The sequence below is a fragment of the Pseudomonas sp. Root329 genome (assembly GCF_001424925.1).
Lineage (GTDB): Bacteria > Pseudomonadota > Gammaproteobacteria > Pseudomonadales > Pseudomonadaceae > Aquipseudomonas > Aquipseudomonas arabinosi.
In genome coordinates this window covers 1-55,537 of sequence record NZ_LMCV01000028.1, presented here as the reverse complement: position 1 = coordinate 55,537, position 55,537 = coordinate 1, and the positions used below count along the sequence as shown (strand labels likewise).

Genomic DNA, 55,537 nt, shown 5'->3' with positions numbered 1-55,537 from the left:
TTAGGGGCGCAACGGGCTAACAACTGTAGGAGCAAGGCGACAGGTACCTTGACACGTACCGGTTTGAAAAAAAAGTGAGTCGCCGTAAGGGCGAAACCCTAAGTGGCCGTTACCGCAGAAATGGATATGTACTCCACCTCTCTCCAAATCGCGGACAAAAAAAACCCGCCAAACACTGTTCAGCGGGTTTCTCATTTCAGCGGCAGGCAGATCAAAAATCCTCCAACCGCCACACTTCATAAGCCGGCGTCTCATAGGGATGACTCTGCTTCAGAGCCATCACCACAGAACGAATCAACTCATCCGCCACGACAAGCTCAACCTTCCATTCCTCAACCTGCTCGACCTGCCCCGCTCCACCAATAAACGGCTGACTGCCATCCAATGGACGAAACTGGCCAAGGCCGAGCACTTGCCATGCGCAATGGTCGTAAGCACCAATCCGTCCGCCACCGGCGGCGAATACGGCACTTTTGACCTGTTCCACATGACTGGCCGGAACAAAAAAGGAAAGTTTATACATAGCCTTCAGTTAACCCGCTCTTAGTTAACCCAAACACGAGCATTACGGAACATACGCATCCAAGGCGCGTCTTCGTTCCAGTCTTCCGAACGCCACGAGTTCTGCACCGCGCGGAACACACGCTCCGGGTGAGGCATCATGATCGTCACGCGACCGTCGCGGCTGGTCAAACCGGTGATCCCGCGCGGSGAGCCGTTCGGGTTGGCCGGGTAGCTTTCGGTGACCTTGCCGTGGTTGTCGACAAAGCGCATCGCCACACAACCCGACAGATCAGCTTCCAGCAACGCTTCTTCGCTGGCGAACTCGGCATGACCTTCACCGTGAGCAATAGCGATCGGCATACGCGAACCGGCCATGCCTTGCAGGAAGATCGAGTTCGATTCCTGAACCTGAACCATCGCCACTCGGGCTTCGAACTGCTCGGAACGGTTACGCACAAAGTGCGGCCAGAACTCGCTGCCCGGGATCAGCTCGTGCAGGTTGGACATCATCTGGCAACCGTTGCACACGCCGAGGGTGAAGCTGTCGTTACGTTCGAAGAAACCCTGGAACGCATCGCGAGCGCGGCTGTTGAACAGCGCGGACTTGGCCCAGCCTTCACCGGCGCCGAGAACGTCGCCGTAGGAGAAACCGCCGCAAGCGACCAGACCTTTGAACTCGTTCAGGTCGACACGGCCGGCCAGAATGTCGCTCATGTGCACGTCGATCGCGTTGAAACCGGCGCGGTCGAACGCGGCCGCCATTTCCACCTGACCGTTGACGCCCTGCTCACGCAGCACGGCAACCTGTGGGCGGATGCCTTTCTTGATGTAAGGCGCAGCGACGTCCTGGTTGACGTCGTAGCTCAGCTTGACGCTCAGGCCCGGGTTGTCTTCTTCCAGCAGCACGTCGAACTCTTGTTCGGCGCAGTCGGCGTTATCACGCAGACGCTGGATCTGGTAGCTGGTTTCGGCCCACTGACGTTGCAGCAGACGACGCTGACCTTCGAACACGGTTTCGCCGTTGAAGGTGATGCTGATCTGGCCGTTGTTCATCGGCTGACCGATCACCGACACGCAGTCACCCAAACCGGCAGCGCTGAACTGCGCGAGGATGTCTGGAGTAGCGTCCTGGCGAACCTGGATCACGGCGCCCAGTTCTTCGTTGAACAGGATTGCTGCGATGTCGGCGGAGGTTTCTGCCAGACCGTCGAGGTTCAGGCTCAGACCGCAATGACCGGCGAAGGCCATTTCCACGGTGCTGGTCAGCAGACCACCGTCGGAACGGTCGTGGTAAGCCAGCAGGTGACCGTCGGCGTTGAGGCCCTGGATCACGGCGAAGAAGGCTTTGAGGTCTTCGGCGTCGTCGACATCCGGTGCTTGCGAGCCGAGCTTGCCGTGAACCTGGGCCAGGATCGAGGCGCCCATGCGGTTTTGGCCACGGCCCAGATCGATGAGGATCAGGTCGGTGGTGCCCTTGTCCATGCGCAGTTCCGGCGTCAGGGTCTGACGGATGTCAGCCACAGGCGCGAAACCGGTCACGATCAGGGACATCGGCGAGGTGACGGTCTTGTCGACGCCTTCGTCGTTCCAGCGCGTGGCCATGGACATGGAGTCCTTGCCCACCGGAATGGTAATGCCCAGCTCTGGACACAACTCCATGCCGACCGCTTTCACGGTGTCGTACAGACGCGCGTCTTCGCCTGGGTGACCGGCAGCGGACATCCAGTTGGCCGACAGTTTGATGTCGGAGATTTTGTTGATGCGCGAAGCCGCGATGTTGGTCAGGGTTTCGCCGATGGCCATACGGCCCGACGCCGGAGCGTCCAGCAGAGCCAGCGGAGTGCGCTCGCCCATGGCCATGGCTTCACCGGTGTACACGTCGAAGCTGGTGGCGGTGACGGCAACGTCGGCTACCGGAACCTGCCACGGGCCGACCATCTGATCACGGGCCACGAGGCCGGTGATGGTGCGGTCGCCGATGGTGATCAGGAAGCTTTTGCTCGCAACGGCCGGGTGATGCAGGACGCGTTCAACGCAGTCTGCGATCTCCAGGGTCGACGGATCGAAATCGTCGCCCATTTCGTTTTCACGAACGGCCGAACGGTGCATGCGCGGGGCTTTGCCCAGCAGCACTTCCAGTGGCATGTCCACCGGGCTGTTGCCGAAGTGACTGTCGGTGACCGTCAGTTGCGGCTCGGCAGTGGCTTCGCCGACGACAGCAAACGGGCAACGCTCGCGTTCGCAGATCGCCTGGAAGCGTTCGAAGTCAGCCGGGCCGACCGCCAGGACGTAGCGTTCCTGGGATTCGTTACTCCAGATTTCGTGCGGGGCCATGCCCGGCTCGTCGTTTGGAATGTTGCGCAGTTCGAAGCGACCGCCACGGTTGCCATCGTTGACCAGTTCCGGGAAGGCGTTGGACAGACCGCCCGCGCCGACGTCGTGGATGAAGCTGATCGGGTTGTGTTCACCCAACTGCCAGCAACGGTCGATGACTTCCTGGCAGCGACGTTCCATCTCAGGGTTTTCGCGCTGTACGGAAGCGAAGTCCAGGTCGGCCGAGCTGGTGCCGGTAGCCATTGAAGAAGCCGCGCCGCCGCCCAGTCCGATCAACATGGCTGGACCGCCGAGCACGATCAGCTTGGAGCCAACGATGATCTCGCCTTTCTGCACGTGTTCGGCACGGATGTTACCCATACCGCCGGCCAGCATGATCGGCTTGTGGTAACCGCGAACTTCGTCGCCACGCGGGGTGGTGATCGACTGTTCGAAGGTACGGAAGTAACCGGTCAGTGCCGGACGACCGAATTCGTTGTTGAACGCGGCGCCACCCAGTGGGCCTTCGATCATGATGTCCAGCGCGGTGACAATGCGCTCAGGTTTGCCGTATGGCACTTCCCACGGCTGTTCGAAGCCCGGGATCTGCAGGTTGGACACGGTGAAGCCGGTCAGGCCAGCCTTTGGCTTGGCACCGCGACCGGTTGCGCCTTCGTCGCGAATCTCGCCACCGGAACCAGTGGACGCGCCCGGGAACGGGGCAATCGCGGTCGGGTGGTTGTGAGTTTCGACTTTCATCAGGATATGCACCGGTTCCTGCACCGCGCCGTACTGGCGGGTTTCAGGGTCCGGGAAGAAACGGCCGGCGACGTTACCGACGATCACCGAAGCGTTGTCCTTATAAGCTGACAGAACGCCTTCGCTGTGCATCACGTAGGTGTTCTTGATCATGCCGAACAGGCTTTTTTCCTGGCTCTGACCGTCGATGTCCCAACTGGCGTTGAAGATCTTGTGACGGCAGTGCTCGGAGTTCGCCTGGGCGAACATCATCAGTTCGATGTCGTGCGGGTTGCGCTTCAAGCCGACGAAGGCATTGACCAGATAGTCGATCTCGTCTTCGGCCAGGGCCAGGCCCAGCTCGGTGTTGGCTTTTTCCAGCGCGGCGCGGCCGCCACCCAACACGTCGATCGCGGTCAGCGGTTTCGGCTCGGCATGACTGAACAGGCCGGCGGCTTGTTCAAGGTTGCCGAGGACGATCTGGGTCATGCGGTCGTGCAGCGCATCGGAGATCAGTTGCGCTTCGGCGTCGCTGAACTGGCCGGCGACGTAGAACGCGATGCCACGTTCAAGACGCTGGATTTTCGTCAGGCCACAGTTGCGAGCGATGTCGCTGGCTTTACTGGACCATGGCGAGATGGTGCCGAACCGCGGCAACACCAGGAACAGACGACCGGTTGGCTCTTGTACCGGAACACTTGGGCCGTACTTCAGAAGGCGCGCGAGCACCTGCTGTTCGTCGCCGGTCAGGACGCCGGTAACTTCGGCGAAGTGAGCGAATTCAGCATACAAGCCGCTGACAGCCGGGACCTTCTGGCTCAGTTGCTCAAGGAGTTTGCTGTGGCGAAAGGCAGAAAGGGCAGGAGCGCCGCGCAGGATCAACATCTTCGGGACAGCCTCGGGAAGGGGTGTGCTTTGAGGCCGTGCATTCTAGCCTAAACAGGCCGCGACATCACCCGAAACGGTACGGGCGGCTGCACCCGGGCGTCGGGCCGGGTGTTCGGACCTCGAACCGGCGCGCGCCGAGCGTTATCTTTTCTGTCACAAAATGCTGCTCGGGCCCATTCCTGCGGGCTCCGGAGCGGTTTTCAGTTGCCTAGCAGACAAGCCCTTCGCTGTCGAGATATGGCGCTCGTGGTCCTTTGCGTATACTGCGCAGATGTTTTCCCCAACGGCTTTGCGTCCGCGGTTCGCCAAATGGCTGATCGCAACCGGACTCTTCCTTGTGCTCGGTGGCTGTGTTGATAAACCCAACACGCTGGAGCGCGTAAAGGAGGATGGCGTGCTGCGGGTGGTTACCCGTAACAGTCCCGCCACCTACTTTCAGGATCGCAACGGTGAAACCGGCTTCGAATACGAGCTGGTGAAGCGCTTCGCCGACGATCTGGGGGTGGAACTCAAAATCGAAACCGCCGACAACCTCGACGACCTGTTTAATCAGGTGGGCAAACCCAACGGCCCGGTGATCGCTGCTGCCGGCCTGGTCAGCAGCGAAGCACGTAAAAAGCAGGTGCGGTTTTCCCACTCCTATCTCGAAGTCACCCCGCAGATCATCTATCGCAACGGCCAATCCCGGCCGACCGACGCGAAGGATCTGGTCGGCAAGAAGATCATGGTGCTCAAGGGCAGCACCCACGCCGAGCAGTTGGCGGAGCTGAAAAAGAAATTTCCCGGCATTGAATACGAAGAGTCCGACGCCGTTGAAGTCGTCGACTTGCTGCGGATGGTCGATGAAGGTCAGATCGATCTGACCCTGGTCGATTCAAACGAAGTCGCGATGAACCAGGTCTACTTCCCCAACATACAAGTGGCCTTCGACCTCGGTGATGCCAGCAACCAGAGCTGGGCAGTGGCCGCTGGCGACGACAACAGCTTGCTCAACGAGATCAACGACTACCTCGACAAGGTGAAGAAAAACGGCACCTTGCAACGTCTCAAAGACCGCTATTACGGGCACGTCGATGTACTGGGTTACATGGGCGCCACCACCTTCGCCCAACACTTGCAGCAACGTCTGCCCAAATACGAACAGCACTTCAAGGCGTACGCCAAGAAAGAGAAAGTCGATTGGCGCCTGCTGGCCGCAGTCGGCTATCAGGAATCGCTATGGCAACCGGCCGTCACGTCGAAGACCGGCGTGCGTGGCCTGATGATGCTGACCCAGAACACCGCGCAGGCCATGGGTGTGTCCAACCGACTGGACCCCAAACAAAGCATCATGGGTGGCGCCAAGTACCTGGCCTACATGAAGGATCAGCTGGATGAGTCGATCCAGGAGCCGGATCGCACATGGTTTGCACTGGCGGCCTACAACGTTGGCAGCGGCCACTTGGATGACGCGCGCAAACTGGCGGCCAAGGAAGGATTGAACCCGGACAAGTGGCTGGACGTGAAAAAGATCCTGCCGCGCCTGTCCGAGAAGAAGTGGTTCAGCAAAACTCGATACGGCTATGCCCGTGGCGGCGAACCCGTTCACTTCGTGGCGAACATCCGCCGCTACTACGACATCCTGACGTGGGTGACGCAGCCACAGCTGGAAGGCAATCAGGTCGCCGAGGGCAACCTGCATGTGCCGGGGGTCGACAAGACCAAACCGAATCAGGAAACCCCACAGCTTTAACGACCATCACCAATCAAATGTGGGAGCGGCGGTGCGACGATTCGACTTGCTCGCGAATGGGGTGTGTCATTCAACAGATAAGTTGACTGATATTCCGCATTCGCGAGCAAGCCCGCTCCCACATTTTGGTTTTGTGTTCGGCTTAGGCTTTTGCGGCGGCCAGAATCAGCGCTTTCATTTCCGACACCGCCGACTTGAACCCGACGAACAACGCATGAGCCACCAGCGCATGACCGATGTTCAGTTCGTTGATGCCCTTGATCGCGGCTACTGCTTCAACGTTGTGGTAGTGCAGACCGTGGCCAGCGTTGACGATCAAACCTTGAGCCAGACCAAACGCCACGCCATCCGCCACACGCTGGAGCTCTTCAGCCACATCGGTCGGCGTCTCGGCATCGGCATAACGACCGGTATGCAGCTCAATAGCCGGCGCACCCACACGACGGGACGCTTCGATCTGCCGCTCGTCAGCATCAATGAACAGCGACACTTCACAGCCGATCTTTGACAGGCGATCCACCGCCGCCTTGATCCGCGCTTCCTGCCCTGCCACGTCCAGACCACCTTCGGTCGTCAGCTCCTGACGGGTTTCCGGTACCAGGCAAATGTGCGCCGGACGAATGCGTTCGGCGAACGCCATCATCTCTTCGGTGACGCCCATTTCGAAGTTCATGCGGGTTTGCAGCACATCCTTGAGCAGCAACACATCGCGCTCCTGAATGTGCCGACGGTCTTCGCGCAGGTGCACGGTAATGCCGTCAGCGCCCGCCTCTTCCGCGTCCAGTGCTGCCTTGACCGGATCCGGATAGCGCGTGCCCCGGGCCTGACGCAGGGTGGCAACATGATCGATGTTCACGCCAAGAAGAATGCGATTGCTGGTGGTCACGGAAGCGCTCCTGAAAATGGAAAAGTTCGGCGCACAGCATACACGGGGAGATAGGGTCTGTTGATGTTTGGCAGCGGCCGCGACGGATGACCACTTGGTGCAGGGCAAGGCGCGAGGAACGTAGTTTGGTTGTTCCAAATAAGTTCCGAGCAACGCAGCCCTGCGCCAAGTGGGCGCCCGGCGCAGCCGCTGCCAAGCATCAACAGACCCTATGGCTTGCGAAACAACTCGCGACTCACCAAGGGACGACCGCCCAGATGAACGGCCAGTGCCTGGCGCATCAAGCGCTTGGCTGCCGATAGTGCACCAGGGGCTGACCAATCTGCATCGGCCATGGCCAACAGTTCGGTGCCGTTGAACAGACCGGGTTGCAGCAGGTAGACCCGTTCGAGCCCCGCATCCACTTGCAGACGGTAGAGACCGTCCGGCGCGATGGGCTCGCCATGGATGTCGGTGGTCAAGGCGAAGCCGTAACCGAGATCATCGAGCAGCCGCCACTCGAAGGAACGCAACAACGGTTCCAGCGGACGACCTTCGGCAAGCGCAAGCAGGGTCGCGGCGTAGTGGTCAAACACAGCGGGATGCGGGTCTTCGGACGGCAACAGCCGAATCAACAGCTCATTGAGGTAGAGACCGCTGAACAACGCCTCACCATTGAGCCAGGTGGAAACGCCAGCGCTTTCCATGCGACCGACGTTCTTCAATTCACCACGCCCACGGAACTCGATCTCCAGCGGCACGAATGGCCGCGCCAGCGTTCCGGCCTTGCCCCGAGCACTGCGCAACACCGCCCGCAGCCGACCTTGCGGCGTGAGGAAATCCACCAGCGCGCTGTTTTCGCGGTAAGCGCGACTGTGGAGCACGAAGGCGGGTTGGCCGATGGGCTGGGACATAAAGCTCTCGATGAAGGATTGCAGTTTTTCTGACAACCCAAAACCAATGTGGGAGCGGGCTTGCTCGCGAAGGCGGTGTGACAGTCAACATCAATGCTGAATGTTACATCCTCTTCGCGAGCAAGCCCGCTCCCACAGTGGATCCATGTGCTGCCAGACGATTTACAGGTCGCCGTAACCCAGCGAACGCAAGGCGCGTTCGTCGTCGGACCAGCCGCCTTTCACCTTGACCCAGAGGTTGAGCATGATCTTGGAATCGAACAGCAATTCCATGTCCTTGCGCGCCTCGGTGCCGATGCGTTTGATCCGCTCGCCCTTGTCGCCAATGATGATTTTCTTCTGGCCGTCGCGCTCGACGAGGATCAAGGCATGGATGTGCAGGGTTTTGCCCTGCTGCTTGAACTCTTCGATTTCGACGGTGATCTGGTACGGCAGCTCGGCGCCCATCTGGCGCATGATTTTCTCGCGTACCAGTTCAGCGGCGAGGAAGCGGCTGCTGCGGTCGGTGATCTGGTCTTCCGGGAAGAAGTGATCGTTTTCCGGCAGGTAACCGGCAATCACGCGCTCCAGCGTTTCGAGGTTATGCCCGTGCTGGGCCGAGATCGGCATGATCTGCGCGTTCGGCAACTGTTCCTGCAACCAGGTCAGGTGCGGCATCAGCTCGGCTTTATCTTCGATGCGGTCAGTCTTGTTCAGCGCCACGATCAGCGGGCCGGTCACGTACTGGACGCGCTCAAGGACCATCTGGTCTTCGTCGGTCCACTTGGTGCGGTCAACCACGAAGATCACCACGTCGACGTCTTTCAACGCCGCCGAAGCGGTCTTGTTCATGTAGCGGTTCAGGGCTTTTTCGCCACCTTTGTGCATGCCAGGGGTGTCGACGTAGATCGCCTGCACGGCGCCTTCGGTCTTGATGCCCAGCATGTTGTGGCGGGTGGTTTGCGGTTTGCGCGAGGTGATCGCCAGTTTCTGACCCAGGATGTGGTTCAGCAGCGTGGACTTGCCCACGTTGGGACGGCCGACGATGGCAACATAGCCACAGCGAGTTGCAGTTGAATCAGTCATTGCCATTCTCCACACCCAGGGCAATCAGTGCTGCGGCGGCCGCTACCTGTTCGGCAATACGACGACTCACACCCTGACCTCGGCTTTTTTCATTCAGTAAGGTGATTTCACATTCGACGAAGAACGTCCGGCAATGTGGCTCACCCTGGATATCCACCACTTCGTAACGTGGCAGCTCACAACCACGCGACTGCAGGAATTCCTGCAGGCGGGTTTTTGGATCTTTGTTGGTGTCGACCAGCGTCAGGCCTTCGAACTCCCCGGCCAGCCAGGCCAACACACGCTCGCGCGCCATGTCCATGCCGGCATCCAGGTAGATCGCACCAATCAGCGCTTCAAGGGCATCGGCCAGAATCGACTCGCGACGGAAACCGCCGCTTTTCAATTCACCGGAACCCAGGCGCAGGTATTCGCCCAGATCGAAACCGCGAGCCAGTACGGCCAGGGTCTCGCCTTTCACCAGGCGTGCGCGCAAGCGCGACAACTGACCTTCGCGAGCCAGCGGGAAGCGATCGAACAACGCCTCGCCAGCGACGAAGTTAAGGATGGCATCACCGAGGAATTCCAGGCGTTCGTTGTTACGCCCGGCAAAGCTGCGGTGAGTCAGGGCCAGGACCATCAGTTCCTGATCCTTGAAGGTGTAGCCGAGCTGACGCTCGAGACGGCTTAAGGAGACGCTCACGGTTTACCCACGCTGAGTTCGTGGTTGGATTCCACCGCCATCGCCGTGATGCGGCGCAGGCTTGGGACAATTAACGCTGTGTTCAAAAATAACGTCCTGAATATCATTGTTTTCATGCTTCTGGTGCCGATTATGCCGGTTCCAGAAATGCATTCGGCGCTGTGTTCAACAGCGCCGTGTGTGATTACTTGATCAGGCCAACCCGCGAGAAATTCGGCAGGTGACTGAGTTTAGGTTCCGGCCAGCTCATCCAGACTGCGAAGGCCTTGCCGACGATATTCTTGTCGGGAACCATGCCCAGCAGATCCTTGGGAATGCTCGGATCATCCCAAAAGCGACTGTCGTTCGAGTTGTCGCGGTTGTCGCCCATCATGAAGTAGTGCCCGGCAGGCACGGTCCACGAGTGGTCCGGCGTTGCGCGGTAACGGCTCATTTCCTTGCGGATCAGGTGCTCGGCAACGCCGAGTTTTTCCTTGTAGAGCTCAGCGCTGCCCAACGTGCCCGGCTCGGAGCCGACCAGTTGTTCGGCAACCGACTCACCGTTGACGAACAGACGCTTGTCGGCGGTGTAACGAATCTGGTCACCCGGCAGGCCCACCACACGTTTAATGTAGTTGACGTTCGGATCGCTAGGGTAACGGAACACCATCACATCGCCGCGCTGTGGATCACCGACTTCGATGACTTTCTTGTCGATCACCGGCAAGCGGATCCCGTAAGAAAACTTGTTCACCAGAATGAAGTCGCCAACGTCCAGGGTCGGTTTCATCGAGCCGGAAGGAATCTGGAACGGTTCCACCAGGAACGAACGCAGTACCAGCACGATGAACAACACCGGGAAGAACGACTTGCCGTACTCGACCAGCAGCGGCTCTTTGTTCAGTTTCTCGACCACCACCCCATCAGGCTGGCTGACGCTGCCCTGATAGGAGGCAATGGCGGCACGCCGACGCGGCGCCAGGAAAACCAGATCGAGCAACGCCAACAGGCCGCAGACGAACACGGCGATGACCAGCAACAGCGGGAAATTTAGTGACATAGGACCTAACTATCCAACCTGAGCACTGCAAGGAAGGCTTCTTGTGGAATTTCCACGTTACCGACTTGCTTCATGCGTTTTTTACCGGCCTTTTGCTTTTCAAGCAGTTTCTTCTTACGGCTAACGTCACCGCCGTAGCATTTGGCCAATACGTTCTTTCTGAGCGCCTTGACAGAGGTCCGCGCAATAATCTGCCCGCCAATGGCGGCCTGGATCGCGACGTCGAACATCTGACGTGGAATCAGTTCTTTCATCTTCTCGGTCAACTGGCGACCTTTGTAGTGCGCGTTATCCTTGTGCACGATCAACGCCAGGGCGTCGACCTTGTCACCGTTGATCAGCACATCCAGTTTCACCAGATTAGCCGATTGATAACGATCGAAATGGTAATCCAGCGAAGCATAGCCACGGCTGGTGGATTTCAGACGGTCGAAGAAGTCCAGGACCACTTCGTTCATCGGCAAATCGTAGGTCACTTGAACCTGGGTGCCGAGGAACAGCATGTCGTGCTGTACGCCACGCTTCTCGATGCACAGGGTAATGACGTTGCCCAGGTGCTCTTGCGGCACAAGAATATTGGCCCGCACGATCGGCTCGCGCATGTCTTCGATCGAGGACAGGTCTGGCAGCTTCGACGGGTTGTCGACGTAGATCGTTTCACCGGTTTTCAGCAGCAGCTCGAAAATTACCGTCGGCGCCGTGGTGATCAGGTCCAGGTCGTACTCGCGCTCCAGGCGCTCCTGGATGATTTCCATGTGCAGCATGCCGAGGAACCCGCAACGGAAGCCGAAGCCCAGTGCGTCGGAGCTTTCCGGGGTGTATTGCAGGGACGAGTCGTTGAGCGTGAGCTTTTGCAGGGCTTCACGGAAATCTTCGAAGTCGTCGGAGCTGACCGGGAACAGGCCGGCGTACACCTGCGGCTGAATGCGTTTGAAGCCTGGCAGCACGTCGACGTCCGGCGTGGAGCTCAAGGTCAGGGTGTCACCGACCGGTGCACCGTGAATGTCCTTGATACCGGCGATGATGAAGCCCACTTCGCCGGCCTTCAGGTCAACGGTGGCGGTGTGTTTCGGGTTGAAGACACCGACGCTGTCCACGAGGTGGATCTTGCCGGTGGACTTGACCAGGATCTTGTCGCCCTTCTTCACACGACCGTGACGCACGCGAACCAGGGAAACAACGCCCAGGTAGTTGTCGAACCAGGAGTCGATGATCAACGCTTGCAGCGGATCTTCATAGTTGCCGGTCGGCGCAGGAATGGTCTTGACCAGACGCTCCAGCACTTCGTCGACGCCCAGACCGGTCTTGGCACTGCACTCGACCGCGTCGGTGGCATCGATGCCGATGATTTTTTCGATTTCTTCTTTCACGCGGTCCGGATCGGCCTGAGGCAGGTCGATCTTGTTCAGGACCGGCATCACTTCCAGGCCCTGCTCAATCGCGGTGTAGCAGTTGGCTACCGACTGCGCTTCAACGCCCTGACCGGCATCGACCACCAGCAAGGCACCTTCACAGGCCGCCAGCGACCGGCTGACTTCGTAGGTGAAGTCAACGTGGCCCGGGGTGTCAATGAAGTTCAGCTGGTACTTGATGCCATCGCGAGCGGTGTAATACAGGGTGACGCTGTGGGCCTTGATGGTGATCCCGCGTTCACGTTCCAGGTCCATGGAGTCCAGAACCTGGGCTTCCATTTCGCGCTCGGCAAGGCCGCCACACATCTGGATGAAGCGATCGGCCAGCGTCGACTTGCCATGGTCAATGTGGGCGATGATGGAGAAATTGCGGATATGACTCAAATCACTCACGGATCAACACTCAAAAAGGCTGCAGGCATAGCCCGCCGAAAAATAGCCGGGAATTGTACCTGATCCACGGCGCAAGCGTCACGTTCGCAGGTCAGACGGCGGATACAAAAACGCCCCGGTCTTGCGACAGGGGCGTTTTGAGTGACCTGCAAGGTCAGGAGAAACCCTTGATCAACCGGCCCGGCGCAACAACCAGACCCCGGCCAAGGCACAAACACCCGCCGGAACAAGCACCGCAAACAGCGGCGAGAAACCGAAGACAAGGCTCGAAGGGCCGAGCAAATCCTGAACGATACGGAAGGTGAAGCCCACCAACACGCCAGTGAACACTCGCTGACCGAGGGTCACCGAGCGCAACGGACCGAAGATGAAGGAAATCGCCATCAGCACCAGCGCGGCGGTGACCAGCGGTTGCAACACCTTGACCCAAAATGCCAACCAGTAACGACCATTGCTCAAGCCCTGGTCGGCCAGGTAGTGGATGTAGCCCCACAGACCGCTGATCGACAGCGAATCGGGCGACATCACCACGGTATCCAGCAGTTGCGGGCTCAGCGCCACGTTCCAGCGCTCGACCGGAGCGGTCACCACTTCGGTGCTCTTGTCATGGAATAACGTGGTCGTGACATCGCTGAGCTGCCAGTGATCCTTGTCGAATTCGGCGCGCTTGGCGAAGCTCGAGGACAGCATGTGGCGCTGATCGTCGAAGCGATAACGGGTCACGCCATACAGCAAACCGTTTGGCTGCACGGAGTTGACGTGAATGAACTCATCCCCCTGACGGTGCCACAGGCCATGCTTGGCGCTTTGCGCGTCGCCGCTGCCCTGGGCCAGGGAGCGATTGGCCTGAGCGGTGACTTCGGTGGCCGGCGCAACGTATTCGCCGATCAGCACACCTACCACCATAAGAACCAGCATCGGTTTCATGACCGCCCAGACGATGCGCCCGATCGACACACCCGCAGCGCGCATGATGGTCAGCTCGCTGTGACTGGCCAGACTGCCGAGGCCGATCAGGCAACCGATCAGTGCAGCCATCGGCAACATGTCGTATAGACGACGCGGCGCGGTCAGCAGGACATAACTCAACACGTCGAGCAGGGTGTAGGTATCGCTGACCTCACTCATTTCATCGATGAACGCGAACAGCGTCGCCAGACCGAGAATGATCCCCAGTACCGCCAGAATTGCCACGAACACGCTGCTACCAATGTAGCGATCGAGCTTATCCACGAGCCATCTCCAGCGCGCTGCGGCGACTCGCCAATTTCAATTGCATTGCCTCCCAATAGAGCAAGCCCAGGCCAATCGCCAGAAAGATCGCGTGAACCCACCACAACCCCAGAACAGCCGGAATCTTGCCTTTTTCAAGGGCGCCACGAGCGGCAATCAGAATACTCAGGTAAGCCATATAAAGAAGAATCGCCGGCAGCAGCTTGAGGAAACGGCCTTGACGCGGATTGACCCGCGACAGCGGCACCGCCATCAGGGTCACGATGAAGACCAGCAATGGCAGAGATAGACGCCATTGCAGCTCGGTGCGGGAGCGAATGTCATCGCTGGCGATCAGGGTACTGGTGGCCATCGCGTCACGGTCGGTCACTTCATCGCTGACGTCCGGCTTGGGCAGCAATACGCCGTACTCGTCGTACTTGATCGCCCGGTAATCAGCCTGTCCCGGATTGCCGTCATAGCGATAGCCGTTGTCGAGAATCAGGTAACGGTTACCGTCGGGGCGAATTTCCTGACGGCCCTTCTCGGCCACCAGCACGGAAATCCCGCGATCCTTGTTATCGGAATTGACGTTCTTCTGCGAAATGAACACGCCACCGAGGTTGATGCGGTCATCCGACAGCGTTTCGGTGTAGGTCACCCGTGTCCCGTCACGCAGCGCCTGGAAGCGACCCGGCTCGAGGGTGTCGAACTCGGTCAGGGCATCCTGCTTGTTCAGCAGCAACTGGAATTGATTGGCGCCTTGTGGCGCCAGGCTCAGGCTCAGCCATGCCACCACCAGTGCAACCAGGGTGGCTGGAAAAAGGGTCATGACCAACAGGCGCTGCTGGCTCATGCCGGTGGCCGACAGCACGGTCATTTCGCTTTCGAGGTACAGGCGACCGTAGGCCAGCAGGATCCCGAGAAACAGGCCCAACGGCAGAATCAATTGCAGGAAGCCCGGCAGACGGAAACCCATGATCAGGAATAGCGAGCCCGGATCCAGGAGACCAGAGGCCGCCTGGGCGAGGTATTTGATGAAGCGACCGCTCATGATGATGACCAACAGCACGGCGCTGACGGCGCTCAAGGTCAACAGGACTTCGCGGGATAGATAACGGAAGACGATCAAACCAGACACTCCAGGGTTGTCAGGCTAAGGCGGCCAAACAAGCAAACGTATCAGACAGCCCGCAGGGCAGAGCCGCCGAAAAAGATGGCGCATTATCCTGTGATTGGGTGCGCCTGTCACTGCGCATGCTCAAGCAGGCGGGTAATGCGCTGAAGATCGTACAACCGAGGGTTGTCAGGCTCAGGGCACGAGGTTCAAACTGCGGCCTTTGTCGCGGGCCGTGACCTGCGTCTTTCTATTTATAAGCAAGTTCGAACGCATGCCGTCGAACACTTGCGTGTTGACCATTAATTCAGGGACCCGGACATGGAACTGGTTGTAAAAAGCGTTAGCCCAGAAACGTTGAAAACCGCCACTCTGGTGGTCGCCGTCGGCGAAGGCCGCAAGCTCGGCGCCGTTGCCAAACAACTCGACGAACTGAGCGGTGGCGCCATCAGCGCTGTGCTCAAGCGCGGCGACCTGGCTGGCAAAGTCGGTCAGAGCCTGTTGTTGCACAGCCTGCCGAACCTCAAGGCCGAACGCGTGCTGCTGGTCGGCGTAGGCAAGGACGAAGAGCTGGGCGACCGCCCGTTCCGCAAAATCATCGCCGGCATCCTCAATACCCTTAAAGGCCTGGGCGGCAGCGACGCGGTACTGGCCCTGGACGAAGTCGTGGTCAAAGGCCGTGACAGCTACGGCAAAACCCGCCTGCTGGCCGAAACCCTGGTGGACGGCGAATACACGTTCGACCAGTTCAAAAGCCAGAAAGCCGAACCTCGCGCCCTGAAGAAAATCACTTTGGTGACCATCAAGGCTGCCCAGGCTGAAGTCGAGCGCGCCGTGGCCCACGCCACCGCCATCGCCAACGGCATGGCATTCACCCGCGACCTGGGCAACCTGCCGCCGAACATCTGCCACCCGACGTTCCTCGGTGAGCAAGCGAAGAACCTGGGCAAAGAATTCAAGAGCCTGAAAGTCGAAGTCCTCGATGAGAAGAAGATCAAGGACCTGGGCATGGGCTCGTTCTACGCCGTCGGCCAGGGCAGCGCCCAGCCACCGCGCCTGATCGTCATGCAATACAACGGCGGCAAGAAATCCGAGAAGCCGTATGCACTGGTCGGCAAAGGCATCACCTTTGACACAGGTGGCATCAGCCTGAAACCGGGCGCCGGCATGGATGAAATGAAGTACGACATGGGCGGCGCTGCCAGCGTATTCGGCACCCTGCGTGCCGTGCTCGAACTGAAACTGCCGATCAACCTGGTGTGCATCCTGGCCTGCGCCGAGAACATGCCGAGCGGCAACGCTTCGCGTCCCGGCGACATCGTCACCACCATGAGCGGCCAGACCGTGGAAATCCTCAACACCGACGCCGAAGGCCGCCTGGTGCTGTGCGACGCCCTGACCTACTCCGAGCGCTTCAAGCCGCAAGCGGTGATCGACATCGCCACCCTGACCGGTGCTTGCGTCGTTGCACTGGGTTCCCACACGTCGGGCCTGCTGGGCAACAACGACGAGCTGATCGGCCAACTGCTGAGCGCCGGCCAATCGGCTGACGATCGCGCCTGGCAACTGCCGCTGTTCGATGAGTACCAGGAACAGCTGGACAGCCCGTTCGCCGACATCGCCAACATTGGCGGCCCGAAAGCCGGCACCATCACCGCTGCCTGCTTCCTGTCGCGCTTCACCAAGAACCTCAACTGGGCGCACCTGGACATCGCCGGCACGGCCTGGACCAGTGGCGGCAAGGACAAGGGCGCCACTGGCCGTCCGGTTCCGTTGCTGACCCAATACCTGCTGGACCGCGCCAAAGCCTGAAACCGATGACCCAGGGGGCGTTACCTGCGGGTGACGCCGCCCTTGGCTCAGGAACCGCAATGACCAAAGTCGACTTCTATATCCTGCCCAGCGCCGATCCTTCAGCGCGGCTGGACTTTGCCTGCAAGCTCACCGAAAAAGCCTGGCGCATGGGCCACCGCATCTATCTGCATTGCAGCGATGCCGCCCAACGCGACGATCTCGATGCGCGCCTGTGGGCCTTCAAGGGCGAAAGCTTTGTGCCTCACGGCCCCGCTGAAAATGAGCCGGACGGTTTGATTGTGCTGGGTCTTGGCGATGACTGCGGCCCGCATCAGGACCTGTTGGTCAATCTCGCCCTGAAAGTCCCGGCATTCGCCAACAGGTTCGCCCGCGTGGCGGAAGTGGTGGTGGAAGATCCGACGATTCGTACGGCTGCGCGGGAGAGTTTCCGTTTCTACCGCGAACAGGGCTATCCTCTGCAAGATCACCGTTTACAGCGACTCTGAGCATTCCGATGGACACTCCAAAACCGCAGCAAAAGTCCGCGCACCTGCTGGATGACCTTGAGTCGATCCGCCAACTGCTCGGCGATGACAACCTGCAACCGCCCTTGCTCACCGACACGGTCGAGGAAGGTGATCAGGAACAGATTCCGATGCTGTTCGATACCGTCGGCGCCAGCCCGCCAATTCTCGAACCGGCGCCACCCGCTCCTGCTGCCCCAGCCGCCCAACCGGCACCCGCCGCCAGCAAAGGCCCCGACGACCTGCTGCACCTGGATGGCGAACTGCGCGCCGCCGCGCAATTGATCATGCAAGACGTGATCGACGACTTCGCCCCGCACATCGAAACCGAAATCAAGCGCCGCCTCAGCGCGCGGATGGAACGCCTCCTTAGCCAATACGAATAACCCCCGCCTCCTGTGGGAGCGGGCTTGCTCGCGAAAGCGATGTATCAGCCAACATCAATGTTGAAGGTGATGGCCCCTTCGCGAGCAAGTCGGATCGCCGCACCGCCGCTCCCACATTTGATTTGCGTCGTTTTTGATGATGCGCCCGGTCCGCACCTGCTCGCCCTACGCCCCATGCCCCGCTATACTTGCCGGCTTTTCCTGAATAAATGCCAATAGGGTCCCGCCGCGCATGGATAAGACCTACCAGCCGCACGCCATTGAAACTTCCTGGTACAACACCTGGGAGTCAGAGAATTACTTCGCCCCGCAAGGCGCGGGCGAGTCCTACACCATCATGATCCCGCCGCCGAACGTCACCGGCAGCCTGCACATGGGTCACGGCTTCAACAACGCGATCATGGACGCCCTGATCCGTTTCCGTCGCATGCAGGGTCGTAACACCCTGTGGCAGCCGGGTACCGACCACGCCGGTATCGCCACGCAAATGCTGGTGGAGCGTCAACTCGAAGCTCAGGGCCAGAGTCGTCACGACCTGGGCCGTGAGAAATTCCTCGAGAAAGTCTGGGAATGGAAGGATCAGTCCGGCGGCAACATCAGCCGTCAGATCCGCCGTCTCGGCTCGTCCGTGGATTGGGGCCGCGAGCGTTTCACCATGGACGACGGCCTCTCGGAAGCCGTTAAAGAAGCCTTTGTGCGCCTGCATGAAGACGGCCTGATCTACCGCGGCAAGCGCCTGGTCAACTGGGACACCAAGTTGCACACGGCGATTTCCGACCTCGAAGTGGAAAACCACGACGAGAAAGGTTTCCTGTGGAACCTGAAATACCCGCTGGCCGACGGCGCCAAGACCGCTGAAGGCAACGATTACCTGATCGTCGCGACCACTCGCCCGGAAACCATGCTTGGCGACGCCGCCGTAGCGGTTAACCCGAACGATGAACGCTACCAAGCCCTGATCGGCAAATTCGTCGAGCTGCCGCTGGTCGGCCGCCGCATTCCGATCATCGCCGATGATTATTGCGATCCTGAATTCGGTACCGGCTGCGTGAAAATCACCCCGGCCCACGATTTCAACGACTACGAAGTCGGCAAGCGCCACAACCTGCCGCTGCTGAACATCTTCGACAAGAACGCTGCTGTATTGCCGGCCTGCCAGGTGTTCAACCTCGACGGCACGCTGAACGAAAGCATCGACGGCAAGATCCCAGGCGAATACGCCGGCCTCGACCGCTTCGAAGCGCGCAAGCAGATCGTTGCTGCATTCGATACTGCCGGCCTGTTGGTCAGCGTCAACGACCACGCGCTGAAAGTGCCGAAAGGCGACCGCTCCGGCACCATCATCGAGCCGTGGCTGACCGACCAGTGGTACGTGTCGACCAAGCCATTGGCCGAGCCAGCTATCGCTGCTGTTGAAGACGGCCGCATCGCGTTCGTGCCGAAACAGTACGAAAACATGTACTTCTCGTGGATGCGCGACATCCAGGACTGGTGCATCAGCCGTCAGCTGTGGTGGGGCCACCGGATTCCGGCCTGGTACGACGAGTCGGGCAAAGTCTATGTCGGTCGCGACGAAGCCGAAGTACGTGCCAAGCACAACCTCGGCCCGGACGTGGCGCTGCAACAGGACAACGACGTTCTCGACACCTGGTTCAGTTCGGGTCTGTGGACGTTCTCGACGCTCGGCTGGCCTGAGCAGACCGAGTTCCTGAAGAAATTCCATTCCACCGACGTGCTGGTGACTGGCTTCGACATCATTTTCTTCTGGGTTGCCCGGATGATCATGCTCACCATGCACTTGGTGAAGAACGAAGACGGCACACCGCAGGTTCCGTTCAAGACCGTTTATGTTCATGGCCTGGTGCGAGATGGCCAGGGCCAGAAGATGTCCAAGTCCAAGGGCAACGTCCTGGACCCGCTGGACATCATCGACGGTATCGAGCTCGAAGACCTGGTGCAGAAACGCACCTCGGGCATGATGCAGCCGAAACTGGCGAAGAAGATCGAGAAGCAGACCCGCGACGAGTTCGCCGACGGCATTGCCAGCTACGGCACCGACGCCCTGCGTTTCACCTTCTGCTCGCTGGCGTCCACCGGTCGCGACATCAAGTTCGACATGGGCCGCGTCGAGGGCTATCGCAACTTCTGCAACAAGATCTGGAACGCCGCGCGCTACGTTCTGGACAAGGGCGAAGACTGCGGTCAGAACGGCGAGGCTTACGAGCTGTCGCTGGCGGATCGCTGGATCATTTCGCAGCTGCAACGCACCGAAGCTGAAGTGACCCGTCAACTCGATCAGTTCCGCTTCGATCTGGCCGCACAAGCTTTGTACGAGTTCATCTGGAACCAGTATTGCGACTGGTACCTGGAACTGTCCAAGCCTGTGCTGTGGGACGAAAACGCTCCGGTCGAACGTCAGCGCGGCACCCGCCGCACGCTGGTTCGGGTATTGGAAGTCGCGCTGCGTCTGGCACACCCGTTCATGCCGTTCATCACCGAAGAAATCTGGCAGCGCATCGCGCCGCTGGCCGGTATCGAAGGCAAGACGATCATGCTGCAACCGTGGCCAGTGGCCGTTGAAGCACGCATCGACCAGGCTGCCGAAGATGACATCGAGTGGCTGAAGACACTGATGCTCGGCACGCGCAACATCCGCGCCGAGATGAACATCGGTCCAGGCAAGCCGTTGAACCTATTCCTGAAAAACGTCAGCGCCGAAGATCAGCGTCGTCTCACCGAGAACGAAGCCCTGCTGAAGAAGCTGGCTCGCCTCGAATCGATCACTGTGTTGGCTGCCGGCGAAGAAGCACCGCTGTCCGCCACTGCACTGGTGGGCGAGATGGAAGTGCTGGTGCCGATGGCCGGCCTGATCGACAAAGACGCCGAACTGGCGCGTCTGGACAAGGAAATCCTGCGTTTGCAGGGTGAAGTTCAGCGCGTGGGCGGCAAGCTGTCTAACGCCGGTTTCGTCGACAAGGCTCCGGCCGAAGTCATCGAGAAGGAACGCGCCAAACTGGCTGAAGCTGAACAGGCTTTGGGCAAGTTGGCCGAGCAGCATGCGCGGATTGCCAGCCTGTAACGGCAAATCGCAATGAAAAAGGGAGGCCCGAAACGGCCTCCCTTTTTTGTGCCCATCACTTTCCCCCTACACCACAAATCCCACAGGGGGATTGTGCTGTTTGTCACAATTGGGTTCGCAGCGGCTGGATGTGGGACAATACCCGCCACTTTTAGCCATACCCGAATCGACCACGCCCATGAACGCCCCCCGCACACCAAGACCTGCGCGCAAAAAGCCTGATTCCGCCACCCCGGCCAAAGCCGTGGAACCGCGTGAAAAGGCCAGCCTGCATCCGCGCAACCGCCATCAGGGTCGCTACGACTTCCCGGCGCTGATCAAAACCACGCCGGAACTGGCGAAGTTCGTGATCATCAATCCGTACGGCAAGGAAAGCATCGACTTCGCCAGCCCGGACGCGGTGCGGGTGTTCAACCGGGCGTTGCTCAAGTCGTTCTACGGCGTCGCCCATTGGGACATCCCGGCCGATTACCTCTGCCCTCCGGTTCCGGGCCGTGCCGATTACGTGCACTTCCTGGCCGACCTGCTGGCCAGCGTCAACGACGGCGAGATCCCGCGCGGCGCACCGGTCAAGGTGCTGGATATCGGCATGGGCGCCAACTGTGTCTATCCGTTGATCGGCTACAGCGACTACCGCTGGCACTTCCTCGGCTCGGAAATCGACCCGACGGCCGTGGCCGCTGCCAAAGCCATCGTGCAGTCCAACGGGCTGAACAAAGCCATCCAGTTGCGCCAACAAAGCAATCCCAAGCACATTCTGCTGGGCCTGCTCGAACCCGGCGAACGCTTTGACCTGACCATGTGCAACCCGCCGTTTCACGCCTCGATGGACGAAGCGACCAAGGGCAGCGAGCGGAAATGGCGCGCCCTGGGCCGTGCCGATCCAAAACGCAAACTGCCAGTGCTGAACTTTGGCGGTCAATCGGCAGAATTGTGGTGTGAAGGTGGCGAAGCACGATTTGTGACGCAACTGATCGCCGAGAGCGCGCATTTCCAACACAAAGTGCTTTGGTTCAGCACCCTGGTCTCGAAAGCCTCCAACCTGCCGGCGATCCAGACGGCGCTGAAAAAGGCCGGTGTACTGGAAAGCCAGGTTGTGGAAATGTCTCAGGGCCAGAAGCAAAGCCGCTTCGTCGCCTGGACCTTCCAGACCAAATCCGAGCAGCAGGTCTGGCGCGAACGTTGGGCTCGCAAAAGCTGATTAGTCACTGAAACAGCGACTGGCCCTCGGTCAGTCGCTGAATCGCAGGCACAAAAAAGCCGTGCCCGGATCACTCCGGAGCACGGCTTTTTTTTACTGCGTCTTACTTGTTAACAGCGTCGGTCAGGCCTTTGGCCACAACCAGCTTGATAACTTTCTTGGCAGCGATTTCGATGGCAGCGCCAGTCGAAGGGTTGCGGCCGGTACGGGCAGGACGCTCAGTCACTTTCAGCTTGCCGATACCTGGCAGGGTGATTTCGCCGCCGTTTTCCAGCTGATCGGCAACGATTTGGCCCAGTTGGTCCAGAGCGTTACGCGCGGTGGTTTTTGGCGCGTCGATAGCTTCAGCGATGTCGGCGATCAGTTGGTCTTTAGTAAGAGCCATGTAATGTTCCTTCCCTATCAAATTCATATGGATTGCAGAGTGCAGTGTCAGCCATCGAGCCCGATCTTCTGGATCTGGCACCCTCGGCCATAACCACGACGAGTCGGGGTTATAGATACCGAAATCAGGGTTTGGTTCGACCTGACAAATGCTGAATGCACGCTTAACGCAGTGACTTCGCGTAAGACCGGGCAAAACTAGCACAGAGACGGGGAAATATCCGCCTCTAGCTACCCATTTGGTCAGCTTTATTGCTCTAAAACTGTAAAAAACAGCATAAGCGCCATCGGACACCTGCGAATTGCCCTTCGTGCCGCGCCAAAACCAATGGTTGCGGTACACTTGGCACTTTTTTGGAGGAGCACGCCCTCCTCTCTTCAATCAGCCGAGAAGCCCATGCCGATCCGCCATTGCATCGTCCACCTGATCGACAAAAAACCCGACGGCACACCTGCAGTTCTCCACGCTCGCGATTCCGAACTGGCCGAGTCGAGCGCCATCGAGTACATGCTTGCCGACCTCAATGAGAGCTACAACGCCAAACAAGGCAAGGCCTGGGGTTTCTTCCATGCCGAGTCCGGGGCGCATCCGTTCAGCGGCTGGCTGAAGGAATACCTCGATGGCGGCAAGGATTTCACAGCGTTCAGCCGGGTGGCGGTGGAACATCTGCAAAAGCTGATGGAAGAGTCGAACCTCTCTGTGGGCGGCCACGTGCTGTTTGCGCATTATCAGCAAGGCATGACCGACTACCTGGCGATCGCCCTGCTACACCACAGTGAAGGCGTTGCAGTGACCGATCAGCTGGACGTGACCCCGTCCCGGCACCTGGACCTGGGCCAACTGCACCTGGCGGCACGGATCAACGTGTCCGAGTGGCAGAACAACAAGCAGTCCAAGCAGTACATTTCGTTCATCAAAGGCAAGAACGGCAAAAAGGTTTCGGAGTATTTCCGCGACTTCATCGGCTGCCAGGAAGGCGTCGACGGCCCCGGCGAGACCCGCACCCTGCTCAAGGCCTTCAGTGACTTCGTCGAAAGCGAAGACCTGCCGGAAGAATCCGCCCGCGAGAAGACCAAGACCCTGGTGGATTACGCCAGCAGCCAGGCAAAACTGGGCGAACCCATGGGCCTGGAAGAACTCTCGGAGCTGATCGACGAAGAGCGCCCGAAAGCTTTCTACGATCACATCCGCAACAAGGACTACGGCCTGTCGCCGGAGATTCCGGCAGATAAACGTACCCTCAACCAGTTCCGCCGCTTCACCGGTCGCGCCGAAGGCCTGTCCATCAGCTTCGAAGCGCACCTGTTGGGCTCGAAGATCGAATACGACGAAGAAGCCGGCACGCTGATCATCAAAGGTCTGCCGACCCAGCTCACCGATCAGCTCAAGCGACGTAACTGATGCTCGGCGGCGTACTGAAGAAGTTCCTGCTGATCCTGCTGGTGGTTGTGGTCTACCAGAACTGGGGCAAGATCGAGCGGGTGTTCCATCCGGCACAGGTGGTGTCCGAGCAGACTCAGGCCAAGGCCAACGTCGTGCTCTACACCACTGAATGGTGTGGCTACTGCAAACTGACCCGACGCTTTCTCGATCAGAAGGGCATTCCATACAAGGAGTTCGATATCGAGAAGGATGCCGAGGCGCGCAAGGCCTACGAAGCGCTGGGTGGACGCGGGATACCGCTGATCGATGTGAATGGGACGTTGATTCGCGGGTATGACCCGGATGAGATTCTCGCGGCACTGAAGTAACCAATGTGGGAGCGAGCCTGCTCGCGAATAGGGTGGGACATTCAACATCAATGTGAATGACACTCCGCTTTCGCGAGCAGGCTCGCTCCCACATTTTTGTACGTCAGTGTTTTTCGATGCGAAACCCGAACCGCGGAAAGTGCACATGCACCACGCCGCCACGCTCGTCTTCACGACGCAGAATCAATTCTTCACTGCCCGCAAACAACAACTCACCCACCACCGGGTCAACGCCATAATCGATGGCGGCAATGACCACCTGCTGGCCAACCTCAAAACCATTCGGCTCGTCGAATTGCTCATCCGGCAATGCGGCCGGTGTGGCATTGCGCGCAACCTCCAGCGCCTCCTCGGAGGTCATTTCGCTGAACGCGCCATGACCGAAGCCCAACACGCGACCCAGCCACGCCGTAACCGCAGGATAAGCATCGACCAACGGTGACGTAACGGGCGTGGCTTTTAGAAACCACAACGGATGGGCCAGGGCGAAGTCGGCAATCGACGGCTCACCGAACAGGAAGTCGCCCTGCTCACGCTGAAGCTGTTGCTCCAGACGCGTCATGATGGTCGGCCATTGATGCCGGGCCTGTTCTGCCTGCAACCGTGTGGCGCTGCCACCGCTGAACAACTCCGCGCGATCGGCAATGAACGCCTTGATCGCCTCCGGCGGCAACTTGCCGAAGCGCACGGCGATCGATTCCGGTTGAAACACCAGGCTGATCGCGTGCTGGAACACCACCGAATCCGCCCACGCGGCGAAGGTCGCAGCGATCATTTCCTGGCCTTCCGGGAAGAACGCAGGCAAGGCTTTTTCCTGCTCCAGACGACGGGCGATCAGCGACGTGTCGCAATAGATATCCGCGCCAATCTGCAACACCGGCGTCTTGCGGTAGCCGCCGGTCAGCGCGGTCAGATCGGGTTTTGGCATCACCGGCGAGATCTTCACCGAGTGCCAGGACAGCCCCTTGAAGCCCAGCAGCAAGCGGGCCTTTTCGGCGAAAGGGGACGTCGGGTAATGATGCAAAATCAACTCGGACATGCTCGGCTCCGCCGCACGGATTGGGAATCCGCAGCTTAGCGCGCATTCCCTGAGCAGCCCAGCCATCTGCCTGATGGGCACTTATCAGTCAGATTGATAAGCCCGCAGCAGCAGTAGCCACCAAGCATTCCTTGGCGCTTTTCTTGAGTTTTTTGATCAGCCGTTCCTGACGCAGCGCTTCGCCTTTATCGCGGCAGGCTTCGGTGTAGACCAGTGCCACGGCAGGGCTGGAGAGAAAAAATCGCGCGCCCTTGCCACTCTGGTGGGTGGCGAAACGGCGCACGGGATCATCGCTGATCCCGCAGTAGAGCGAACCATTGGCCGCGCGAACGAGGTAGACGAACCAGGGTTTGCTGACGGGCAGTGATGGTTCGGCGGCGATGACGGAAGTTTCGCTGGCGGTGTTCACGTGACGATCAAGGCTTGTAAGAAACAAGCCGCGATCTTATCAGCGACTGGCCTGAAATGCCTTCAGCCCCTTCAAGGCTTGCGCGCGCACGGCGTTTCTCACCGCCGGCGTCCAGCCCAACAACAGCCCCTTGAAACCCAGCGCCTGTCGGGACCAGGCCCACAGATCGAAGCTGTCGTGATGCTCGCAGATTTTGCCGTCGCGAAAAACAAAACGTGCCTGAATGTCGTTGACCACAGTGTTGCCGGTCTGGCTGAACAGGTACGTCGCCACCCAATGGGCGCCGCCCGTGCGCTTATCGCTGCGCACGTTATCGAACGTCAGGGAAAAATCCTTGGCCCGGGTGGTAAGCATTCGCCACATGTCGCCTGCATCGCGGCCGTGCAATTCGCCGAACGCCGGATCACTGAACACCACATCGTCGGTATAGCAGGCGCTCATGGCCTCGGCATCCAGGCGCTGGAAGGCTTGGTAGAACTGGGTGATCAAAGCGTTGTGGGCATCACTCATGGACAGGCTCCCTCTGGATGTGCAAATAGATGCGCAAAGTGGTTTCAAAAGATTGCCTGCACGATAGTCAACAAAGGCGCGAAACACTATCGGCATTCGTGAGCCGAATACCGATAGTGTGCGGCTGTCAGACCCTTTCGCTTTCGACCTGGACGTACAGCGAACGTCCGGCGCCGAGACCAGCTATGATCGCCCCAAGGCCGATGATGCCGAAAATCCAGCCCAAGGCGTTCCAGCCGCCGGTCCAGTCATGCACGATGCCGACCGCGAACGGCCCCATGGACGCCAGGGTGTAACCGAAGCCTTGGGCCATGCTCGACAGGTTCGCCGCGACATGGGCGTCCCGCGAACGCAGCACGATCAGGGTCAACGCCAGACTGAACGTACCGCCCTGCCCCAGACCGAGCAGGATCGCCCAGCCCCACAAGCCTTCGATCGGTGCGTAGAGGCAACCGAACAAGCCGCCAAGGGTCAGCAGCATGACGATGACGATCGCCAGACGCTGATCCTTGCCACGCGTCGCCAGCCATGGCGCCGCCAGTGAACTCGCCAACTGAACGATGACCGAGCCTGACAGCACCAGACCCGCCTGGGTCGGTGTCAGGCCGCGACCGATCAGGATCGACGGCAACCAGCCGAACACGATGTAGGCCAGAGAAGATTGCAGGCCCATGTACAGCGTCACTTGCCAGGCCAGTGGATCACGCAACAGACCGCGAACCCGATACGCGACGTTGTGCGCGCCGTGTTTCTGGCCGACTTGTGGCAACCAGAAAATCGCCGCGACCAATGCCGGAACCACCCAGAAGCCGAGGCCCAAGGCCCAGCTCTTGTCGAAATGCTCGCTCAACGGCACGGTCGCGCCCGCGGCCATCGCCGCCCCAAGGCAGAGGGCCATGGTGTAGACGCCGGTCATGGTGCCCGCGTGTTTCGCGAAGTCGCGTTTAACGATGCCGGGCAGCAATACGCCGATTACGCCGATGCTCGCGCCGGCCAGCACACTGCCGGCAAACAGGCCGATCTCGCCGAACGAACTGCGCAGGATGATCCCACCGGCCAACATCAAGAGAATGCCCAACACCACTCGCTCGGCGCCGAAACGTCGTGCCAGCACGGGCGCCAGCGGTGCAAACAAGCCGAGGCACAGCACCGGCAACGTCGTCAACAAACCAGCCTGGGCTGCCGACAAACCGAGGGTTTTCGAAACCTCACTGAGCATCGGCGCCATGCTCGACAGCGCCGGGCGCAGGTTCAGCGCCACCAGAATCAGACCCAGCAACAGCAACCACGGGCGGCGCAGGATCGGGTGACTTTGCTGGACCTGTTCGTCATCCGCCTCGGCGTCGATCAGCAGCTCTTCGAGCTCCGCCGTGCGCTTGGCCTGGGGAATGCTGCTGTTGTTGACCTGCTGGCTGGACATGGGGTTCTCGGTTTCAAGGTTCATTGATCAACTGCCTCGACAGGGCTTTGGCCCGTTCCGGGTCGCGTTGCTCGACGGCATCAAGCAGTGCGATATGAAGGTCGAACACCTCTTGGCGTCGAGGGGAAATGTTCAGGGTTTCGCGCAAATGCGCACCGACGACGCTGGAGAAATAGCGGTACAGCTCGCTGAGCGTCGGGTTATGCGCGGCGTCCACCAAACGCCGGTGAAACACCAGATCGCAGGCGATATACGTGTCGAGATCGCCGTGGTAGTGACTGCCACTGACGCCTAACGCCTCGCGCAATGCCGCCAGGTCTTCATCAGTACGGCGCAACGCGGCGAGGCCGATGGCCTCGACTTCCAGAATGTGCCGAGTCTCCCGGGCTTGCTCGTGGGAGCAGCGGGACAACGCCTTCAGGGTGTCGAGCGGATCGACCACCGCCCGCAGGTAACTGCCGTCGCCCTGACGGATTTCGATCAACCCGGAAAACGCCAGTACGCGCATGGCTTCACGCACGGTGTTGCGGCTGATGCCCAGCTCGGCGGACAGCTCAGGTTCGGTGGGTAAACGCTGGCCGACCGTCCAGACGCCTTCGGTGATGCGCAGGCGGAGCTGGTCCAGCGCCTGATCGACCAGGGATCGTTTAACTAATGGAGAAATGTCTGACATGGAATTCGCCCTTTCATCCAATCATAGGATGAATTTTCTGACATGTTAGTCAGCTACGTGTAGGACGGCAACCGCCTACGGTCAGGGAGAGGGAAATGGAGCGGGATTTTCGATTAGTCAAAATTACCCTTTAAGGGTAATTTTAGGGATAGGGTTAGCGGCTTCTTATGGAAAAGAACACACCCCATTACAACCTGGCGGTGATAAAAGCTGACGTTATGCGGCTTGGAGACAGGGCGTTTACACATATTGCCCGGAGAACCGGTTTTGCACTCGGCCTGGACATCACAGAGATGCAAGAAATCATTCTCAAACTTCAACGCAACATGTTGTACAAATCGATGACCACCTATGAGGATCATCGAATCTGGCAAGACGTCTACCACGTTACTTCGCACGATCTGGAGATTTACATCAAGGTCACTTATTGCTCAGGCAGTGAACCTCCGGTGATCTCCTTCAAGGAGAAAAACCCATGAATACAAAACAATGCTTCAGTTGCGGCGCGCGCGAGGGAATGCGGCACTTCGAAGGTCGCGGCGAAACCTTGAGCGTCAAGGGAATGGAGCGACGGCTCGATGAGTTGTCCGGTTGGGAGTGCCAGGCCTGCGGGGAAGTCATACTCGACGCCGGTTGTTCGAAGCGTTACTCAGACGCAGGTGACGAACTGGTCCTCGCCGGCAGACAAATGATCGGCAACGAAATGAAGCGCATCCGCCGCAAACTGCATCTGTCGCAAAAAGAAGCAGTTTTGCTGTTGTCCGGAGGCGGACACAACGCGTTTTCTCGTTACGAGCGCGGCGAACTGCTTCCACCCAAAGCACTGATGGTGCTGATGCGCTTGCTTGATCGCTATCCGCACTTGCTCGCGGATGCGAGAACCCTGGGTGAAGGAGCGGACTTGAGGGGTTTCAAGGATACGGTGCACAAGGAACATGAAACGCTCACCGTGTCCTGAGCACCAGAAGTACAAAAAACAAACCCGGCGCGAGGCCGGGTTTGAGTTTCGAGTCAGCCAGGCATCAATGCAAAATCTGGCTCAAGAACAGCTTGGTGCGCTCATTCTGCGGGTTATCGAAGAAGTCGTTCGGCGCAGCCTGTTCGACGATTTCGCCCTTGTCCATGAAGATCACGCGGTTGGCCACAGTGCGGGCGAAGCCCATTTCGTGGGTCACGCAGAGCATGGTCATGCCGTCTTCGGCCAGGCCGATCATGGTGTCGAGAACCTCTTTCACCATTTCCGGGTCGAGTGCCGAGGTCGGTTCGTCGAACAGCATGATTTTCGGTTTCATGCACAGGGCACGGGCAATCGCCACACGCTGTTGCTGACCGCCGGACAGTTGCCCCGGGAATTTATGCGCCTGCTCCGGAATGCGGACGCGTTCCAGGTAATGCATGGCGATTTCTTCGGCCTTGCGCTTGGGCATCTTGCGCACCCACATCGGCGCCAGGGTGCAGTTCTGCAGGATGGTCAGGTGCGGGAACAGGTTGAAGTGCTGGAACACCATGCCGACTTCACGACGGACCGATTCGATCTGCTTGAGGTCGTTGGTCAGCTCCACGCCATCGACCACGATGCGGCCCTGCTGGTGTTCTTCCAGACGGTTGAGGCAACGAATGGTGGTGGATTTGCCGGAACCCGACGGGCCGCACAGGACAATACGCTCGCCCTGTTTAACGTTCAGGTTGATGTCTTTCAACACGTGGAACTGGCCGTACCACTTGTTCACGCCCTGCATCTGAATAATGCCTTCAGGGCTTGCAGGCTTTTTGATTGCTTCGCTCATTACAGAACTCCTAACGCTTGTGGCCAGTGTCGAGCTTGCGTTCCAGATGCATGGAATAGCGCGACATACCAAAACAGAAAATCCAGAACACCAGGGCCGCGAACACATAGCCTTCGGTGGCCATGCCCAACCATTTCGGGTCGGCGGCGGCTTGTTTGACGCTGTTGAGCAAGTCGAACAGGCCGATGATGATCACCAGGCTCGTGTCCTTGAACAGCGCAATGAAGGTGTTGACGATGCCAGGGATCACCAGCTTCAGGGCTTGCGGCAGAATCACCAGGCCCATGCTGCGCCAGTAACCGAGGCCCATCGCTGCGGCCGCTTCGTACTGACCTTTGGGAATCGCTTGCAGACCGCCACGCACCACTTCGGCGACGTAGGCCGACTGGAACAGGATCACGCCGATCAGTGCCCGCAACAGTTTGTCGAAGTTCATGCCTTCAGGCAGGAACAACGGCAGCATCACCGAGGACATGAACAGCACCGTGATCAACGGCACGCCGCGCCAGAATTCGATGAAGGTCACGCAGACCACCCGAATAGCCGGCATGTTCGAACGACGGCCCAGCGCCAGGATGATACCCAGCGGCAGAGCACCGGCAATACCGACGGTGGCGATCACCAGCGTCAGCATCAGGCCGCCCCACTGGCTGGTCGCCACGGTGGTCAGGCCAAACAATCCGCCATGCAGCAGGAAGTAGGCAATGATCGGGTACAGCACCAGGAAGCTCAGGCCATATACCGCTTTATGGTGAAAACGCGAGATGAACAAGGGTGCCACGCCGATGACCGCCAGCCACACGGTCAGGTCCACGCGCCAGCGCAGGTCCACCGGATAGTAGCCGTACATGAACTGGCCGAAACGCTGCTGGATGAACACCCAGCAGGCGCCCTCCTTGGTGCAGTCGGCGCGGGTGGTGCCGACCCAGTTGGCATCCAGAATGGCCCAATGCAGGATCGGCGGAACGATCAGGTAAATCAGGTAGAACGCGAACAGGGTCAGCGCGGTGTTGAGCCAGCTGGAGAACATGTTCGCGCGCATCCACGCCATCGGCCCGAACACTTTGCTCGGTGGGGGCATGTCAGGTTTGAAAGTATGAGTCGTCATGCGCTTTTCCTTACCGCTCGATCAGCGCAATGCGCTTGTTGTACCAGTTCATCAGCAGGGAAATGCTGATACTGATCGCCAGGTACACGCTCATGGTGATAGCAATCACCTCGATCGCCTGCCCGGTCTGGTTCAGCACCGTACCGGCAAACAACGAGACCATTTCCGGATAACCGATACCGGCCGCCAGCGAGGAGTTCTTCGCCAGGTTCAGGTATTGGCTGGTCAGCGGTGGAATGATCACGCGCAGGGCTTGCGGGATGATCACCTTGCGCAGGGTCGGACCGTTGCGCAATCCCAACGAGTGCGCCGCTTCCGTCTGGCCGTGGCTGACCGACTTGATGCCCGAACGCACGATCTCGGCGATAAACGCCGCGGTGTATACGGTCAGGGCCAGGGTCAGCGCCAGCAGTTCCGGGATCAGTACCCAGCCACCGACGAAGTTGAAGCCTTGCAGCTTCGGCATTTCCCAGTGCAGCGGCGCGCCGAAGATCAATGCGCACAGCGCAGGGATCACCAGGAACAGCGCCAGGCCCACCCAGAACTTGTGGAACGGTACGCCGGTCGCTTCGAAGCGTTTGGTCGCCCAGCGGCTCATCAGCACGATGGCGACAATGGCCACGACGATGCTCACCACAAACGGCCAGAAACCGTCTGCCGTCAACGCGGCCGGCATGTTCAGGCCACGGCTGCTGACAAAGAAGGTGTCACCGAAGTTATGGCTGTTGCGTGGCCCCGGCATGGTCAGGAACACCGCGAAGTACCAGAACAGGATTTGCAGCAGCGGCGGAATGTTACGGAAAACCTCTACATACACCGTCGCCAGCTTGGCAATGATCCAGTTCTTCGACAGCCGTGACACACCAACGATGAACCCGAGGATCGTCGCCAGGATCACGCCGATGAACGTCACCAGCAGCGTGTTGAGCAGGCCGATGACAAACACCCGGGCATAGCTGTCCGATTCGGTGTAGTCGATCAGGTGTTGAGCGATGCCGAAACCGGCACTGCGCTCCAGAAAGCTGAAGCCGGAGGTAATGCCCCGGTGTTGAAGGTTGGTCTGCGTATTGTCGAACAGATACCAGCCCATCGAGACCACCGCCACAATGGTGATGATCTGAAATAGCCACGCACGCACTTTTGGATCGCTGAGGCTGAGCCTCTGCTTTGGTGCGCCGATTGAATTTTGCATGAAGTGCCCCGCAAATAATGGAACAGAACATCACCCGGTGGTTGGCCCACCGGGTGATAGAACCATCAGCGCACTGGTGGTGCGTATTGAATGCCGCCGTTGTTCCACAGAGCGTTCAGCCCGCGGTCGATGGCCAGTGGAGTGCCCTTGCCGAGGTTTTTCTCGAACACTTCACCGTAGTTACCCACTTGCTTGACGATCTGCACGACCCAGTCTTTCTTCACTTTCAGGTCTTTGCCGTATTCACCGTCAGTGCCCAGCAGACGAGCGACGTCCGGGTTCTTGGTGGCTTTGGCTTCAGCTTCAACGTTTTTCTGGGTGATACCCATTTCTTCAGCGTTGAGCATGGCGAACAGGGTCCACTTGACGATGCTGAACCACTCTTCGTCGCCTTTACGCACGACCGGGCCCAGAGGCTCCTTGGAGATAGTTTCCGGCAGAACGACGTAGTCGGTCGGGGTCGCCAGCTTGCTGCGTTGTGCGTAAAGCTGGGACTTGTCGGAGGTCAGCACGTCGCAACGACCGGATTCCAGCGACTTGGCGCTTTCATCGGAGGTGTCGAAGGTGATCGGGGTGTATTTCAGACCGTTACCGCGGAAGTAGTCGGAAACGTTCAACTCGGTGGTGGTACCGGCTTGAATGCAGATGGTGGCGCCGTCGAGCTCTTTAGCGCTCTTCACGCCCAGCTTGTTGTTCACCAGGAAGCCGATGCCGTCGTAGTAAGTAACGCCGGCAAACACCAGGCCCATGCCCGAATCGCGGGAGCTGGTCCAGGTGGTGTTACGCGACAGCACGTCGATTTCGCCGGACTGCAGCGCGGTGAAGCGCTCTTTGGCGTTCAACTGGCTGAATTTGACCTTGGTCGCATCGCCGAAAACGGCAGCGGCCACAGCGCGGCAGACGTCAGCATCGATGCCGATGATCTTGCCAGTCGAGTCCGGTACCGAGAAGCCAGGCAGACCGTCACTGACGCCGCACTGTACGAAACCTTTCTTCTGCACTGCATCCAGGGTTGCACCCGCCTGAGCGAACCCACTGACACCGAGTACTGCGGCTGCAGTCACGATAGCCAGGGTGGATTTCAACATCTTCATTCAAACCTCCAGTTTTGCTCTTGTTGTGTCGGAGCTTGAGTCCAGTCGCACCCTTATGAGGCGTTGTTGACCCGTGTTGGCTTTTTTTGGGGTCAACCGACGTAAGACCTGCGCTATGAGTCTAGTAGGAGAAAATCCACATCATGGACAACTCACTTCTCACCAATCGGCCGAACGGGCTGTAGCCCTTTCACGTTCGCGAAGCCCGTAGCGGCCACTGGCGAACATCCATCACCGGATTCTTTGCTATCCCACCGCCAGCAGTACACTGATAGTGTTACCGCAAGGCGCGAGATGGGTTGCACCGTTTCCCCATAGCAAAGCCCGTACCAGACCGCTCGCTGAAGCGATTTAGCGACAGGTCAATAGCAAAACTTGTAGCCTTGCGACATCTTATTAACTGATCAACCAGACGTGCACTCGGGCCTCGCACCCAATGAGAGCGTCTGCACAACATTGGAGCAACCATGACCGAGCCCTTGATTCTTCAACCCGTCAAGCCCGCAGATGCCTGCGTTATCTGGCTGCACGGCCTGGGCGCCGATCGCTACGACTTCTTGCCGGTGGCCGAGGCGTTGCAGGAAAGCCTGCTGACCACCCGCTTCGTTCTCCCTCAGGCACCGACCTGCGCCGTGACCATCAATGGTGGTTACGAAATGCCGAGCTGGTACGACATATTGGCCATGAGCCCCGCGCGCGCGATCAACCGCGAGCAGCTGGAAGAGTCGGCGCAGAGGACCGTCAATTTGATCGAAGTGGAGCGCGCCATCGGAATAGACGCCTCGCGGATATTCCTGGCAGGGTTTTCCCAAGGTGGCGCGGTGGCGTTACACACCGCGTTTCTGAAATGGCAGGGGCCGCTGGGTGGCGTACTTGCCCTCTCTACCTATGCACCGACCTTCAGCGATGAACTGGAGCTTTCCGCCAGCCAGCAGCGCATTCCCGTGCTGTCTTTACACGGCCAGTACGATGACGTCGTTCAAAACTCCATGGGCCGCACCGCCTACGAGTATTTAAAGCAGCATGGTGTCACCGTGACATGGCAGGAATACCCAATGGGTCACGAAGTGTTACCCGAAGAGATTCGCGACATTGGTGTCTGGCTCGCCGAGCGCTTGCGTTAACGGTTTATGTGAAAAGCAGCCCATTGATCCATCCCACTACGCCGCGCCCGATTCTTGCATTACACTGGCCGGCGTATATTCCTTAACCAATTGATGAGATGACCGTGCTCAAAGCACTCAAGAAAATGTTCGGTAAAAGCGAGACTGAGCAGCTCGCGCCAGTCTCCAGCGCTCCGTCTCACCATCCCAGCCACCGCACCGACGGTAATCAGTCTGGCCGGACCGCAACCGTAGCGGTACCGAAGCACGAGCCGATGACCACACCGGCCGTCCAACCCGTTGAGGCTCAAGCCTCTGAAGAACCGAGCAGCGAAGCTGCGAAACCTGCCCGACCGCGTCGCGAACCCAAGCCAAAAGCACCGCTTATTCCCTGGAAACTCGAAGACTTCGCCGTCGAACCCCAGGAAGGCAAAACCCGTTTTCACGATTTCAAACTCGCCCCCGAACTGATGCACGCCATCCAGGACCTGGGCTTCCCGTATTGCACGCCGATCCAGGCGCAAGTGCTTGGCTTCACCCTCGCAGGCAAAGACGCCATCGGTCGCGCCCAGACCGGCACCGGCAAAACCGCTGCATTCCTGATTTCGATCATCACCCAGTTGCTGGAAACCCCGCCGCCGAAAGAACGCTATATGGGCGAGCCGCGGGCGCTGATCATTGCACCGACCCGTGAACTGGTGGTGCAGATCGCCAAGGACGCAGCCGACCTGACCAAGTACACCGGCCTCAACGTCATGACGTTCGTTGGCGGCATGGACTTCGACAAGCAGCTCAAGCACCTCGAAGCCCGTCATTGCGACATCCTCGTGGCCACACCGGGCCGTCTGCTGGACTTCAACCAGCGCGGCGACGTGCACCTGGACATGGTCGAAGTCATGGTCCTGGACGAAGCCGACCGGATGCTCGACATGGGTTTCATCCCACAAGTGCGTCAGATCATTCGCCAGACCCCGCCGAAGAACGAGCGTCAGACGCTGCTGTTCTCCGCGACCTTCACCGAAGACGTGATGAACCTGGCCAAGCAATGGACCACCGACCCGTCGATCGTCGAGATCGAGTCGCAGAACGTGGCCAGCGAAAACGTCGAGCAACACATCTACGCCGTGGCCGGTGCCGACAAATACAAACTGCTCTACAACCTGGTCAACGACAACGGTTGGGAGCGGGTGATGGTGTTCGCCAACCGCAAGGATGAAGTGCGGCGCATCGAAGAACGTCTGGTGCGTGACGGCGTCAACGCCGCGCAGCTGTCCGGCGACGTGCCGCAGCACAAGCGCATCAAGACCCTGGAAGGTTTCCGCGAAGGCAAGATCCGCGTCCTGGTCGCCACCGATGTGGCCGGTCGCGGCATTCACATCGACGGCATCAGCCACGTGATCAACTTCACCCTGCCGGAAGTCCCGGACGACTACGTGCACCGCATCGGTCGTACCGGTCGTGCCGGCGCCGATGGCGTGTCCATCAGTTTTGCCGGTGAAGATGACTCCTACCAGCTACCGTCCATCGAGGCGCTGTTGGGTCGCAAGATCAGCTGCGAAACGCCACCGACGCATCTGTTGCGGGCGGTTGAGCGCAAGCGCCCGTAACGCGGGTCGCACTAAAAGAGGCGCAGCCGGAAACGGACTGCGCTTTTTTTTCGTCCGGACATTGATCGAGACAACTAAAAGTCCATAATGGACAAATTAGTTTACTTCCAGCTCCCGGAGCCGACCATGACCAGTACGCCTTATGTGATCACCCAACCTCAGGCTCGTGAGCTGCTGGCGCAGGTCGACGTGCCGCAGATCCTGCGCAAACTGTTCCGCGACCTGGCCGCCGGGCAAGCCGTGCAACCGGCACAGCAACTGGTGGAGTTCCCGCAGGGTGCTGGCGACTTCATCAACTACTTGGGCGTGCTGGCCGAAGACGGCGTTTACGGGGTCAAGACTTCGCCATACATCGTGCGTGAACAAGGTCCGCTGGTGACCGCCTGGACGCTGCTGATGTCGATGCAGACCGGCCAGCCGCTGTTGCTCTGCGATGCCGGCGAACTGACCACGGCGCGCACCGCCGCAACAACCGCCGTGGCGGTCGACGCCCTCGCCCCGCTGAAGGCCCAACGTCTGGCGATCATCGGCAGCGGCAAGGTCGCCCAGGCGCACTTGCACTACGTCAAAGGCCTGCGCGACTGGCAGAGCATCAGCCTCTACTCGCCGAGCCTGAGCGACAAGAATCCCGACGTATTGGCACAGCTCCAAAGTCTCGATCCTCGGCTGACTATCGTCGACAGTCGTGAAGCGGCCGTTCAAGACGCCGACGTGATCATGCTCTGCACCTCGTCCGCTGGCCCGGTGATCGACCCTTCAAGCTTGAGTAAACCGGCGCTGATCACCTCCATCAGCACCAACGCACCGCGGGCCCACGAAGTGCCGCCGCAGAGCCTCAATGACATGCAAGTGTTCTGCGATTATCGTCTGACCACCCCGGGCTCGGCCGGCGAGATGCTGATTGCCGGTGAACAACATGGCTGGGACAAGGGCGCGATCATCGGCGACCTGCCCGATCTCCTCAGCGAAAAAGTCCAGCGCCCCGACTACGACCGTCATGTGTTCTTCCGCTCCATTGGCCTGGGCCTGGAAGACATCGCGCTGGCGAATGCCATCTACCGCCTACAGCGCTAACACCACAAACCCTGTAGGAGCTGTCGAGTGAAACGAGGCTGCGATCTTTTGATCTTGCCTTATAAAGCAAAGTCAAAAGATCGCAGCCTCGTTTCACTCGACAGCTCCTACAGTCCTACAAGGGATCTCTACAATTTTCGGCCTTTGCGCCCATCAGGAGATGTTCATGAGCCAGGCAGATTTCATCATCATCGGCGGCGGGATTGCCGGTGCTTCCACCGGTTTCTGGTTGTCGCAGCACGCCCGAGTGATCGTGCTCGAACGCGAGTCCCATCCGGCTTACCACTCCACCGGACGTTCAGCCGCGCTGTTCACCGCCGCCTACGGCACGCCTCAAGTTCGGGCGCTGACCCAGGCCAGCCGCGACTTCTTCGACGCGCCGCCGGCCGGTTTCTGCGAACACCCGCTGCTGACCCCGCGTGGCGAGATGACCGTGGACTTCACCGGTGACCCGGCCGAACTGAACAATCAATACCTGAGCGCCAAAGCCACGGTGCCGGAGATGCAGCTGCTCAGCGCCGAGGAGGCCTGCGTGCGCCTGCCGATCCTGCGCCGGGAAAAAGTCCATGGTGCGATTTACGACCCGACTGCCAGCGACATCGACACCGATGCCTTGCACCAGGGCTACCTGCGCGGTATCCGACGCAACAAGGGCGAAGTTCATACCGACAGCGAAGTCCTGAGCCTGTCCCGTGACGCCGAAGGTGTGTGGCACGTGCAAACCAGCGGTCAAACCTTCAGCGCCCCGATCATCATCAACGCGGCAGGCGCCTGGGCCGACAAAATCGGCGAGCTGGCCGGTGCCAAACCACTGGGCCTGCAACCCAAGCGCCGTGCGGCGTTCATCTTCGCCGGCCCCGAGGGCGTGGACATCCACCACTGGCCAATGCTGGTCAGCCTCGATGAATCCTTCTACATGAAGCCCGACGCCGGAATGTTCCTCGGCTCGCCAGCCAACGCCGACCCGGTGGAACCGCACGACGTGCAGCCCGAAGAGTTGGACATCGCAATGGGCATCTACCAGATCGAAGAAGCCACCACCCTGACCATCCGCCGTCCGACCCGCACCTGGGCCGGCTTGCGCAGTTTCGTGAGCGACGGTGATTTGCTGTCCGGTTTCGATCCGCAGGTGCCGGGGTTATTCTGGGTTGCGGCACAAGGCGGTTATGGCATCCAGACCTCGCCGGCCATGGGCCAGGCCAGCGCTGCACTAGTACGCGGTGAAGCCTTGCCCGAGCAACTGACTCGCTTCGGTCTGAACACCCAGATGCTCTCCCCGTCGCGACTGGGCTGACTTTCGGACGCAGGTGACGTGTCGACACGATTGCGGCAAACTTCCAGCGCCCTTTTTTGACGGGGCGCTGATGCTGTCTGGAGCTCCACTTTATGAACGCCCAAGAACAAGAACCAGCCGGTGATGACTCTGTATTGAAGAGCTCGCCGCTGGACAACTTCCGCGCGATCGCCGATGCCATCGCCACGCTGTTCTTTCCTCACGCCGAGGTGGTGCTGCACGATCTACGCACACAGAAGGTCGACTACATCGCCAACAACCTGTCCAAACGGGAAATCGGTGACGACTCGGCGCTGGAGGACATGCTCAGCGAAGAGATCAGCGAACGAAACATCGGGCCGTACGAAAAGCTCAATTGGGATGGCCAGAAGATTCGCAGCCTGAGCAGTGTGCTGCGCGACAGCGAAGGTCATCCGCTGGCGGTGCTGTGCATTAATCTGAATATTTCGTTGTTCGAAAATGCCAAGGCTGCACTGGATCTGTTCCTGTCACCGAGCAAGTTGATTCCGCAACCGGACTCGCTGTTTCGCGATGACTGGCAGGAGCGGATCAACACTTTCCTCCACGCCTGGCTGCGCGAGCGTCAGCTGAGCCTGAACCTGCTGACCCGTGACCATAAGCGCGAACTGGTGCTGGCACTGCACGCCGAAGGCGCCTTCAAAGGTAAAAGCGCCTCCAACTATGTGGCGAACGTGCTGAACATGGGGCGGGCAACGGTGTACAAACATTTGAAGGAACTGAAGGGCTGAAACCTGTGGCGAGGGAGCTTGCTCCGTCGCCACAGAGTACCGGGCGTTAGCGTTACTCCAGCGCCGAAGCCGGCCCGAAGAATTCGTAACGGCTTTGCTTCTCCGGTACACCCAGCGCTTTCAGGTGGCGCTTGACCGCTGCCATGAAGCCTTTAGGTCCGAGGAAGTAAGCGTCCAGGTCACGCTGCTGCGGCAACCACTCGCCCAGTTGCTCCTGGCTCAACAGGCCAACCTTGTGCGCCGCCGGGCTCACGCCATCATCTTCGTCGTAGCAATAGAAGCGTTTGAGTTGCGGATGACGCTCGGCCAAGCCATCGATCCAGTCGCGGAATGCATGAACGCTACCGTTACGCGCGCAGTGGATAAAGTGCACGGGCCGCTCGGTCGCCAGCGCCGCTTCGAGCATTGCCAGGGTCGGAGTGATGCCGACGCCGCCGCTGATCAGCACCAACGGTTTGTCGCTGTCGGTCAGGGTGAACTCGCCCGATGGCGGGAACAGCTGGATGCTGGAGCCCACATGCAATTGATCATGAAGATGGTTGGAGGCGCGGCCACCGGTTTCACGTTTGACACTGATCCGGTACTGGCCCTTGTTGGCCAAGGCCGACAGTGAATAGTTACGACGAATCTCTTCGCCATCAAGAATCAGTTTCATGCCGATGTACTGGCCCGGCTCTGCTGCCAGAATCGGGCCTTTGTCGGCCGGTTCGAAGTAGAACGAGATGATTTCCGCGCTTTCCTCGACCTTGGCCACCACGATGAATTCCCGCGCTCCGCGCCAGCCGCCCGGTGCCTGCTCCTTCTGGTCGTAGATACTGGTTTCGGCGCCGATCAGGATGTCGGCCAATTGACCGTAGGCAGCCCCCCAGGCGGCCATCACTTCAGGTGTGGCAATCTCGTCGCCCAGCACTTCGGAGATGGCTCGCAGCAGGCAGGCGCCGACAATTGGGTAATGTTCCGGGAGAATTTGCAGGGCCACGTGCTTGTTGATGATCTTGGCCACCAGGTCGCCCAACTGGTCGAGTTGGTCGATGTGCCGCGCATACATCAAGACACCGTTGGCCAAAGCGCGCGGCTGATCACCGCTGGCCTGGTGGGCCTGGTTGAACAGCGGGCGAACTTCCGGGTACTCGGACAGCATCATGCGGTAGAAATGAGTGATCAATGCTTCGCCACCGCTTTCCAGCAAGGGTACGGTGGATTTGACGATTGCACGGTCTTGAACGCTAAGCATAAGGCGACTCCTGAACTACTTGGATTGCTAACTGATTGCCTTGTACTTATCAGTTTCCGTGCCACAAAATAAAACCTTATAAATCAACATGTTAAATTCTTTATAGTCATATCGACACACCCTGACTTATAGTCATACCGACTACACGGAGTCACTATGACTGCAAAAGCCTTGCTCACCACCCTGCTACCACTGGTCGCCGACCTGTCCCGCGAACTCCCCGAAGGCGAGCGTTATCGGCGCTTGCTCGAAGCCATGCGCGCCCTGCTCCCCTGCGATGCTGCTGCCCTGCTGCGCCTCGATGGCGAATGGCTGGTGCCACTGGCCGTCGACGGATTGAGCACCGACACCCTCGGCCGACGCTTCAAAGTCAGCGAACACCCGCGTTTCGAAGCGCTGCTCAGCAGCCACGGCCCGACCCGTTTCGCCGCCGACAGCGACTTGCCCGACCCTTACGACGGACTGATCGATGGCCTCGATGATCATCTGGAAGTCCACGACTGCATGGGTTGCCCGCTGTTTATCGACGAACGTCCGTGGGGTTTGCTGACCCTCGACGCACTCGATCCAGAGCGCTTCGAACCGATCGAACTGGACGCCCTGGAAGCCTTCGCCAGCCTCGCCGCCGCCACGGTCAACGCCGCCGAGCGCATCGAACGGCTGGCCAATCGTGTCGAAGACGAACATCAGCGTGCCGAGGTTTACCGACAAGCCAGCGGCCAGCAGAACCGCGAGATGATTGGCCAGAGCAAGGCCCACAAACGGCTGGTGGAAGAAATCAATCTGGTGGGAGGCAGCGATCTGACCGTGCTGATCACCGGCGAAACCGGGGTCGGCAAGGAACTGGTCGCCCAAGCCATCCACGCCGCATCGCCTCGGGCCGACAAGCCGATCATCAGCCTCAACTGCGCCGCGCTGCCGGACACGCTGGTGGAGAGCGAACTGTTCGGCCACGTCCGCGGCGCCTTCACCGGCGCGATGAACGATCGGCGCGGCAAGTTTGAACTGGCCAATGGCGGCACGCTGTTTCTCGATGAAGTCGGTGAGCTGTCCCTGACCGTCCAGGCCAAATTGCTGCGAGTCCTGCAAAGCGGTCAGCTGCAGCGATTGGGCTCGGATAAAGAGCATCTGGTCGACGTACGACTGATCGCCGCGACCAACCGCGACCTGGCCGAGGAAGTGCGCAGCGGCCGCTACCGTGCCGACTTCTATCACCGCCTGAGCGTTTATCCGTTGCTGGTGCCAGCACTGCGTGACCGTGGGCGGGATGTGCTGTTGCTCAGCGGCTATTTTCTGGAGCAGAACCGTTCACGCATGGGCCTCAACAGCCTGCGCCTGAACAGCGATGCCCAAGCTGCATTGCTGGCGTATGCCTGGCCGGGCAATGTGCGGGAGCTGGAGCACTTGATTGGCCGCAGTGCCTTGAAGGCGCTGGGTAATTGCAAGGAACGGCCGAAGATTCTGAGTTTGAGCGCGGCGGATCTGGATTTGCCCACTGGCAGCGTTGAGCTTGCAACCGAGCCAGCCCCTGTCAGCCCTGCGGCTTTGGTCTCGGGAGATTTGCGGGCGGCGACCGAGGATTATCAGCGTCGACTGATCGACGCCTGTCTGGAACGGCACCATAACAATTGGGCGAGTGCGGCGCGTGAGCTAGGCTTGGATCGGGCGAATCTTGGAAGGATGGCCAAACGCTTGGGCATGAAGTAACTCGATCCCCTGTAGCAGCTGCCGAAGGCTGCGTTCGAGGACGCAGTCCTCGCCAAACGATTCACCGTGTTGTATCTGATGCACCGGGGACAGGGTTTACGACTGCTTCGCAGCCGGACGCAGCCTTCGGCAGCTGCTACAGGGATCGCACTGACCGGTCTGGCGACGGAAAAACCCTAAAGCCTGCCCGCAACAAGTCGATAACCCGGCATCGATAGCTGTTGGCGATCCTAGCGGTCGCCCATCACCTTTTTCCACAGAAGGTTTTTATGTCTTCAAATAAAGCCCGCGCAGATTCACTTTCGCTTCTGCTGTTTACCTTGCGCAGCGGCAAGCTGATGGCGATCAACCTGCTGAAAGTCAGTGAAATCATTCCCTGCCCGCCGCTGACCAAGCTGCCGGAGTCGCATCCCCACGTCAAAGGCATCGCCACCCTGCGCGGTGCCTCGTTGTCGGTGATCGACCTCAGCCGCGCCATCGGCGAACGGCCGCTGGAAGACCCGAACGGTGGCTGCCTGATCGTCACCGATGTCAGCCGCTCCAAGCAGGGTTTGCACGTTCAAGCCGTGAGCAAGATCGTCCACTGCCTGACCACCGACATCCGTCCGCCGCCCTTTGGCTCTGGCGGCGTGCGCTCGTACATCACTGGCGTGACCTCGGTCGACGGTACGTTGGTACAGGTGCTGGACATCGAAAAAGTGATCCATGGCATCGCCCCGGCGCAGATCGAAACGGCCCCGACCGAACTGAGCATGGAAGACGCCGAAGTACTCGGCAACGCACGGATTCTGGTGGTCGATGACAGCCAGGTGGCGTTGCAGCAATCGGTGCACACCCTGCGCAACCTCGGCCTGCAATGCCACACCGCCCGCAGCGCCAAGGAAGCCATTGACTGCCTGTTGGACCTGCAAGGCACGGCCCAGCAGATCAACCTGATCGTCTCGGACATCGAAATGTCAGAGATGGACGGTTACGCCTTCACCCGCACCTTGCGCGAAACCCCGGACTTTTCGCACCTTTATGTTCTGCTGCACACCTCTTTGGACAGTGCGATGAACAGCGAAAAGGCCCGTCTTGCCGGCGCGAACGCAGTGCTTACCAAGTTCTCCTCGCCAGAACTGACCAAGTGCCTGATCGAAGCAGCCAAGGCTGTCGCTGAACAAGGTCATTGAGGCTTGAGCAAGGACTTCTGCTTTCTAATGCGGCGCAACCTCGCTGAAGTTGTGCCTGCGATTGCTTGGCCTCAGGGAATCGTCCTCAGCGACTACCGCCCCGAACTGGCAGAAGCCGTTCATCGTTTGATGGAACTGGGCTATCAGCAAGGTGGCGGTCGCGTGCCGGCACTCGACGTCTGGCAACAGCGTTTTGAAACCGATCCTGAATATGATCCGAGTCTGTGCTTTATCGCTCTGGATGCCGAAGGTATCGTCGGCGTGTGCCAGTGCTGGACCAGCGCCTACATCAAAAACCTGGTGGTGCATCCACGGGCTCAGGGGCAAGGATTAGGACGCGCATTGCTGCTGCATGCTTTCAAGATATTTCAGCAGCGGCGCGAAGGTTTTGTCGACTTGAAGGTATTGGAAGACAACCTTAGAGCGCAGCGTTTGTATGAAAACGCCGGAATGCGCGTGGTCCGCCGGGAACCGGTTCCGGCCTGACTCCCACAATGGATCTTCGTCGTACACAAAATCTGTGTCCGATGCAGAGCAAATGTGGGAGCGGGCTTGCTCGCGAAGGGGCCGACACATTCAACCTGAAACCATCAGGCATACTCCAACCTTGGCCAAAACACCCCCAAGGATGCCCGCCCCCATGAAAGCAGCAAGCCTGACCCTCCTCTGCCTCGCCGCCCTCGCCACCCAGACCCACGCCTCCAGCCCCGACGCCTGGGCCGCTGACGACAAAGCCGTGCTCGCCAGTTGCACCAAGGCCAGCGGTTTGACGAATGCCAAACCCGTGGGCAACGCCGCGCAGTTCGATGACCGGGTTGGCTACACCGCACTTCTGTTGCAAGGCCAATACCCGCAAAAACACATGAAAGGCCAGCAAGGCACTGAACTGTGTCTCTACAACAAGAAAAGCAAAACCGCTTACGTCTCCGAATGGGACTCCATCCGCCCCACCACCAAAGCGCAGTGACTGGCGCATAACTTGCTTCGTTAGCGGCCTTTGCGGCGGCATTCTGTCGCCGTTTCATGTCTTTTTATGCGACTGGCCGTTCAATGAATACGACGTTTTCCTGCGTAGGCTGTGGCAAATGCTGCAACGACCACCACGTGCCCCTGACCCTGCCCGAAGCCCGGATGTGGGCGGCCGATGGCGGTCAGGTGATCGTGCTGGTGGAAGGTTTCCTGGGTAATGGCCTAGGCTTGCCGGTACAGCAACGCGAACACGCCGAACGCCGCTCGGTGAGGGTTCGAAGCGGCGCATCCGAGGCATACATTGCCATCACCTTTGCCGCCTACAACGTCGGTCCTTGCCGGAATCTTGACGAAGACAACCTCTGCCGCATCTACGAACGCCGGCCGCTGGTGTGCCGCATCTACCCGATGGAAATCAATCCGCACATCCCCCTGAACATTGCCGTGAAGGAATGTCCTCCCGAGTCGTGGGAAAAGGGACCGGATCTGATTGTGGGTGGTGAATTGGTGGATCAGGAACTGGTCGGATTAATCCAGCGCTCCCGCCAGGCGGATCGCGATGACATTCGGACCAAGGAGGCGATTTGCGCGTTGTTGGGGATTCGGACGACAGCGTTGAAGGGTGATGGGTTTACCGCTTATCTGCCGGACATGACAGCGTTTGCGAGGGTCATCGATCAGGTTGCGGCGCAGCCATTGGCTGAGTCAGGCGCTGACTGGTTGTTTCATGTGTCGGGCGAGGACATTGCCGGGCAAGTGCAAGCGGCGGGTGCGCAAGTGGCGACGGATGCGCCAGTGAACTACGCGTTTATTTCGTTGCGAGCGGCTTGATCCAGAAGGTGTATTGCCTTTGACGGCCCCCTTCGCGAGCAAGCTCGCGAAGGGGCTAGATCAGGCATCGCAGAGTTTAAAACTCAGCGTTTACCCATCGAACGACGAGTACCGGGAGGCGCTGCACCGGGGGTTTTGGTATGGCCGTTCTTGGCGCCGTTTTTGTACCAGGGCTGGCTGGCGTTCTTCGCTGCGGCCAGGTCGCCCGGCTTGAACGGGAACTTGAACGCCGGGATCTCGGCTTTGGTTTCGCTGTCTGCGCTGGAGTCGACGCTGTCTGGCAGGTCTGCCTGGTCGTCGCTCAAAGCGTCGGCAACCGGCGGTTGTGTCGGGGAAGTCATGAAAGCTCCGGGTGATGCAATAGAGTCGGGCCCGATCAGCGAGCCGCGAAAGGCGGCAGTATACCTGTGTCGGGAGCCGCAAGCTTCAAGCCGTAAGCGAGTCCGTCGGGTTTTGTGTCTTGGTCGGCGAGGTTCAAGACGGTATCTACAGGGGATCGGCGTCGACCCGCAGAGGTCCAAACTGACAGCGCCGTCAGTTAGCAGTCACCTTCCTGACGGGCTAAGAGGTTTATAAAGGAAGGTATCAACCTGACAAAACTCCGACCACCTAGCCTGGCGCCCCACTCGCATGCGAATTCAGAAAAACCCCGCCCTGCTCGCAGCCCTTCTGATCGTTCTGGCAGCGCTGGGCCTGTGGTATGCCACCAAACCTGTCACGGCGAAACTCGCCGCCCCAACCGCCATTCCCGTACGCGTGGTCAACGTCACCGAAAAAGACGTCCCCCGCTACGTCAGCGGCATCGGCTCGGTGCTGTCCCTGCACAGCGTTGTAGTGCGCCCGCAAATCGACGGCATCCTCACCAAAATCCTGGTCAAGGAAGGTCAACTGGTGAGCAAAGGCGACCTGCTCGCCACCATCGACGACCGCTCGATCCGCGCCAGTCTCGATCAGGCACGAGCGCAATTGGGCGAAAGTCAGGCGCAATTGCAAGTCGCGCTGGTCAACCTCAAACGCTACAAGCTACTGAGCGTGGACGACGGCGTATCCAAACAGACTTATGACCAGCAACAGGCGTTGGTCAACCAACTCAAAGCCACTGCCCAAGGTAACCAGGCTTCGATCGACGCCGCTCAGGTGCAGCTCTCCTACACACAGATTCGCTCTCCGGTCACCGGTCGCGTCGGTATTCGCACGGTGGACGAAGGCAACTTCCTGCGCATGACCGACGCTCAAGGCTTGTTCACGGTGACCCAGATCGACCCGATCGCCGTGGAGTTCTCCCTGCCACAGCAAATGCTGCCGACCCTGCAGGGTCTGATCGGCGACCCACAACGTGCAAAAGTGAAGGCCTACATCGGCGCCGACACTGACGGCGAAACCGGCAATCTGCTAGGCGAAGGTCATTTGACCCTGATCGACAACCAGATCAACGCCAACACCGGGACCATCCGCGCCAAGGCTGAATTCGACAACCCCGGACAGAAGCTCTGGCCGGGCCTGTTGGTGACGGTAAAGATTCAGACGGCGCTGGATAAAGATGCGCTGGTGGTGCCACCCACTGTCGTACAACGCGGGCTCGATCAACATTTCGTGTACCGGGTCAACGGCGATAAGGTCGAGACCGTACAAGTGCAAATGGTCTATCAAGGCAGCGGCCAGGACATCATCAAAGGCGTCAAACCGGGCGACGTGCTGGTCAGCGACGGCCAGTCGCGGCTCAAGCCTGGTTCGACGGTCCAGGTCCTGAGTGATCCACCGCAAGTGGTCCAATCGGAGCCGAAACCATGAAGGGTCATGGCTCGATCTCTGCCTGGTGCATCGATCATCCGGTCGCGACGATCCTGCTGACCTTTGCGCTGGTGCTGCTCGGGGTCATCGCCTTCCCGCGCCTGCCCATCGCGCCGTTGCCGGAAGCCGAATTCCCGACGATTCAGGTCGCCGCGCAATTACCCGGCGCCAGCCCGGAGACCATGGCTTCTTCGGTGGCCACGCCGCTTGAAGTGCAATTCAGCGCCATCCCCGGCGTGACCCAGATGACCTCGAGCAGCGCGCTGGGTTCGACCAACCTGACCCTGCAATTCACCCTCGACAAAAGCATCGACACCGCCGCTCAGGAAGTTCAGGCCGCGATCAACACCGCCGCCGGCAAACTGCCCAAAGACATGCCGACCCTGCCGACCTGGAGGAAGGTCAACCCGGCTGACAGCCCGGTACTGATCCTCAGCGTCAACTCGACCCAAATGCCCGGCACCGAACTCAGCGACTTGGTGGAAACCCTGCTCGCCCGTCAGATCAGTCAGATCGACGGCGTAGGCCAAATCAACATCACTGGCCAGCAACGTCCGGCGATTCGCGTACAGGCTTCGGCGGACAAACTCGCGGCCATCGGCCTGACCCTGGCGGACATTCGTCTGGCGATCCAGAACACCAGCCTCAACCTGGCCAAAGGGGCGCTGTACGGCGAGTCGAGCATCTCGACGCTGTCGACCAACGACCAGTTGTTCCACCCTGAGGAATACAGCCAACTTATTGTTTCCTACAAGGACGGCGCCCCGGTTCACCTCAAGGATGTGGCCAAAGTCGTCAACGGTTCGGAAGATGCCTACGTGCAAGCCTGGGCCGGTGACAAGCCTGGGGTGAACCTGGTGATTTCCCGGCAACCGGGCGCCAACATCGTCGAAACCGTGGATCGCATTCAGGCCGCCCTGCCCGGCCTCGAAGCCATGCTGCCAGCCTCAGTGCAGGTCAAAGTTCTGGTCGACCGCACCCAGACCATCCGCGCTTCCCTGCACGAAGTGGAAGTCACCCTGCTGATCGCGATCCTGCTGGTGGTGGCGGTGATGGCGCTGTTCCTGCGCCAATGGTCGGCGACGATGATCGTATCCGCGGTACTCGGTGTGTCCCTGATCGCCAGTTTCGCCCTGATGTACATCATGGGTTTCAGCCTGAACAACCTGACGCTGGTGGCGATCGTGGTGGCCGTGGGGTTTGTGGTCGACGATGCGATTGTGGTGGTGGAGAACATTCACCGTCATCTGGAGGCTGGCGACGGCATGCGCGAGGCGGCGATCAAAGGTGCCGGCGAGATTGGTTTTACTGTGGTTTCCATCAGTTTCTCACTGGTGGCGGCGTTTATTCCGCTGCTGTTCATGGGCGGCGTGGTCGGACGGCTGTTCAAGGAATTCGCACTGACGGCCACCTCGACCATCATGATTTCGGTCGTGGTGTCCCTGACCTTGGCGCCAACGCTTGCTGCGCTGTTCATGCGCGCGCCGGTGCATCACGCCCACAGCAAGCCTACGTTTGGCGAACGCTTGCTGGCAGGTTATGAAAAACTTCTGCGCCGCGCCCTCGCCCACCAGAAGCTGATGATCGGCGTGTTCGGCCTGTCCCTCGGTCTGGCCATCGCCGGTTACATCTTCATCCCTAAAGGTTTCTTCCCGGTACAGGACACCGGTTTCGTCCTTGGCACCACCGAAGCCGCCGCTGATATTTCCTACGGCGACATGGTGAAAAAACACCTGGCGATGGCCGAAATCGTCGCCGCGGATCCGGCGGTCGCGGCGTTTTCCCACTCGGTCGGCGTTTCGGGCAGCAACCAGACCATCGCCAACGGTCGCTTCTGGATCTCCCTGAAAAAGCGCGGCGACCGCGACGTCTCCGCCAGCCAGTTCATCGACCGGATTCGTCCGCAATTGATGAAAGTCCCGGGCATCGTGCTGTACCTGCGCGCCGGGCAAGACATCAACCTCAGCTCCGGCCCGAGCCGTGCGCAGTACCAATACGTGCTCAAGAGCAACGACGGTGCAGTCCTCAGCACCTGGACCCAGCGCCTCACGGAAAAACTGCGCAGTAACCCGGCGTTCCGTGACATTTCCAATGACCTGCAACTGGGTGGCAGCATCACCCACATCAGCATCGACCGCAGCGCCGCCGCACGTTTCGGCCTGACCGCCAGTGATGTCGATGAAGCGCTGTACGACGCCTTCGGCCAGCGGCAGATCAATGAATTCCAGACTCAGATCAACCAGTACAACGTGATTCTGGAACTGGACACCAAGCAGCGCGGCAAGGCCGAAAGCCTCAACTATTTCTACCTGCGCTCACCGCTGAGTGGGGAAATGGTGCCACTGTCGGCGCTGGCCAAATTCGATGCGCCGACGGTTGGCCCGTTGTCGATCGCCCATGACGGCATGTTCCCGGCCGCCAACCTGTCGTTCAACCTCGCGCCCGGCGTGGCGCTGGGCGATGCGGTGATCATGCTCAACCAGGCCAAGGCCGAAATCGGCATGCCGGCCGCCATGAGCGGCAACTTCCAGGGCGCGGCCCAGGCGTTCCAGAGTTCGCTGGCCAGTCAGCCATGGCTGATCCTGGCGGCGCTGGTGGCGGTGTACATCATTCTCGGCGTGCTTTACGAGAGCTTCGTGCATCCGCTGACCATCATCTCGACCCTGCCGTCGGCGGGGCTTGGCGCGGTGATCATGTTGTGGATTTGCGGGCAGGACTTTTCGATCATGGCGCTGATCGGGCTGGTGTTGCTGATCGGGATCGTGAAGAAGAACGGCATCCTGATGATCGACTTCGCGCTCGAAGCCCAGCGCAAGGGTGGCCTGCCGCCGGAAGAAGCGATCTACCAGGCCTGTATCACGCGGTTCCGGCCGATCATCATGACCACGCTCGCCGCCCTGCTCGGCGCGCTGCCATTGATGCTCGGTTACGGCACCGGCGCCGAACTGCGCCAACCCTTGGGGATCGCGGTGGTCGGCGGCTTGCTGGTGAGCCAGGCGCTGACGTTGTTCACCACTCCGGTCATATACTTGTGGCTTGAGCGGCTTTTCCATCGGCCCAAACCTGCACCGCTACCGGTGCTGGCGACCACAGACTGAGGCGGGGTCATGCGCGTTCTGATTATCGAAGACGAAGAAAAAACCGCGGATTATCTGCACCGCGGCCTGACGGAACAGGGTTACACCGTGGACTTGGCGCGCGACGGCGTCGAAGGCCTGCACCTGGCGCTGGAAAGCGACTACGCGGTGATCGTCCTCGACGTCATGCTGCCGGGCCTCGACGGCTTCGGCGTACTGCGCGCATTACGTGCGCGCAAGCAAACCCCGGTGATCATGCTCACCGCCCGCGAGCGTGTGGAAGACCGGATCAAAGGCCTGCGCGACGGTGCCGACGATTACCTTGGCAAACCGTTTTCCTTTCTCGAACTGGTAGCGCGCCTGCAAGCGCTGACGCGTCGCAGCGGCGGCCACGAACCGGTGCAAGTGAGCATCGCCGACCTGTGGATAGATTTGATCAGCCGCAAGGCCACCCGCGCCGGCACACGCCTGGACCTGACCGCCAAGGAGTTCTCGCTGCTCAGCGTATTGGCCCGCCGTCAGGGTGAAATCCTGTCGAAAACCGCCATCGCCGAAATGGTCTGGGATATCAATTTCGACAGCGACGCCAACGTCGTCGAGGTCGCGATCAAACGCTTGCGGGCCAAGCTCGATGGGCCGTTCGACGAGAAACTGCTGCACACGATTCGTGGCATGGGTTATGTGCTGGAGAGCCGTGGTGTCCAGTAATTCGATTGCGCTACGCCTGAGCGGGATGTTCACGCTGGTGGCGCTTTTGGTGTTTCTGTTGATCGGCTGGGCGCTGTATCAGCAAGTCGATAAAGGTCTGGGCCTGTTGCCCGAGGCTGAACTGGACGCGCGCTACAGCGTGCTCGAATCCACGGTCGGGCGTTACGGCACGCCCGAGCATTGGGTGAAGATCAACAACAAGCTCAAGCTGCTCGGCGAAGAAGACAAGCGCATCAGCTTCTGGATCATCAGCGGTGATCCGCACTACGAATACGGCAACCTGACGCCGCAGATCCGCGCCTTTGCCGAAGGGCCGCTGGGCATGCGCGACTTGAATCTGCCGGATCAGCCTTATCCGCTGAAAGTGCTGGTCAGCCAGTTCCCGGCCAAGGATCAACGCCCGCCGTTGCGCTTCATGATCGGCATCGACACCGAGACGTTTCTGCAAACTCAGCACCATTTGCTGATTGCCCTGATCAGCCTGGCGATCATCGGTGTGTTGCTGGCGTCGGCCCTCGGTTATTGGGTGGCGCGGATCGGCCTCAAGCCGCTGATCAAGTTGTCCCAGGAAGCCCAGCGACTGGCCCCACCGCTGTTGTCCGGTCGCCTGCAATTGTCGCCGCTACCGCCGGAACTGAAACAGTTCGTCAATTCGTTTAACTCGACACTGGAGCGGGTCGAACAGGCTTACTCGCGCCTTGAGTCGTTCAACGCGGACGTGGCCCACGAACTGCGCTCGCCGCTGACCAATCTGATCGGCCAGACCCAAGTCGCGCTGACCCGCGGGCGATCCGCCGAACACTACTTTGAAGTGCTGCAATCGAACCTTGAAGAGCTTGAGCGACTGCGCTCGATCATCAATGACATGCTGTTTCTCGCCAGCGCGGACCAGGGCAGCAAAGCCACCAAACTGACGTCCACCTCGCTGGCCGACGAAGTGGCAACGACGTTGGAGTACCTGGATTTCATTCTTGAAGACGCGCAGGTTCAGGTGCAGGTCAGTGGTGACGCTCAGGTGCGGATCGAGATTGCTCATCTGCGCCGGGCGTTGATTAATCTGCTAAGCAATGCGGTGCAGCACACCGAGCCTGGCCAGGTGATTGAGGTGCGGATCGAAGTTGAGGAGCATCAGGTCAGCATCGGGGTTGCGAACCCTGGGTCGCCGATTGCCAGCGAGCATTTGCCGCGATTGTTTGAGCGTTTTTATCGGGTCGATGCGTCGCGCAGCAACAGTGGCAACAACCATGGGTTGGGGTTGGCGATCGTCAAGGCGATTGCGCTGATGCACGGCGGGGATGTGTTTGTGCGCAGTGATCACGGCATGAATACCTTCGGGATTCACCTCCCCGTTTAACCCCAACGCGATGCCCGGACCGCAGCCGGCCGGCCAACTGTTGCCTTAAGCGCAACAGTCCTTTCATGAATCCGCTCTTTTTCCCCTCTCCAATCCCCCTTATCTTTGCCGCACCAAACAGCACTTGCCAAGCAAGAAGGTTTAAAGATGTCCAATACTATGGGTATTGCCAGCGCTTTCGTTTTGTCCTCTTTGTTTCTGTCTCCGTTCGCCATCGCTGAAGAGTCGCAGACGTTCGTCGCGCAAAATTCCGCACGCGCTGCGGCATTCGAACAGTATCAGAGCGAAATGACGGCCAAGGCTCAGGAAGCTGCGCAAACCCCTCAAGCGTCGAGCACTCAGGCCCAGCCAGTGGTTGAGAAAGACAGCTGATTGCCCAGTATCACTCTGTTTCCCTCGACACTTTTCATCGGCTCTTCCCTTTGAAAAGTTGTCTTCAAAGCCGCTGCTATCAGCGGCTTTTTTTCGTTGTGGTTTTAAACAGCTTCAGTTCGTCTTCCCTAACAAGAAACATCCGGAGTCTCAAAACAATGAGGCTCTTAGTTGACCCAAGGAGCTTTACCGCTAGTGCGTTTCCCTCTTAGATTCAGCCCGTTATTCATTGCAATCGCTGCAACGGTGGCGCCTGCTGCTCACGCCGCAGACGACTCAAACGCCGAAGGTTTTGTTGAAGGTTCGAGCCTCAACCTCAACGCCCGTAACTACTACATGAACCGCAACCGCCTGCAGCAGACGGACGACAACATTGAATGGGGCCAGGGTTTCCTCGGCCTCTTCAAATCGGGTTACACCCAAGGCACCGTCGGTTTCGGTATTGATGCCCACGCCATGCTCGGGCTCAAGCTCGACGGCGGTGGCGGCACTGATAATTCGAGCATCCTGCCGGTCAGCGATGGCAACGGCAAAGCACCGGGTTCGTTCTCGACGGCGGGTGGCACGCTAAAAATGCGTGCCTTCGATACCGAACTGAAGGCCGGTGACTTGTTCCTCACCAACCCGGTGATCGCCGGCGGCGAAACCCGCATGCTGCCGCAGACCTTTCGCGGCGTCAGCCTGACCAACCACAGTTTTGACGGCTGGATGATTGAAGGTGGTCAGGCCAGTTTCACCAAGCCATACAACCAGAGCGGACACACCCGAATCGGCACGTCCTACGGTAGCCTGGCCGACGGTGACGAAAGCCGGCACCTGAACTGGGCCGGTGTCGCCTGGAGCGGCCTGCCGGGGTTGACCAGCAGCCTCTATGCTTCCGAACTCAAGGACATCTGGAACCAGTATTACTACGACCTGGATTACACCTACGCCTTGAACGATATGGTCAGCCTCAACCCGGGCCTGCATGCCTATCACACGCAAGACACCGGCAATGCGCTGCTGGGCAACATCGACAACAACACCTACAGCCTGCATTTCACCGTCGGGGTGGGCAATCACAGCGTTACCGCCGCGTATCAGCGGGTCAACGGCAACACGCCGTTCGACTACATCAGCCAGGGCGACAGCGTCTACCTCGACAACTCCCAACAGTACTCGGACTTCAACGGCCCGAACGAACGCTCATGGAAACTCAAGTACGCCTACGACTTTGTCGGGCTCGGCCTGCCCGGCCTGACCTCGGCCGTCTCTTACTCCCGAGGTGAACTGGACCTGACCAAGGTCGATCCGGACAGCCCCGGTTACGCCTCGTGGTACAGCGCTGATGGCAAAAACGCCAAGCACTGGGAACGCGACATTGATCTCAAGTATGTGGTTCAGGGCGGCAAGGCCAAAAACCTGGCGCTACGTCTGCAATGGGCGACCAACCGTGGCGGCAACGGTTACGGCGTGCTGGATCAGGACACCGATGAATACCGGGTGATCGTCGACTACCCGCTCAATGTCTTCTAAGCTTCAATAAGCAAAAGGCCAGCATGTTTTGCTGGCCTTTTTTTTATCCGGGATTTATACAGGCGCTCCGAACGCAAACGGTTTCTGGGATTCTGCCTGAGTCTTGCAAAACACTTTTATAACGCCTCATTAGCAGAAGTCAGAACCATGAGTGTGAGCAGTGCGAAATCTCAACATCCGATCCGTTCGACACGATCGGAGCGGCTTCTGGTTCTCGGTAGTTTGTTGTTGGTGATTGCGATACTCAGCATCGTGGCGTTCTTGCTGATCCGCGAACGCGCCCATGCTGAATTGTCCGCCGCTCGTGCCGCCAACAATATCGTGCAATTGATCGATGCCGACGTGCTGCGCAATGTCGAACTCTATGATGTGTCCCTGCTGGGTTTGATCGCTGCCTCCCAGCGAGAAGACCTCAAGAGCGTTTCTCCAGCCATTCGCCATCTGGCCTATTTCGACCGCGCCAGCGCCGCGCCGTACAAGGGCAACATTTTGTTGCTCGACAACAAGGGCGACGTGATCGCCGACTCGGCTTCGGTGGAGCCCAGGCAGGGCAACTACGCCGACCGCGAATACTTCCAGTCTCACGTGAACAACCCGGACCCGGGCATGTTCATCAGTCCCCCTTTCAGAGCCAGGTCGCCCGAACAGGATTGGCGTATCAGTTTCAGCCGGCGGGTGAACGGCTCCCAAGGTGAGTTCCTGGGCGTAGCCGAAGCCGCCATGCGGTTGAGTTACTTCGATCAGTTGTTCAACAGTTTGAGCATCGGCCGCGACAGCACGGTCAATCTGATTAGCAAGGACGGGACTCTTCTGGCTCAGCAACCACGTCTGGCCGAAGAGCTGATCGGCAAGAACTTCAGTAACCGCCCCAATTTCCAGCGCATCGTCAAAGAAGGCAACGGCAGCTTCACCAGCATGTCCGATCGATACCATGACAAGCGCTTGTACACCTTCTCCAAGGTCGGAAACTTGCCTTTGATCGTCATCGTTGCGCTGTCCAGTGATGAGGTCTTCGCGGCCTGGAAGCGCACTGCGGCGGTGGTCAGCTTTGCGACCATTGCCCTGTGCGTGAGCCTGCTCTGGCTGACTTGGCTGCTCAATCGGGAACTGCGCCTGCGCCACAACGCCGAACAGGAACTGGCGCAACTGGCGGCCACCGATGCCTTGACCGGCCTGGCCAACCGCCGAACGCTGGATCAGGTCCTGCGTCATGAGTGGTTTCGCGCTCAACGTTCCGGCCAGCCATTGTCGCTGCTGATGATTGATGTCGACCACTTCAAGGCGTTCAACGATCGTCATGGGCATCAGGGTGGCGATGATGCCTTGCGCTCGCTGGCCAAGGTGATCTCCGACAATGTGAGGCGACCAGCGGATCTGGTCGCCCGTTACGGCGGCGAAGAGTTTTCGGTGATTCTCGCGGAAACCGACAGCCAGGGAGCGCAACAGATTGCCGAACACATCCGAGCGACAGTGGAGCAATTGCCGCTGGTGCCAGGTGCCGAGTCGCCGATTACTGTCAGTATCGGTATCAGTACCTGGACCACCTCCGCCGAGATCAGTCTGGAACAGCTATTGTTTGCAGCGGACAAGGCGCTGTATCAGGCCAAGGAAAGTGGGCGTAATCGGGTGGTCGCCGCCTGATCGTTCCCACGCTCTGGACTGACCCCAAAAAGTTGGACGATTGTCGATCTAGGCCTGAACGAATTGAGTCCTGTATTCGACAGGGCTCAGTCCGTTCAGCTTCAGCTTGATAC

The 55,537-nt window shown here is 59.4% G+C and carries 49 protein-coding genes; 27 read left to right on the top strand and 22 right to left on the bottom strand.

The genetic code is table 11. From position 1 onward, the window contains the following. Positions 1-211 precede the first annotated feature (211 nt). Positions 212-523 carry a Nif3-like dinuclear metal center hexameric protein gene (locus tag ASC74_RS20675; protein ID WP_056743604.1) on the bottom strand — a complete coding sequence of 104 codons (312 nt, stop codon included), beginning with the start codon at positions 521-523 and terminating at the stop codon, positions 212-214. 20 nt (positions 524-543) lie between these two features. After that, positions 544-4,440 (bottom strand): phosphoribosylformylglycinamidine synthase, encoded by a 3,897-nt coding sequence (purL, locus tag ASC74_RS20670; protein ID WP_056743602.1) that lies wholly within the window; start codon positions 4,438-4,440, stop codon positions 544-546. Between the two features lie 274 nt (positions 4,441-4,714). On the opposite strand from purL, the gene mltF reads away from it, so the two are divergent. Beyond that, positions 4,715-6,175, top strand: a complete 1,461-nt coding sequence (gene mltF, locus ASC74_RS20665; RefSeq protein WP_056743601.1) for a membrane-bound lytic murein transglycosylase MltF — start codon at positions 4,715-4,717, stop codon at positions 6,173-6,175. Positions 6,176-6,317: 142 nt separating this feature from the next. Here the strand turns inward: mltF and pdxJ are convergent, their stop codons facing one another. From pdxJ to lptF, 8 genes are all read right to left on the bottom strand, one after another. Continuing rightward, positions 6,318-7,061, bottom strand: coding sequence for a pyridoxine 5'-phosphate synthase (gene pdxJ / locus ASC74_RS20660; protein WP_056743599.1), 744 nt, complete (start codon positions 7,059-7,061; stop codon positions 6,318-6,320). Positions 7,062-7,270: 209 nt separating this feature from the next. Then, a complete protein-coding gene (recO, locus tag ASC74_RS20655) occupies positions 7,271-7,954 on the bottom strand; it encodes a DNA repair protein RecO (protein WP_056743597.1) in 684 nt (227 codons plus the stop codon). Positions 7,955-8,116: 162 nt separating this feature from the next. Continuing rightward, a complete protein-coding gene (era, locus tag ASC74_RS20650; RefSeq protein WP_008151577.1) occupies positions 8,117-9,019 on the bottom strand; it encodes a GTPase Era in 903 nt (300 codons plus the stop codon). Continuing rightward, positions 9,012-9,701 carry a ribonuclease III gene (gene rnc / locus ASC74_RS20645; RefSeq protein ID WP_010463056.1) on the bottom strand — a complete coding sequence of 230 codons (690 nt, stop codon included), beginning with the start codon at positions 9,699-9,701 and terminating at the stop codon, positions 9,012-9,014. Before rnc ends, era begins: the two co-directional genes overlap by 8 nt. Before the next feature lie 184 nt (positions 9,702-9,885). Next, positions 9,886-10,740 (bottom strand): signal peptidase I, encoded by an 855-nt coding sequence (gene lepB, locus ASC74_RS20640; RefSeq protein ID WP_056743595.1) that lies wholly within the window; start codon positions 10,738-10,740, stop codon positions 9,886-9,888. 5 nt (positions 10,741-10,745) lie between these two features. After that, positions 10,746-12,545, bottom strand: coding sequence for a translation elongation factor 4 (lepA, locus tag ASC74_RS20635; protein WP_008151572.1), 1,800 nt, complete (start codon positions 12,543-12,545; stop codon positions 10,746-10,748). 171 nt (positions 12,546-12,716) lie between these two features. Beyond that, the gene (gene lptG / locus ASC74_RS20630) at positions 12,717-13,778 is read right to left on the bottom strand and encodes an LPS export ABC transporter permease LptG (RefSeq protein WP_056743593.1); all 1,062 of its coding nucleotides are present in this window, start codon (positions 13,776-13,778) and stop codon (positions 12,717-12,719) included. Next, positions 13,771-14,889: an LPS export ABC transporter permease LptF gene (gene lptF / locus ASC74_RS20625; RefSeq protein ID WP_056743591.1), complete on the bottom strand. Its 1,119-nt coding sequence runs from the start codon at positions 14,887-14,889 to the stop codon at positions 13,771-13,773. The genes lptG and lptF overlap by 8 nt, the downstream gene beginning before the upstream one ends. Before the next feature lie 306 nt (positions 14,890-15,195). On the opposite strand from lptF, the gene ASC74_RS20620 reads away from it, so the two are divergent. The 5 genes from ASC74_RS20620 to rlmF all read left to right on the top strand — a co-directional run bounded on the left by ASC74_RS20620 (position 15,196) and on the right by rlmF (position 21,858). Further along, positions 15,196-16,686 (top strand): leucyl aminopeptidase, encoded by a 1,491-nt coding sequence (locus ASC74_RS20620; protein ID WP_056743590.1) that lies wholly within the window; start codon positions 15,196-15,198, stop codon positions 16,684-16,686. Between the two features lie 59 nt (positions 16,687-16,745). Beyond that, positions 16,746-17,174, top strand: coding sequence for a DNA polymerase III subunit chi (locus ASC74_RS20615; protein WP_056743587.1), 429 nt, complete (start codon positions 16,746-16,748; stop codon positions 17,172-17,174). An 8-nt stretch (positions 17,175-17,182) separates the two neighbouring features. Continuing rightward, complete coding sequence (locus ASC74_RS20610; RefSeq protein WP_056743585.1) at positions 17,183-17,578, top strand: hypothetical protein; 396 nt, start codon at positions 17,183-17,185, stop codon at positions 17,576-17,578. Positions 17,579-17,810: 232 nt separating this feature from the next. Further along, positions 17,811-20,657, top strand: a complete 2,847-nt coding sequence (locus ASC74_RS20605) for a valine--tRNA ligase (RefSeq protein WP_056743583.1) — start codon at positions 17,811-17,813, stop codon at positions 20,655-20,657. Between the two features lie 178 nt (positions 20,658-20,835). Beyond that, on the top strand, positions 20,836-21,858 hold the full coding sequence (gene rlmF / locus ASC74_RS20600) for a 23S rRNA (adenine(1618)-N(6))-methyltransferase RlmF (protein ID WP_056743581.1): 1,023 nt from the start codon (positions 20,836-20,838) through the stop codon (positions 21,856-21,858). 103 nt (positions 21,859-21,961) lie between these two features. Here the strand turns inward: rlmF and ASC74_RS20595 are convergent, their stop codons facing one another. Then, on the bottom strand, positions 21,962-22,243 hold the full coding sequence (locus ASC74_RS20595; protein WP_007905514.1) for an HU family DNA-binding protein: 282 nt from the start codon (positions 22,241-22,243) through the stop codon (positions 21,962-21,964). Positions 22,244-22,639: 396 nt separating this feature from the next. Between ASC74_RS20595 and yejK the strand changes: the two genes are divergently transcribed. Both yejK and ASC74_RS20585 read left to right on the top strand, forming a co-directional pair. Further along, positions 22,640-23,644, top strand: coding sequence for a nucleoid-associated protein YejK (yejK, locus tag ASC74_RS20590; RefSeq protein WP_008147593.1), 1,005 nt, complete (start codon positions 22,640-22,642; stop codon positions 23,642-23,644). Beyond that, positions 23,644-23,994, top strand: a complete 351-nt coding sequence (locus ASC74_RS20585; protein ID WP_056743579.1) for a glutaredoxin family protein — start codon at positions 23,644-23,646, stop codon at positions 23,992-23,994. The genes yejK and ASC74_RS20585 overlap by 1 nt, the downstream gene beginning before the upstream one ends. A gap of 103 nt (positions 23,995-24,097) precedes the next feature. On the opposite strand, the gene ASC74_RS20580 is transcribed toward ASC74_RS20585, so the two are convergent. The 5 genes from ASC74_RS20580 to ASC74_RS20560 form a co-directional block, all read right to left on the bottom strand. Beyond that, positions 24,098-25,033: a glutathione S-transferase family protein gene (locus tag ASC74_RS20580; protein WP_056743577.1), complete on the bottom strand. Its 936-nt coding sequence runs from the start codon at positions 25,031-25,033 to the stop codon at positions 24,098-24,100. 88 nt (positions 25,034-25,121) lie between these two features. Beyond that, a complete protein-coding gene (locus tag ASC74_RS20575) occupies positions 25,122-25,442 on the bottom strand; it encodes a GIY-YIG nuclease family protein (protein ID WP_056743575.1) in 321 nt (106 codons plus the stop codon). Positions 25,443-25,481: 39 nt separating this feature from the next. Continuing rightward, a complete protein-coding gene (locus ASC74_RS20570; protein WP_056743573.1) occupies positions 25,482-25,952 on the bottom strand; it encodes a nuclear transport factor 2 family protein in 471 nt (156 codons plus the stop codon). A gap of 127 nt (positions 25,953-26,079) precedes the next feature. Beyond that, entirely contained in the window at positions 26,080-27,396 is a 1,317-nt protein-coding gene (locus tag ASC74_RS20565; protein ID WP_056743571.1) for a CynX/NimT family MFS transporter, read from the bottom strand. Continuing rightward, positions 27,386-28,045: a FadR/GntR family transcriptional regulator gene (locus tag ASC74_RS20560; RefSeq protein WP_056743569.1), complete on the bottom strand. Its 660-nt coding sequence runs from the start codon at positions 28,043-28,045 to the stop codon at positions 27,386-27,388. Before ASC74_RS20560 ends, ASC74_RS20565 begins: the two co-directional genes overlap by 11 nt. Positions 28,046-28,212: 167 nt before the next feature. Here ASC74_RS20560 and ASC74_RS20555 point away from each other — a divergent pair, with 167 nt between their 5' ends. Both ASC74_RS20555 and ASC74_RS20550 read left to right on the top strand, forming a co-directional pair. Continuing rightward, positions 28,213-28,524 carry a type II toxin-antitoxin system MqsR family toxin gene (locus tag ASC74_RS20555; RefSeq protein ID WP_046048224.1) on the top strand — a complete coding sequence of 104 codons (312 nt, stop codon included), beginning with the start codon at positions 28,213-28,215 and terminating at the stop codon, positions 28,522-28,524. Then, positions 28,521-29,003 carry a type II toxin-antitoxin system MqsA family antitoxin gene (locus ASC74_RS20550; protein ID WP_056743568.1) on the top strand — a complete coding sequence of 161 codons (483 nt, stop codon included), beginning with the start codon at positions 28,521-28,523 and terminating at the stop codon, positions 29,001-29,003. The genes ASC74_RS20555 and ASC74_RS20550 overlap by 4 nt, the downstream gene beginning before the upstream one ends. 64 nt (positions 29,004-29,067) lie before the next feature. Here the strand turns inward: ASC74_RS20550 and ASC74_RS20545 are convergent, their stop codons facing one another. The 4 genes from ASC74_RS20545 to ASC74_RS20530 all read right to left on the bottom strand — a co-directional run bounded on the left by ASC74_RS20545 (position 29,068) and on the right by ASC74_RS20530 (position 33,226). Beyond that, positions 29,068-29,832, bottom strand: coding sequence for an amino acid ABC transporter ATP-binding protein (locus ASC74_RS20545; protein WP_046048226.1), 765 nt, complete (start codon positions 29,830-29,832; stop codon positions 29,068-29,070). A gap of 10 nt (positions 29,833-29,842) precedes the next feature. After that, positions 29,843-30,940 (bottom strand): amino acid ABC transporter permease, encoded by a 1,098-nt coding sequence (locus tag ASC74_RS20540; protein WP_056743566.1) that lies wholly within the window; start codon positions 30,938-30,940, stop codon positions 29,843-29,845. 10 nt (positions 30,941-30,950) lie between these two features. After that, positions 30,951-32,132 carry an amino acid ABC transporter permease gene (locus tag ASC74_RS20535; protein ID WP_046048228.1) on the bottom strand — a complete coding sequence of 394 codons (1,182 nt, stop codon included), beginning with the start codon at positions 32,130-32,132 and terminating at the stop codon, positions 30,951-30,953. A gap of 65 nt (positions 32,133-32,197) precedes the next feature. Further along, positions 32,198-33,226, bottom strand: a complete 1,029-nt coding sequence (locus ASC74_RS20530; RefSeq protein ID WP_033056430.1) for an amino acid ABC transporter substrate-binding protein — start codon at positions 33,224-33,226, stop codon at positions 32,198-32,200. Between the two features lie 467 nt (positions 33,227-33,693). On the opposite strand from ASC74_RS20530, the gene ASC74_RS20525 reads away from it, so the two are divergent. The 5 genes from ASC74_RS20525 (at position 33,694) to ASC74_RS20505 (ending at position 39,053) form a co-directional block, all read left to right on the top strand. Next, complete coding sequence (locus ASC74_RS20525; protein WP_056743564.1) at positions 33,694-34,350, top strand: alpha/beta hydrolase; 657 nt, start codon at positions 33,694-33,696, stop codon at positions 34,348-34,350. Positions 34,351-34,448: 98 nt separating this feature from the next. Then, the gene (rhlB, locus tag ASC74_RS20520) at positions 34,449-35,936 is read left to right on the top strand and encodes an ATP-dependent RNA helicase RhlB (protein WP_056743562.1); all 1,488 of its coding nucleotides are present in this window, start codon (positions 34,449-34,451) and stop codon (positions 35,934-35,936) included. A 126-nt stretch (positions 35,937-36,062) separates the two neighbouring features. Further along, a complete protein-coding gene (locus ASC74_RS20515; RefSeq protein ID WP_177338870.1) occupies positions 36,063-37,010 on the top strand; it encodes an ornithine cyclodeaminase family protein in 948 nt (315 codons plus the stop codon). A gap of 166 nt (positions 37,011-37,176) precedes the next feature. Then, positions 37,177-38,304, top strand: a complete 1,128-nt coding sequence (locus ASC74_RS20510) for an NAD(P)/FAD-dependent oxidoreductase (protein WP_056743558.1) — start codon at positions 37,177-37,179, stop codon at positions 38,302-38,304. Positions 38,305-38,396: 92 nt separating this feature from the next. Then, entirely contained in the window at positions 38,397-39,053 is a 657-nt protein-coding gene (locus tag ASC74_RS20505) for a helix-turn-helix transcriptional regulator (RefSeq protein ID WP_056743556.1), read from the top strand. A gap of 52 nt (positions 39,054-39,105) precedes the next feature. Here the strand turns inward: ASC74_RS20505 and hmpA are convergent, their stop codons facing one another. Further along, positions 39,106-40,287 (bottom strand): NO-inducible flavohemoprotein, encoded by a 1,182-nt coding sequence (hmpA, locus tag ASC74_RS20500; protein ID WP_046048235.1) that lies wholly within the window; start codon positions 40,285-40,287, stop codon positions 39,106-39,108. A gap of 156 nt (positions 40,288-40,443) precedes the next feature. Here hmpA and norR point away from each other — a divergent pair, with 156 nt between their 5' ends. The 5 genes from norR (at position 40,444) to ASC74_RS20475 (ending at position 44,966) form a co-directional block, all read left to right on the top strand. Then, the gene (gene norR / locus ASC74_RS20495; protein WP_056743554.1) at positions 40,444-41,994 is read left to right on the top strand and encodes a nitric oxide reductase transcriptional regulator NorR; all 1,551 of its coding nucleotides are present in this window, start codon (positions 40,444-40,446) and stop codon (positions 41,992-41,994) included. A 269-nt stretch (positions 41,995-42,263) separates the two neighbouring features. Then, a complete protein-coding gene (locus ASC74_RS20490) occupies positions 42,264-43,166 on the top strand; it encodes a chemotaxis protein CheV (RefSeq protein WP_008147551.1) in 903 nt (300 codons plus the stop codon). A gap of 27 nt (positions 43,167-43,193) precedes the next feature. Next, positions 43,194-43,652, top strand: a complete 459-nt coding sequence (locus ASC74_RS20485; RefSeq protein WP_056743552.1) for a GNAT family N-acetyltransferase — start codon at positions 43,194-43,196, stop codon at positions 43,650-43,652. Between the two features lie 154 nt (positions 43,653-43,806). Then, the gene (locus ASC74_RS20480; RefSeq protein WP_056743550.1) at positions 43,807-44,133 is read left to right on the top strand and encodes a hypothetical protein; all 327 of its coding nucleotides are present in this window, start codon (positions 43,807-43,809) and stop codon (positions 44,131-44,133) included. A gap of 83 nt (positions 44,134-44,216) precedes the next feature. Next, positions 44,217-44,966 carry a YkgJ family cysteine cluster protein gene (locus ASC74_RS20475; protein WP_056743548.1) on the top strand — a complete coding sequence of 250 codons (750 nt, stop codon included), beginning with the start codon at positions 44,217-44,219 and terminating at the stop codon, positions 44,964-44,966. An 83-nt stretch (positions 44,967-45,049) separates the two neighbouring features. On the opposite strand, the gene ASC74_RS20470 is transcribed toward ASC74_RS20475, so the two are convergent. Continuing rightward, entirely contained in the window at positions 45,050-45,307 is a 258-nt protein-coding gene (locus ASC74_RS20470) for a hypothetical protein (RefSeq protein ID WP_008147542.1), read from the bottom strand. Positions 45,308-45,596: 289 nt separating this feature from the next. Between ASC74_RS20470 and ASC74_RS20465 the strand changes: the two genes are divergently transcribed. From ASC74_RS20465 to ASC74_RS20435, 7 genes are all read left to right on the top strand, one after another. Further along, entirely contained in the window at positions 45,597-46,757 is a 1,161-nt protein-coding gene (locus tag ASC74_RS20465) for an efflux RND transporter periplasmic adaptor subunit (protein WP_056743546.1), read from the top strand. Further along, on the top strand, positions 46,754-49,855 hold the full coding sequence (locus ASC74_RS20460; protein ID WP_056743545.1) for a multidrug efflux RND transporter permease subunit: 3,102 nt from the start codon (positions 46,754-46,756) through the stop codon (positions 49,853-49,855). The genes ASC74_RS20465 and ASC74_RS20460 overlap by 4 nt, the downstream gene beginning before the upstream one ends. A 9-nt stretch (positions 49,856-49,864) precedes the next feature. Beyond that, a complete protein-coding gene (locus tag ASC74_RS20455) occupies positions 49,865-50,542 on the top strand; it encodes a heavy metal response regulator transcription factor (RefSeq protein ID WP_007916978.1) in 678 nt (225 codons plus the stop codon). After that, entirely contained in the window at positions 50,532-51,896 is a 1,365-nt protein-coding gene (locus ASC74_RS20450; protein WP_056743542.1) for a heavy metal sensor histidine kinase, read from the top strand. The genes ASC74_RS20455 and ASC74_RS20450 overlap by 11 nt, the downstream gene beginning before the upstream one ends. A 147-nt stretch (positions 51,897-52,043) precedes the next feature. After that, the gene (locus ASC74_RS20445) at positions 52,044-52,268 is read left to right on the top strand and encodes a hypothetical protein (RefSeq protein ID WP_056743541.1); all 225 of its coding nucleotides are present in this window, start codon (positions 52,044-52,046) and stop codon (positions 52,266-52,268) included. Positions 52,269-52,463: 195 nt separating this feature from the next. Next, positions 52,464-53,783 carry an OprD family porin gene (locus ASC74_RS20440; RefSeq protein WP_056743539.1) on the top strand — a complete coding sequence of 440 codons (1,320 nt, stop codon included), beginning with the start codon at positions 52,464-52,466 and terminating at the stop codon, positions 53,781-53,783. Between the two features lie 147 nt (positions 53,784-53,930). Further along, positions 53,931-55,424 carry a sensor domain-containing diguanylate cyclase gene (locus ASC74_RS20435; RefSeq protein ID WP_056743537.1) on the top strand — a complete coding sequence of 498 codons (1,494 nt, stop codon included), beginning with the start codon at positions 53,931-53,933 and terminating at the stop codon, positions 55,422-55,424. The last annotated feature ends 113 nt before the right edge of the window (positions 55,425-55,537 follow it).

Bases quoted from the DNA above. Each gene is read 5' to 3' on its own strand.
- ASC74_RS20570 (WP_056743573.1), bottom strand. From the start codon at position 25,952: ATGAGTGATGCCCACAACGCTTTGATCACCCAGTTCTACCAAGCCTTC.
- ASC74_RS20460 (WP_056743545.1), top strand. From the start codon at position 46,754: ATGAAGGGTCATGGCTCGATCTCTGCCTGGTGCATCGATCATCCGGTC.
- hmpA (WP_046048235.1), bottom strand. From the start codon at position 40,287: ATGCTTAGCGTTCAAGACCGTGCAATCGTCAAATCCACCGTACCCTTG.
- ASC74_RS20540 (WP_056743566.1), bottom strand. From the start codon at position 30,940: ATGACGACTCATACTTTCAAACCTGACATGCCCCCACCGAGCAAAGTG.
- rhlB (WP_056743562.1), top strand. From the start codon at position 34,449: ATGACCGTGCTCAAAGCACTCAAGAAAATGTTCGGTAAAAGCGAGACT.
- ASC74_RS20435 (WP_056743537.1), top strand. From the start codon at position 53,931: ATGAGTGTGAGCAGTGCGAAATCTCAACATCCGATCCGTTCGACACGA.
- ASC74_RS20580 (WP_056743577.1), bottom strand. From the start codon at position 25,033: ATGTCCGAGTTGATTTTGCATCATTACCCGACGTCCCCTTTCGCCGAA.
- ASC74_RS20565 (WP_056743571.1), bottom strand. From the start codon at position 27,396: ATGAACCTTGAAACCGAGAACCCCATGTCCAGCCAGCAGGTCAACAAC.
- ASC74_RS20530 (WP_033056430.1), bottom strand. From the start codon at position 33,226: ATGAAGATGTTGAAATCCACCCTGGCTATCGTGACTGCAGCCGCAGTA.
- ASC74_RS20485 (WP_056743552.1), top strand. From the start codon at position 43,194: ATGCGGCGCAACCTCGCTGAAGTTGTGCCTGCGATTGCTTGGCCTCAG.
- ASC74_RS20470 (WP_008147542.1), bottom strand. From the start codon at position 45,307: ATGACTTCCCCGACACAACCGCCGGTTGCCGACGCTTTGAGCGACGAC.
- ASC74_RS20605 (WP_056743583.1), top strand. From the start codon at position 17,811: ATGGATAAGACCTACCAGCCGCACGCCATTGAAACTTCCTGGTACAAC.
- ASC74_RS20505 (WP_056743556.1), top strand. From the start codon at position 38,397: ATGAACGCCCAAGAACAAGAACCAGCCGGTGATGACTCTGTATTGAAG.
- yejK (WP_008147593.1), top strand. From the start codon at position 22,640: ATGCCGATCCGCCATTGCATCGTCCACCTGATCGACAAAAAACCCGAC.
- norR (WP_056743554.1), top strand. From the start codon at position 40,444: ATGACTGCAAAAGCCTTGCTCACCACCCTGCTACCACTGGTCGCCGAC.
- ASC74_RS20615 (WP_056743587.1), top strand. From the start codon at position 16,746: ATGACCAAAGTCGACTTCTATATCCTGCCCAGCGCCGATCCTTCAGCG.
- ASC74_RS20545 (WP_046048226.1), bottom strand. From the start codon at position 29,832: ATGAGCGAAGCAATCAAAAAGCCTGCAAGCCCTGAAGGCATTATTCAG.
- lepB (WP_056743595.1), bottom strand. From the start codon at position 10,740: ATGTCACTAAATTTCCCGCTGTTGCTGGTCATCGCCGTGTTCGTCTGC.
- ASC74_RS20490 (WP_008147551.1), top strand. From the start codon at position 42,264: ATGTCTTCAAATAAAGCCCGCGCAGATTCACTTTCGCTTCTGCTGTTT.
- ASC74_RS20445 (WP_056743541.1), top strand. From the start codon at position 52,044: ATGTCCAATACTATGGGTATTGCCAGCGCTTTCGTTTTGTCCTCTTTG.
- era (WP_008151577.1), bottom strand. From the start codon at position 9,019: ATGACTGATTCAACTGCAACTCGCTGTGGCTATGTTGCCATCGTCGGC.
- ASC74_RS20595 (WP_007905514.1), bottom strand. From the start codon at position 22,243: ATGGCTCTTACTAAAGACCAACTGATCGCCGACATCGCTGAAGCTATC.
- ASC74_RS20515 (WP_177338870.1), top strand. From the start codon at position 36,063: ATGACCAGTACGCCTTATGTGATCACCCAACCTCAGGCTCGTGAGCTG.
- recO (WP_056743597.1), bottom strand. From the start codon at position 7,954: ATGTCCCAGCCCATCGGCCAACCCGCCTTCGTGCTCCACAGTCGCGCT.
- ASC74_RS20455 (WP_007916978.1), top strand. From the start codon at position 49,865: ATGCGCGTTCTGATTATCGAAGACGAAGAAAAAACCGCGGATTATCTG.
- ASC74_RS20510 (WP_056743558.1), top strand. From the start codon at position 37,177: ATGAGCCAGGCAGATTTCATCATCATCGGCGGCGGGATTGCCGGTGCT.
- rlmF (WP_056743581.1), top strand. From the start codon at position 20,836: ATGAACGCCCCCCGCACACCAAGACCTGCGCGCAAAAAGCCTGATTCC.
- ASC74_RS20555 (WP_046048224.1), top strand. From the start codon at position 28,213: ATGGAAAAGAACACACCCCATTACAACCTGGCGGTGATAAAAGCTGAC.
- ASC74_RS20535 (WP_046048228.1), bottom strand. From the start codon at position 32,132: ATGCAAAATTCAATCGGCGCACCAAAGCAGAGGCTCAGCCTCAGCGAT.
- ASC74_RS20525 (WP_056743564.1), top strand. From the start codon at position 33,694: ATGACCGAGCCCTTGATTCTTCAACCCGTCAAGCCCGCAGATGCCTGC.
- ASC74_RS20585 (WP_056743579.1), top strand. From the start codon at position 23,644: ATGCTCGGCGGCGTACTGAAGAAGTTCCTGCTGATCCTGCTGGTGGTT.
- ASC74_RS20560 (WP_056743569.1), bottom strand. From the start codon at position 28,045: ATGTCAGACATTTCTCCATTAGTTAAACGATCCCTGGTCGATCAGGCG.
- ASC74_RS20675 (WP_056743604.1), bottom strand. From the start codon at position 523: ATGTATAAACTTTCCTTTTTTGTTCCGGCCAGTCATGTGGAACAGGTC.
- ASC74_RS20620 (WP_056743590.1), top strand. From the start codon at position 15,196: ATGGAACTGGTTGTAAAAAGCGTTAGCCCAGAAACGTTGAAAACCGCC.
- ASC74_RS20550 (WP_056743568.1), top strand. From the start codon at position 28,521: ATGAATACAAAACAATGCTTCAGTTGCGGCGCGCGCGAGGGAATGCGG.
- ASC74_RS20480 (WP_056743550.1), top strand. From the start codon at position 43,807: ATGAAAGCAGCAAGCCTGACCCTCCTCTGCCTCGCCGCCCTCGCCACC.
- ASC74_RS20610 (WP_056743585.1), top strand. From the start codon at position 17,183: ATGGACACTCCAAAACCGCAGCAAAAGTCCGCGCACCTGCTGGATGAC.
- ASC74_RS20465 (WP_056743546.1), top strand. From the start codon at position 45,597: ATGCGAATTCAGAAAAACCCCGCCCTGCTCGCAGCCCTTCTGATCGTT.
- ASC74_RS20475 (WP_056743548.1), top strand. From the start codon at position 44,217: ATGAATACGACGTTTTCCTGCGTAGGCTGTGGCAAATGCTGCAACGAC.
- mltF (WP_056743601.1), top strand. From the start codon at position 4,715: ATGTTTTCCCCAACGGCTTTGCGTCCGCGGTTCGCCAAATGGCTGATC.